Below are 57,671 nucleotides of genomic sequence, written 5' to 3' on the forward strand. Positions count from 1 at the left end.
GCCGAGGGCGCCGGTGCCGCCGGTGATCAGGACGGTGCCGGTCGGGTCCCAGTCCGCCGGATCGCTCACGGATCCGCCCGGTGTGGCGGCCAGGCGCCGGCCGAGGACCCCGGCGGGCCGGACGGCCAGCTGGTCCTCCCCGTCCGGGTCGGCGAGGACGGCGGCGAGCAGGGCCGCGGTGCGCCGGTCGAGGATCGCGGGCAGGTCGATCAACCCGCCCCAGCGCTGCGGGAGTTCGAGCGCGGCGACCCGACCGAGGCCCCAGACGGCCGCCTGGGCCAGGCCGGTGACGCGGTCGCCGGGGGCAGCCGCGACGGCGTCCCGGGTGAGGCACCACAGGGGTGCGCCGATCCGGGTGTCGCCGAGGGCCTGCACCAGCGCGGCGGTGCGGACGAGCCCGGCGGGGACGGAACCGTCCACGGACTCGTCGAGCGCCAGGAGGGACACCACCCCGGCGATCTCCTCGGCCGCGTAGGGAAGTTCGGCGAGCTGCTTGGCGAGACCGGCCCGGTCGGCGTCGGCCTCGACGGTCAGCCGGACGGCGTCCGTACCGAGCGCGGCGAGGACCTCGTCGGTCCACGCCGGGTCGCCGTCGCCGGCGGGCACGACGGCGAGCCAGGTGCCGGCCGGGGCCGCGGCACGCGGCCGGTCGAGCGGCTTCCAGACGATCCGCCGGCGGCGGGCGTCCACGGCGGCCTGCTCCTCGCGCCGGTCGTGCCAGTCGCGCAGGGCGGGGAGCACCTGGGCGAGGGCGTCGCCGTCGACGTCCAGGGTGCCGGCGAGCGCGTCGAAGGACGCGGTGCGCAGCGCCGTCCAGAACTCCCCGTCCGAGGCGGACGGAGACGCACCCGGGGACGCCGCCGAGGCGAACGACTGCTCGGGCCAGTAGCGCTGCCGCTGGAACGGGTAGGTGGGCAGGTCGACCCGGCGGGCGCCGGTGCCGGCGAAGACGGCCGCCCAGTCCGGCGCGAGCCCGTCGGTGTGCAGGCGGGCGACGGCGGCGAGCAGGGTCGTGCGTTCGTCGCGGCCGTGGCGCAGCGCGGTGGCGGTGACCACCGGGCGGGCCGGGTCGGCGTCCTCGGCCGTGTTGGCCTGGACGAGTGCGGACAGCACGCCGTCCGGGCCGAGTTCGAGGTGGCGGCGCACGCCGCGGGCGGTGAGGGCGGCGACGCCGTCGGCGAAGCGGACGGCCTCGCGGACGTGGCGCACCCAGTACCGCGCCCCGAGCTCCGCCCCGGTGCCGCCGGTGACGACGTCGCCGGTCAGGTTGGACACGAGCGGGATGCGCGGGGCGGCGTAGGCGATGCCCCGGGCGGTCCGCTCGAAGTCGTCGAGCATGGCGTCCATGTGTACGGAGTGAAACGCATGGCTCACCCGCAAACGCCTAGTCCTGCGTCCGTCGGCGGCGAATCCGGCGGCGATGCGCTCGACGGCGTCGGAGTCTCCGGAGAGGACGACGGCGCGCGGGCCGTTGACGGCGGCGATGGAGACGCCGTCCGTCAGCAGCGGCAGCACCTCCGCCTCCGTCGCCTCGACGGACACCATCGCTCCCCCACCGGGGAGTTCGGACATCAGCCGAGCCCGAGCAGCCACCAGCGAGCAGGCATCCTCCAGCGAGAACACCCCCGCCACGTGCGCCGCAGCGATCTCACCGATCGAATGCCCGACCACGAAGTCCGGCCGCAGACCCCACGACTCCACCAGCCGGAACAACGCCACCTCCAGCGCGAACAGCGCCGGCTGCACATACCCCGTGTCATCCAGCAGCGCGGCCTCCGCCGACCCCTCCACCGCGAACAGGACGTCCCGGACGGGCCGTTCGTAGCCGAGGTCGAAGCGGGCGAGGACGGCGTCCAGCGCCTCCGCGTACACCGGGTACCGGTCGTACAGCTCCCGGCCCATGGCCGGGTACTGGCTGCCCTGACCGGTGAACAGGAAGGCCAGGCCGCCGCCGACCGCCCGGCCGGTGACGAGGGCGGCGTCCGGCAGGCCGTCGCGCAGGGCGGCGAGGGCGCGCTGGAGCTCGGCGCGGTCGCCGGTGGTGACGGCGGCCCGGTGGTCGAGCGCGGTGCGGGTGGTGGCGAGGGAGAACGCCAGGTCGGCGAGCGGCAGTTCGGGCCGCTCGTCGAGCGCGGTCAGCAGTCGCACGGCCTGGGCGCGCAGGGCCTCGTCGGTGCGGGCGGACAGCGCGAAGGGCACGGTGTCGCCGTCCGCCGGCGCGGCCGGGACCGCGGCGGCCGGGGCCTGTTCGAGGATCACGTGCGCGTTGGTGCCGCTCAGCCCGAAGGAGGAGACGGCGGCACGGCGGGCCCGCCCGGTCTCGGGCCAGTCGCGCGCCTCGGCGAGGAGCTCGATGGCGCCCTCCGTCCAGTCGACGTGCGTGGACGGCCGGTCGATGTGCAGGCTGGCCGGGAGCACGCCGCTGCGCAGCGCGAGCACGGTCTTGATGACGCCGGCCACCCCGGAGGCCATCTGGGTGTGGCCGATGTTGGACTTCACCGAGCCGAGGAGCAGCGGCAGTTCGCGGTCCTGGCCGTAGGTGGCGAGCAGCGCCTGCGCCTCGATCGGGTCGCCGAGCTTCGTGCCGGTGCCGTGGCCCTCGACGGCGTCGACCTCGCCCGGGGCGAGCCGGGCGTTGGCGAGCGCGGCGCGGATCACGCGCTGCTGCGCGGGCCCGTTGGGCGCGGTGAGGCCGTTGGAGGCGCCGTCCTGGTTGACGGCGGAGCCGCGCAGGACGGCGAGCACCGGGTGGCCGAGCCGCTCGGCGTCGGAGAGGCGCTCGACCAGGACGAGGCCGACGCCCTCGGCGAGGCTCATGCCGTCGGCGGCCTCGGCGTAGGCCTTGCAGCGGCCGTCGACGGCCATCGCGCGCTGGCGGCTGAAGCCGACGAAGGCGTTGGGCGTGGCCATGACGCTGACGCCGCCGGCGAGGGCGAGCGAGCTCTCCCCGTTGCGCAGCGACTGGCAGGCCAGGTGCAGCGCGACGAGCGAGGACGAGCACGCGGTGTCGAGCGTGACGGCCGGGCCCTCGAATCCGAAGGTGTAGGAGAGCCGGCCGGACAGGACGCTCGGGATGGTGCCGGTGACGAGGTGGCCCTCGGCGCCGTCCTGGGCGGAGTCGCCGGGGCTGTAGTCCTGGTAGCTGGCGCCGATGAAGGTGCCGGTGAGGCTGCCGCGCAGGGCGGACGGGTCGAGGCCGGCGCGCTCCATGGCCTCCCAGGCCGTCTCCAGGAGGAGACGCTGCTGCGGGTCCATGGCGAGGGCCTCGCGCGGGGAGATGCCGAAGAACGCGGCGTCGAAGTCGGCGACGCCCTCCAGGAAGCCGCCGCGCACCGAGTAGGTGCGGCCGGGCGCGTCCGGGTCCGGGTCGTACAGCCCCTCGGTGTCCCAGCCGCGGTCCGCCGGGAACTCGGTGATGGCGTCGCCGCCCGAGGTGACGAGCCGCCACAGGTCCTCGGGCGAGGCGATCCCGCCGGGGTAGCGGCAGCTCATGCCGATGATGGCGATCGGCTCGTCCGGCGCGGCGCCCGCCACCGTGGCGGCGGGGCCGCCGACGGCGGCGCCGGCGATCTTCTCACGCAGGAAGCGCACCAGGGCGAGCGGGTTGGGGTGGTCGAACACGAGGGTGCTGGGCAGCGTGAGCCCGGTCGCGGCGGCCAGCCGGTTGCGCAGGTCGACGGCGGTCAGCGAGTCGAAGCCGACGTCGCGGAAGGCCCGCTGCTCGGACAGCACGTCCGGCGAGGCGTGGCCGAGCGTGGTGGCCGCCTCGGCCCGGACCAGGTCCAGCAGCCGGCGCTCCTGCTCGGCGGCCGGCAGGGTGCGCAGCCGGGTGGCGAACTCGCCGTCCCCGGCGGGGCGTTCGGCGGCCTCGGCGAGCCGGCGCACCTCGGGGACGTCCTCGAACAGGGCGGTCGGGCGGCCGGAGGTGAAGACCGGGTGGTAGCGCTCCCAGTCGACGTCGGCGATCGCGAGCACCTGCTCGTCGGCGTCCAGGGCCTGGCGCAGCCCGTCCAGGGCGAGCGAGGGGTCCATGAAGACCAGGCCGCTGCGCCGGATCTGGCCCGGGTCGACGCGGCCGAGCTTCAGGTCGTCGGACCAGATGCCCCAGGAGATCGCGGTGGCCCGGCCGCCGCGGGCGCGGCGGTGCTCGGCGAGCGCGTTGAGGTAGGCGTTGCCCGCGACGTAGGCGGCGTGCCGGCCGCTGCCCCACATGCCGGCGGTGGAGGAGTACAGCACGAAGGCGTCGAGCTGGTCGTCGGGCAGGAGCTCGTCGAGGTGGCGGGCGCCGGCGGTCTTGGCGTGCAGGACCTTGGCGAAGGCCTCGTGGGTGGTCTCCTCGATCGACAGCAGCTCGATGACGGCCGCGGTGTGCACGACGGTGCGCACCTCGTGGCCGGCGGCGGCGAGCTCGGCGAGCATCCGCGCGACGGCGTCGCGGTCGGTGAGGTCGCAGGCGGCCATCTCGGCCGCGCAGCCCGCGGCGGCGAGCTCGGCGAGCAGTTCGGCGGCGCCCGGCGCGGTGGCGCCGCGGCGGCTGGTGAGCACGATCCGCTCGGCGCCCTCGGCCACGAGGCGGCGGGCCAGGTGCGGGGCGAGGGTGCCGGTGCCGCCGGTGATGAGCACGGTGCCGCGCAGCGGCCCGGCCTCCCGGCGGGCGGCGGCCTCGGCGCGCACGATGCGGCGGGCGTAGGCGCCGGAGGGGCGGATCGCCACCTGGTCCTCGTCGCGGGCGGCCAGCACGGCGGCCAGCCGCTCGCCGGCGCGCCGGTCGAGCGCGTCGGGCAGGTCGACGACGCCGCCGAAGCGCTGCGGGTGCTCCAGGGCGGCCGTCCAGCCGAGGCCGTGGACCTGCGCCTGCACCGGGTTGGCGACGGCGTCGGTGCGCCCGGCGGCGACGGCGCCGCGGGTGACCAGCCACAGCGGCGCGTCCTGCCCGGCGTCGCCCAGGGCCTGGACCAGGGCGAGCGTGAGCGCGACGCCCTCGGGCAGGGCGGGGTGGCGCTCGCTCGGCCGCTCGGCGGTGGCGAGCAGGGAGACGATGCCCGCGAGTTCGCCGTGCGTGAGCAGCGCGGCGAGGCGCTGCCGGTCGGTGCAGGCGTCGTCCAGGACGAGCCGCTCGACCGTCGCGCCGTGCGCGGTCAGCGCCTCGGCGATGTCCTCACCTGCGGCGGCCTCGCCCTCGCCGTCGCCGTCCCGAGCGGTGACGAGCAGCCAGGTGCCGTCCAGGCGGGCGGTCGCGACGGTCAGCGGCTTCCACGTCGCCCGGTAGCGCCAGGAGTCGAGCGTCGAGCGCTCCCGCCGGCGGCGGTGCCAGTCGGACAGCGCGGGCAGCACCGGTGCGAGCGCGCCGCTGTCGATGCGCAGCCGGGCGGCCAGCGCCTCGACGTCGGCCTCCTCGACGGCGTTCCAGAACTCGCCGTCCTCCGGCTCCCCGCCGGGGCGCGGCGCGACGGCCCACAGGTGCTCGTGCTGGAAGGCGTAGGTGGGCAGCGGCACGCGGCGCCCGCCGGCGGTGCGGGCGGACCAGTCGGCCCGGCCGCCGCGGACGAAGGCCTCGGCGAGCGAGGCGAGGAAGCGGTCGGTGCCGCCCTTGTCGCGGCGCAGGGTGCCGACGGCGGTGGCGCGGTCGCCGCGGTCCTCGGCGGTGGCCTCGATCGCCATGGTGAGCACGGTGTGCGGGCTGACCTCGACGAACAGGCCGTGGCCCTGCGCCATCAGCTCCCGCACGGCCGGGTCGAAGCGGACCGGGTTGCGCAGGTTGCGGTACCAGTAGCCGGCGTCCATGGCGGTGGTGTCGAGCCAGTCGCCGGTGACGGTGGAGAAGAACGGCACCTCGGCGGCGCGCGGGCGCACGGGGGCGAGGTCGGTCAGCAGGTCGTCCCGCAGGAGTTCGACCTGGGCGGAGTGCGAGCCGTAGTCCACGCTGATCCGCCGGGCGCGCAGGCCCTCGGCCTCGAACTCGGCCATCAGTTCGTCGAGTTCACCGGCCGGACCGGCGACGACGACGGTCCGCGGCCCGTTCACGGCGGCCACGGCGAGCCCGTCGAAGCGCGAACGCAGCCGCTCCTCGGCCTCCTCGGCGGACAGCGGCACCGAGACCATCCCGCCGGAGCCCGCCAGGACCCGGCCGATGAGCCGGCTGCGCAGGGCGGCCACCCGGGCGCCGTCCTCCAGGGAGAGCGCCCCGGCGACGACGGCGGCGGCGATCTCGCCCTGGGAGTGGCCCACCACGGCGTCCGGGTGGATGCCGTGGGCGCGCCACAGGTCGGCGAGGGCCACCATGACGGCGAAGGTCGCGGGCTGGACGACGTCGACCCGGTCCAGCGCGGGCGCGCCCTCGGCCTGGCGCAGCACGTCGAGCAGCGACCAGTCGACGTGCGCGGACAGGGCCGCCGCGCACTCGGCGATGCGCTCGGCGAACACCGGCGACTCGTCGAGCAGCCGGGCGCCCATGCCGGCCCACTGGGAGCCCTGGCCGGGGAAGACGAAGACGGTGCGGCCGCCGTCCTCGGCGAGGCCCTGGACGGCGTTCGGCGCGGAGGCCCCGGCGGCGAGCGCGGCGAGGCCCTCGCGCAGTTCGGCGGGGTCGGCGCCGAGCACGACGGCGCGGTGCTCGAAGAGGGCGCGGGTGGTGAGCAGGGTGTGGGCGACGTCGTGCGGGCGAAGGTCCGGCTCGGCGTCGAGGTGCTCGGCGAGGCGTGCGGCCTGCGCGCGCAGGGCGGCGGGGGTACGGGCGGAGAGCACCCACGGCAGGACGCCGCCGGGCGCCTCGACGAGCGGAGCCGGGACGGCGACCGGCGCCTCCTCCAGCACGACGTGCGCGTTGGTGCCGCTGATGCCGAAGGAGGAGACCGCGCAGCGGCGGGTGCGCTCGCCGGCCGGCCACGGCGTGGCCTCGTCGAGCAGGGTGACGGTGCCCGGCGTCCAGTCGATGTGCGAGGACGGCTCCCCGGCGTGCAGGGTGGCCGGGAGCACGCCGTGGCGCAGCGCCTGGACCATCTTGATCACGCCGGCGACGCCCGCCGCCGACTGGGTGTGGCCGATGTTGGACTTGACCGAGCCGAGCAGCAGCGGACGCTGCGGGTCGCGGTCGCGCCCGTAGGCGGCCTGGAGGGCCTGGGCCTCGATCGGGTCGCCGAGGGCCGTGCCGGTGCCGTGCGCCTCGATGGCGTCGACGTCGTCGGGGGTGAGGCCCGCGTTGTGCAGGGCCTGGCGGATGACGCGCTGCTGGGAGGGCCCGTTGGGCGCGGTGAGCCCGTTGGAGGCGCCGTCCTGGTTGATCGCGGAGCCGCGGATGACGGCGAGCACCTCGTGGCCGTTGCGCTCGGCGTCGGAGAGCCGCTCCAGGACGACGACGCCGACGCCCTCGGCGAGGGTCATGCCGTCGGCGGCCTCGGAGAAGGCCTTGCAGCGGCCGTCGGCGGCGAGGGCGCGCTGGCGGCTGAAGGCGATGAACGCGTTCGGGTTGGTCATGACGGTGGCGCCGCCGGCGAGCGCGAGGGAGCTCTCGCCGCCGCGCAGCGACTGGCAGGCCAGGTGCAGCGCGACGAGCGACGAGGAGCACGCGGTGTCGACGGTGACGGCCGGGCCCTCCAGGCCGAACAGGTAGGCCAGGCGCCCGGAGAGCACGCTCGGGCTGGTGCCGGTGACGGCGTGCCCGGCGGAGCTGTCGTCCATGCCGAGCCCGTACTCCTGGTACGTGGACCCGATGAAGGTGCCGGTCGCGCTGCCGTGGACGGAGGTCGGGTCGATGCCCGCGGATTCGAGGGCCTCCCACGTGGTCTCCAGCAGCAGGCGCTGCTGCGGGTCCATGGCGAGGGCCTCGCGCGGGGAGATGCCGAAGAACGCGGCGTCGAACTCGCCGGCCTCGTGCAGGAACCCGCCCTGGGTGGAGTAGGTGCGGCCGGGGGTGTCGGGGTCGGGGTCGTAGAGGCCGGTGTCCCAGCCGCGGTTCTCCGGGAACTCGGAGATGGCGTCGGTGCCCTCGGCGACGAGCCGCCACAGCTGGTCGGGGCTTCCGGCGCCGCCGGGGAAGCGGCAGCCCATGCCGACGATGGCGATCGGCTCGTCCGGGTCGGCGGCGGCGACCGGCGGCGCCGTCACGTCCTGCGGCCCGTCGAGCAGTTCGCCGCGCAGGAAGGCGGCGAGCGCGACCGGCGTCGGGTGGTCGAAGGCCATCGTGCTGGGCAGCGGCAGGCCGGTCAGCGCGGCGAGGCGCTTGCGCAGCTCGACGGCGGTGAGCGAGTCGAACCCGGCGTCGCGGAAGGCGCGCTTCTCGGGCACGCCGTCGACGGAGCCGTGGCCGAGCACGGCGGCGGCCTCGCGGCGCACCAGGTCGACGAGCAGGCGGTCGCGCTCGGCCGCGGAGAGGCCGCGCAGGCGGCGGACGAGGTCGGAGGCGGCCCCGGCGTCGGCGGCGGCGCCGCGGGCGAGGGCGCGGACCTCGGGCAGCTCGTCGAACAGGACGCTCGGCCGGGCGGCGGTGAAGACGGGGGCGTAGCGCTCCCAGTCGACGTCCGCGACGGTCACGGCGACGTCGTCGTGGACGATCGCGCGGCGCAGCTCGGTGAGCGCGGTCTCCGGGGCGAGGAAGCGCAGGCCCTGGCGGCGCAGGCCGTCGGAGACGGCCTCGTGGGCGGCCATGCCGGCGCCGGCCCACGGGCCCCAGGCGATCGAGGTGGCGGTCAGGCCGCGGGCGCGGCGGTTCTCGGCGAGGGCGTCGAGGTAGGCGTTGGCGGCGGCGTAGGCGCTCTGGCCGGCGCTGCCCCAGATGCCGGCGACGGAGGAGAACAGGACGAAGAAGTCCAGGTCGTGGTCGGCGAGGAGGGTGTCGAGGTGGGCGGCGCCGTGGAGCTTGGCGGCGGTGAGCGCGGCGACCTCGGTGACCGGGGTGTCCGAGAGCGGGGCGGCCTGGCCGACGCCGGCGGCGTGCACGACGCCGGTCAGCGGGTGCTCGGCCGGGACGGCGGCGAGGACGGCGGCGAGCGCGTCGCGGTCGGCGACGTCGCAGGCGACGACGGCCGCGGTGGCGCCGTGCTCGGCGAGTTCGGCGACGAGTTCGGCGGCGCCGGGGGCGTCCGGGCCGCGGCGGCCGGTGAGCACGAGGTGCCGGGCGCCGCTGCGGGCCAGCCAGCGGGCGACCTCGGCACCGAGCGCGCCGGTGCCGCCGGTGACGAGGACGGTGCCGTCGGCGGTGAACTCCTCGGCGCGGGGCAGCTCGTCGACGGCGTGCCGCACCAGGCGGCGGCCGTAGGCCGCGCTGCCGCGCAGCGCGATCTGGTCCTCTCCCCCTCGGCCACCTCCGGCCAGGACACCGACGAGGCCCTGCACGGTCGGCGCGTCCAGCACCGGCGGCAGGTCGACCAGCCCGCCCGGCGCCTGCGGGCGCTCCAGGGCGGCGACCCGGCCGAGACCCCACGCGGCGGCCTGGACGGGGTTGGTGAGCGGGTCGGCGGGCCCGGTGGAGACGGCGCCGCGGGTGACGGTCCACAGCGGCGCGGCGGAGCGCAGGTCGCCGAGGGCCTGGGCGAGGACGACGCCGAGCGCGACGCCCGCCGGCAGGCCGGGCCCGGGGACGGGCCGGTCGGCCAACGCGACGAGCGACAGGATGCCGCTGAGCTCGCCGAAGTCCGCGATGCGGCGGGCGAGTTCGGCGCGGTCGCGGCAGTCCTCGCCGAGCGCCAGGCGCTCCAGGCGGGCGCCGTGGCCGCGCAGGGCGTCGAGGAGTTCGGCGTCGTCGACGGCCTCGGTGGTGACGACCAGCCAGGTGCCGTCCAGCACGGGCGCGGCCGCCGGGCGGACGGGCCGCCAGTGGACGCGGTAGCGGGCGGCGTCGAGCTGGGCCTTCTCGTGCCGGGTGCGGCGCCAGTCGGCGAGGGCGGGCAGGAGGGCGTAGAGGCCGGCGTGCTGTTCGTCGCGCAGGCCGAGCAGGCCGGCGAGTTCGGCGGCGCTGCCGCGCTCGACGGCGCCCCACAGCGCGGAGTCGGCCGGGTCGGCGACCGGGGCGGCCGCCTCGGGCTCGGCCTCGGGCCAGTAGCGCTCGTGCTGGAACGCGTAGGTGGGCAGGCCGGTGCGGCGGGCGCCGGTGCCCGCGTACAGCGCGGCCCAGTCCAGGGCGTGGCCGCGCACGTGGAGCGCGGCGAGGGCGAGGGCGGCGGTCCGCTCCTCGGGGCGGCCGGCGCGCAGCAGCGGGACGGCCGCCACGGCGCCGTGCTCGATCGGTTCGGTCTCGGCCAGGACCTCCTCGGCGAGCGCGGACAGCACGCCGTCCGGCCCGAGTTCGAGGAAGGTGGCGGCGCCGGCCGAGCGGGCGGCGCGGACGCCGTCGGCGAAGCGGACGGCCCGGCGGACGTGCTCGACCCAGTACTCGGGCGAGCACAGCTCCGCCTCGGTGGCGAGCTCGCCGGTGCTGTCGGAGACCAGCGGGATGGCCGGGGCGCGGAACTCCAGCTCCGCGACGGTGCGCCGGAACTCCTCCAGCATCGGCTCCATCAGCGGCGAGTGGAAGGCGTGCGAGACGCGCAGCCGCTTCGTCCGGCGGCCCTCGGCCGCGAACTCCCCGGCGATGCGCAGGACTTCGTCCTCCAGGCCGGAGACCACCACGGCCCGCGGCCCGTTGACGGCCGCGACGGACACGCCGGGCACCAGGCGCGGCAGCACCTCGTCCTCGGTGGCCTCGACGGAGACCATGGCACCGCCCTCGGGCAGCGCGTCCATGAGCCGGGCCCGGGCGGCCACGAGCGCGCAGGCGTCGGCGAGCGACAGCACCCCGGCGCAGTGCGCGGCGGCGATCCCGCCGACGGAGTGGCCGAGCAGCACGTCGGCGCGCACGCCGAGCGAGGCGACCAGGCGGAACAGCGCGACCTCGACGGCGAAGATCGCGGGCTGCGCCCAGCCGGTGCGGTTCAGCAGCTCTTCGTCGTCACCGTGGAGGACCTCGCGCAGCGGGCGCTCCAGCCGGGGGCCGAACTCGCCCAGCACCTCGTCCAGCGCCTCGGCGAACACCGGGTAGCGCTCGGCGAGTTCGCGTCCGGTGCCGAGGCGCTGGGCGCCCTGGCCGGCGAACAGCACGGCGAGCTTGCCGGCGCCGGCCTCGCCCGCGACCAGCCCGGCGGCGGACTCGCCCGCGGCGAGGGCGGCCAGGGGGGCGAGCAGTTCGTCGCGGTCGGCGCCGACGGCCACCGCGCGGTGGTCGAAGCCGGAGCGGGTGGTGGCGAGCGAGAGGCCGAGGTCGGCCGGGCTCGCCGCCGGGTCCGCGGTGGCGAACGCGCGCAGGCGGGAGGCCTGGTCGCGCAGCGCGGCCGGGCTGCGGCCGGCCAGCGGCCAGAGCAGGACGGGCTCCGCCACGGCGGGAACGGTGTCCCGCGAGACGACGGCCGGGGCCTGTTCGAGGATGACGTGGGCGTTGGTGCCGCTGAAGCCGAAGGAGGACACGCCGGCCCGGCGCGGGCGGCCGGTCTCCGGCCAGTCCGCCTCCTCGGTCAGCAGCTCCACCGCGCCCTCGTCCCAGTCCACGTGGGAGGACGGCTCGGCCGCGTGCAGCGTGCGGGGCACGACGCCGTGCCGCATCGCCAGCACCATCTTGATCACGCCCGCGACGCCCGCGGCGGCCTGGGTGTGGCCGAGGTTGGACTTCACCGAGCCGAGCAGCAGCGGGAGTTCGCGGTCCTGCCCGTAGGTGGCGAGCAGCGCCTGGGCCTCGATCGGGTCACCCAGGGAGGTGCCGGTGCCGTGCGCCTCGACGACGTCGACGTCGGCCGTGGCGAGCCCGGCGGTGGCCAGGGCCTGGCGGATGACGCGCTGCTGGGACGGCCCGTTGGGGGCGGTGAGCCCGTTGGAGGCGCCGTCCTGGTTGACGGCGGAGCCGCGCACGACGGCGAGCACCTGGTGCCCGTTGCGGCGCGCGTCCGAGAGGCGCTCCAGCGCGATCACGCCGACGCCCTCGGACCAGCCGACGCCGTCGGCCCGGTCGGAGAACGCCTTGCAGCGCCCGTCCGGGGCGAGGCCGCGCTGGCGGGAGAACTCGATCAGCGAGGTCGGGGTGGACATCACGGTGACGCCGCCGGCCAGGGCGAGGGTGCACTCGCCGGCGCGCAGGGCCTGCATGGCCCAGTGCATGGCGACCAGCGACGACGAGCACGCGGTGTCGACGGTGACGGCCGGGCCCTCCAGGCCGAGCGTGTAGGACACGCGGCCGGAGGCGATGCTGGGCGAGGTGCCGCTGCCCTGGTGGCCCTCGAAGCGCCCGCCCGCGAGCAGCGCGGAGTAGTCGTTGTACATCACGCCGGCGAACACGCCGGTGCGGCTGCCGCGCAGCGACACCGGGTCGATCCCGGCCCGCTCGACCGCCTCCCAGCAGGCCTCCAGCAGCAGGCGCTGCTGGGCGTCGGTGGCCAGCGCCTCGCGCGGGCTCATGCCGAAGAAGCCCGGGTCGAAGTCGGCGGCCTCGTGCAGGAAGCCGCCGAAGCGGGTGTAGCTGGTGCCGAGGTGGTCCGGGTCCGGGTGGTAGAGCGACTCGACGTCCCAGCCGCGGTCGGTGGGCAGGCCGGAGATCGCGTCGGTGCCCTCGCGCAGCAGGCGCCACAGGTCCTCGGGCGAGGCGACGCCGCCGGGGTAGCGGCAGCTCATGCCGACGATGACGATCGGGTCGTCGTCGGCCGCCGCCCGCACGGGGGCCGCGGCGGCCGGCGCCTGCGCGCCCGTCAGGCCGTCCAGGACGTGCCCGGCGAGGGCAGTGACGGTCGGGTAGTCGAAGACGACGGTCGCGGAGGTGCGCAGCCCGGTGGCGGCGCTCAGGCGGTTGCGCAGCTCGACGGCGGTGAGGGAGTCGAAGCCGAGGTCCTGGAACGGGCGGTGCGGGTCGACCTCGGCGGCGTCGGCGTGCCGCAGGACGGCGGCCACCTGGGCGCGGACCAGGTCGACGACCGCCTCGGTGCGGGCGCGCTCGTCCAGCCCGGCGAGCCGGCGGGTGAGGGCGCCGGCCGCCTCGGTGGCGGTCACGGCGGCGCGGCGGGAGGGGGTGCGGATCAGGCCGCGCAGGAGCGGCGGCACCTCGCCCCGGGCGCGCAGCGCCGGGAGGTCGAGGCGGACGGGCAGCAGGACGGCCTCGGGGCGGGCGAGGGCGGCGTCGAACAGCGCGGTGCCGTCGGCCGCGGAGAGCGCCGGGGTGCCGAGCCTGGCGAGGCGGTCGAGGTCGGCGTCGGTGAGCCCGCCGGCCATCCCGCCGGTCAGGCCGCCGACGGGGGCCCACGGGCCCCAGCCGAGCGAGAGTCCGGGCAGTCCGGCGGCGCGGCGGGTGCGCACGAGCGCGTCCGCGAAGGCGTTGGCGGCGGCGTAGTTGGCCTGGCCGGCCGCGCCGACGGTGCCGGAGAAGGACGAGAAGACGACGAACGCGGCGAGGTCGAGGCCGCGGGTGGCCTCGTGGAGGTGCCACAGGGCGTCGGCCTTGGGCCGCAGGACGGCGGCGAGCCGTTCGGGGGTGAGCTGCTCGACGACGCCGTCGTCGAGCACACCGGCGGCGTGCACCACGGCGGTCAGCGGGTGCCCGGCGGACACGCCCGCGACCAGGCGCTCGACGGCGGCGCGGTCGGTGAGGTCGCAGGCCTCGACCGCGACCTCGGCGCCCGCCTCGGCGAGCTGCGCCGCCAGGTCGGCGGCGCCCTCGGCCGCAGCGCCGCGGCGGCTCACGAGCAGCAGGCGGCGGACGCCGCGCTCGGCGACCAGGTGCCGGGCGAGGACGGCGCCGAGGCCGCCGGTGCCGCCCGTGATCAGGACGGTCCCGTCCTGGTCCCACGCGGCGCCGGCGCCGGTCGCGGCCACCGCGCCCGCGCGGGCCAGCCGGGCCGCGAGCACGGCGCCGCCGCGCACGGCCAGCTGCGGCTCGTCGCCGCCGAGGGCGCGCTCGGGCAGCGGGCCGCCCGCCGGGTCCAGGTCGACCAGGCCGAACCGGCCCGGGTGCTCGGCCTGCGCGGAGCGCACCAGGCCCCACACGGCCGCGGCGGCCGGGTCGGTGACCTCGTCGTCCGCCGTGGTGGCGACGGCGCCCCGGGTCACGAAGACCAGCCGGCCGTCCGTGTCCGCGGTGAGCCACTGCTGGACCCGGGCCAGGGCCAGGGCCGTCAGCGCGTGGGCCGAGGCGACCGGGTCGGCCGGGTCGCCCGCGAGCGGCACGAGCACCACCTCGGCAGGTCCCTCACCGACCGTCGGCAGCACGCCGAGGCCGAGCGGGTCCGCGTCCGGCACGGCCACCGAGGCGGGCGCCTGCGCGCCGCCGCGCGGCCGGGACCAGCGCAGCTCGAACATCGCGTCCCGCACCGGCCCGGCGCCCGCGCCGGCCAACGCCGGGAGCGCCCGCAGCAGCAGCGAGCCGACCGAGGCGACCGGGCCGCCCGCCGCGTCGGCGACCTCGACCGCGACCGAGTCGTCCCCCGTCGCGGACAGCCGCACCCGCACCACCGACGCGCCCGCGGCGTGCAGGCTGACGTCCTGCCAGGAGAACGGCACCCCGCCGAGCCCCAGGAACGCCGTCGCGTGCAGCGCCGAGTCCAGCAGCGCCGGGTGGATCCCGAACGCGCCGGCCTCGCCGCTCGCGCCCTCGTCCAGCGCGACCTCGGCGAACACGTCCTCGCCGCGCCGCCAGGCCGCGCGCAGCCCGCGGAAGGCCGGGCCGTAGTGGAAGCCCGCACCCGCGAGGCGCTCGTCCAGGCCGTCCAGGTCCAGCGCCTCGGCGCCGGCCGGCGGCCACTGCGTGAACTCCGTCGCAACAGCGCCCTGTTCGCCCGGCACGAGGATGCCGTCGGCGTGCTGCGTCCACGGGGCGTCCTCGTCGCCCTCGGGACGGGCGTAGACGCCGACGGTGCGCCGCCCGCTCGCGTCGGCCCGTCCGGCCCACACCTGCACCTGCACGCCGCCCTGCTCGGGCAGCGGCAGCGGCGCGGTGAGCGTCAGCTCCTCGACGCGTTCGCAGCCGACCTCGTCGCCCGCGCGCACGGCGAGCTCCAGGAAGGCCGTGCCGGGCAGCAGGACGGTGCCGTCGACGGCGTGGTCGGCCAGCCACGGGTGGGTGCGCAGCGAGAGCCGGCCGGTCAGCAGCAGGCCGTCGGTGTTGGCGAGCGAGACGGCGGCGGCGAGCAGCGGGTGGTTGGCCGAGCCGAGCCCGGCGGCGCGGACGTCGCCGGTGCGCGAGAGCGCGCTCTTCGGCCAGTAGCGCTTGTGCCGGAAGGCGTAGGTGGGCAGCTCGGCATGGCGGGCACCGGTGCCCTCGAAGTAGGCGTCCCAGCGCACCGGAACGCCGCGCACGTGCAGTGCGGCGAGGGCCTCGGTGAGCGCCTCGGTCTCGTCGCGGCCGGGGCGCAGCGCGCCGACAGCGGTCACCGGCTCGTCGAGAGCGCCCTGGGCGAGCGCGGCGAGGGCGCCGTCCGGGCCGAGTTCGAGGAACAGGGTGGCGCCGTGGCCGCCGAGCCAGCCGGTGGCGTCGGCGAAGCGGACGGCCTGGCGGGCCTGGTCGGCCCAGTAGCCGGCGGAGGTGAGCTGCTCGACGGTGGCGAGCGAGCCGGTGAGGGTGGAGACGATCGGGATCGCGGGCGCCTGCGGGTCCAGCGCGGCGACGACGGCGCGGAACTCGTCGAGCATCGGGTCCATGAGCGGCGAGTGGAAGGCGTGCGAGACGCGCAGGCGCCGGACCTTGCGCCCGAGTGCGGCGAAGTGCGCGCCGACGGCCTCCGCCGCGGCGGTCTCGCCCGCGACGACGACGGCCCGCGGGCCGTTGACGGCGGCCAGCGACACGCCGTCGCCGAGCAGCGGGAGGACCTCGTCCTCGTCCGCCTGCACCGCGACCATCGCGCCACCGGCCGGCAGGGCCTGCATCAGGCGGGCCCGGGCGGCGACCAGCGCGCACGCGTCGGCGAGGGTGAACACCCCGGCGACGTGCGCGGCGGCGATCTCGCCGACCGAGTGGCCGGCCAGGAAGTCCGGGCGCACGCCCCACGACTCCAGCAGCCGGTACAGCGCGACCTCGACGGCGAACAGCGCGGGCTGGGCGTGGCCGGTGCGGTTCAGGGCCTCCTCGTCGGCGCCCCAGACCACCTCGCGCAGGGCCGGGTCGAACCCGGCCAGCACCTCGTCCAGCGCGGCGGCGAACGCCGGGAAGCGGGCGGCCAGTGCGCGGCCCATGCCGAGGCGCTGCGAGCCCTGGCCGGCGAACAGGAAGGCGAGCTTGCCGCGGCCCTGGGTGGTGCCCAGGACGGCCCGGCCGTCGCCCTCGCCGGCCGCGAGCGCGGTGAGCGCCGCGACGGCCTCGTCGCGTCCGGCCGCGGTGACGACGGCCCGGTGCTCCAGGGCGGCCCGGGTGGTCGCGAGCGCGTGGGCGAGGTCGGCGTCGGAGCCCTCGGCGTCCGCCGCCAGGAACGCGACCAGCCGCTCGGCCTGGGCGCGCAGCGCCTCGGGGGTGCGGCCGGAGACCAGCCAGGGCAGCGTCCCGGCGTCGACGGCCGCCTCCGCCTCCGGCGTCTCCTCCGCCGGCGGGGCCTCCTCGATGATGGCGTGCGCGTTGGTGCCGCTGAGGCCGAAGGACGAGACGCCCGCCCGGCGCGGCTCGGCGCCCTGCGGCCACGGCGTCGCCTCGGTCAGCAGCCGGACGGCGCCGGACTCCCAGTCGACGTGCGTGGACGGCTCGTCCACGTGCAGGGTGCGCGGCAGCAGCTCGTGCCGCAGCGCCAGCACCGTCTTGATCACCCCGGCCATGCCGGCCGCGGCCTGGGTGTGGCTCAGGTTCGACTTCACCGAGCCGAGCAGCAGCGGGCGCTGCGGGTCCCGCCCGCGCCCGTAGGTGGCGAGCAGCGCCTGGGCCTCGACCGGGTCGCCGAGGACGGTGCCGGTGCCGTGCGCCTCGACCGCGTCGACCTGGTCGGCGGAGAGCCGGGCGTTGCGCAGCGCCTGCTCGATGACGCGCTGCTGGGACGGCCCGTTGGGCGCGGTGAGCCCGTTCGAGGCGCCGTCCTGGTTGACGGCGGTGCCGCGCACGACGGCCAGCACCCGGTGCCCGTTGCGCCGGGCCACCGACAGCCGCTCCAGGACGAGCACGCCGACGCCCTCGGCCCACCCGGTGCCGTCCGCGGAGTCGGCGAAGGAGCGGCAGCGGCCGTCCGAGGCCAGGCCGCCCTGGCGGGCGAACTCGACGAAGGTGGTGGGCGTCGACATGACGGTGACGCCCGCGGCGAGCGCCATGCCGCACTCCCCCGCGCGCAGCGACTGCGCGGCCAGGTGGAGCGCGACGAGCGAGGACGAGCACGCGGTGTCGACGGTGACGGCAGGGCCGACGGCGCCGAGGACGTAGGAGAGGCGACCGGAGATCACGCTGGTCGCGTTGCCGGTCAGGACGAAGCCCTGGACGTCGTCGTCCGGCCCGGTGCGGTAGTCCTGCGGCATCGCGCCGACGAACACGCCGGTGCGGGTGCCGCGGACGCTGCTCGGGTCGATGCCCGCGCGCTCGATGGCCTCCCAGGAGGCCTCCAGCAGGACGCGCTGCTGCGGGTCCATGGACAGCGCCTCGCGCGGCGAGATGCCGAAGAAGCCCGGGTCGAAGTCGGCGGCGCCCTGCAGGAACCCGCCCCGGACGTCGACCGGCCCGTCCGCCGGGTCGAGCTCCCAGCCGCGGTCGGCGGGCAGGCCGGTGATGCCGTCCTCGCCGGCGACCAGCATCGCCCAGAGGTCCTCGGGAGCCGCGACCCCGCCGGGGAAGCGGCAGCTCATCCCCACGATGGCGATCGGCTCCCGGGCGGCCGCCTCCAGCTCGTCCACCCGCTGCCGGGAGCGCTGGAGGTCCGCGCTGGCCCGCTTGAGGTAGTCCCGGAGCTTCTGTTCCTTGTCCATCATCGACGCAACCCATCTGGAAGACCGGCGAACGGCAGGGATCCGCTTGAGGACGGCCCGCGTGCCCGGCACGCGCGGCGCTCGCATTCCCGCACTCCAGCGCCCAGTCTCGATCCGGCCCGCGCCGAATTTCCCTAGGGTCTGCCTCCGGGCGGACGACGGGAGGCCGGAGGCAGACCCCAGGGTCTGTCGATCCTGCTCCAACGCCCCCCGGACTCTAGGGATTTGCCGGGCCGTTCGGCTGGATCGTCAGTTCCGCGAGCCATGGGCGCGGCCCGACCGGGGCGGCGCCCCGACATCGACGAGGATCACCGCCATGCCCGAACCGTTCCCGCACGGCGACGCACCGAGAGTGCCGCGGCCCTCCGCCGAGGGCACCGCGGACCCGGCCGCGGCCGAACTCAGCGAGCTCAGCGAGCTCGACGAGCAGCTGATCGCCCAACTGGTCCACCGCATCCGGCTGGCCCGGGGCCACCAACTCAGCCGCCGCGCCGCCGGATTGCCGACCACCAGCCTCGCGCAGGAGAACGCCATGCTGCGCCGCTACGCCGCCCGGCTGGGCGACCAGGGCGCCGGAATCGCGCTGGCGATCCTGGAACTCTCCCGGCCGCCGAACGGGCCGGCTCTCGAACAACGCTAGGGCGGTGGGGACTTCGCGTCCCCACCGCCCTCAAGCAATCCCGGCCCGTGTCACCAGCGGGCGCCGGCCAGCACCTCGCCGTAGTCGCGGGCGACGCGCGCCTGCTCCAGGTCGGACTCCACCATCATCCGCATGAGCTCCGGGAAGTCGACCTTCGGCTCCCAGCCCAGCTTCTCCCGCGCGTTGCCGGCGTCGGCGCAGAGCGTCTCCACCTCGGCCGGCCGCACGAGCCCCGGGTCCACCTCGACGTACCGCTCCCAGTCGAGCCCGACGCACTCGAAGGCGATCCTGGCCGCGTCCCGCACCGAGTGCATCCGCCCGGTGCCGATGACGTAGTCGCCCGGCTCGTCCTGCTGGAGCATCAGGTGCATCGCCCGGACGTAGTCCCCGGCGAAGCCCCAGTCGCGCACGGCGTCGAGGTTGCCGAGCAGCAGCCGGTCCTGCAGGCCGAGCTTGATCTGCGCGACCGCCAGCGAGATCTTGCGGGTCACGAACTCGGCCCCGCGGCGCGGCGACTCGTGGTTGAACAGGATCCCCGAGACGCCGTACATCCCGTAGGACTCGCGGTAGTTGCGGGTGATGTAGTGACCGTACGTCTTCACCACGCCGTACGGGCTGCGTGGGTGGAAGATGGTCCGCTCGTCCTGCGGGGTCTCCGCCACCATGCCGAACATCTCGGAACTGGAGGCCTGGTAGAACCGGATCCGTCCGGGACCGCCGACCGCGCCGGCCGGCTTGTTGATCCCGCTGACCATCCGGATCGCCTCCAGCACCCGCAGCACGCCGGTGCCGTTGACCTCGGTGACGAGTTCCGGCTGGCGCCAGGACATCGGCACGAACGAGATCGCCCCGAGGTTGTAGACCTCGTCGGGCTGGATCGAGTCGACGGCGGAGACCAGGCTGCCCTGGTCCATCAGGTCGCCGTCGACGAACCGCAGGTCCGGGATCAGCCTGCTGACCCGGTCCTTCCGCGGATTCGCTTGTCCCCGGGTGAGGCCCCAGACCTCGTACCCCAGGGAGATGAGGTGTTCGGCCAGGTACGACCCGTCCTGGCCGGTCACCCCGGTGATCAGTGCACGCTTGGACATCCGTTCCCCTTCAGCCACCGCTCGCGGGCTCGCGGGCCGTTCTCGGCACAGCCAGCGAACCAGAAGCACGGCTAAGGAATTTGCGAGACTTCGGGCCGGATCACGACGTCCACGCCCCCACGACCACGACGCCCCACGACGTTCGCGCCCCCACAGCGGGCCCGGAAGCGGGCTCGACCCGGGCTAGAGAAATCCCGCCGCCCCCGCGGCACGGGCTTAGTGTGCGGACGCATCCGCACACTCCTTCGACGACCACGCCGAGCCCGCACCCAGGGGAGAACCGCCATGCGCATCCAGGTCCTCGGCCCGCTCACCGCCGACCTCAACGGCACCTCGATCGTCCCCACGGCCGCCAAGCAGCGGCAGATCCTCGCCCTGCTCGCGCTCTACCCGAACCGGATCCTCCCCACGAGCACGCTCATCCACGAGATCTGGGGCGACCACCCGCCGCGGCGGGCCCTCACGACGCTCCAGACGTACATCCTCCAGCTGCGCCGCCGCATCACCCACGCCCTCGCCGGGGCGCCGCCGGCCGGCCAGGACACCACCGCCAAGGACGTCCTGACCACCAGACACTGCGGCTACCAGCTCACCCTCCCGCCCGCCGACCCCGCCCGCCACGCCCTCGACCTCCAGGCGTACAACGACCTCACCACGCGCGGCCAGGAGGCCTTCAACCGCGGCCACGACCTGGACGCCAACGCCCGCTTCCACGAGGCCCTCGCGCTGTGGAACGGCCCCGCGCTCGTCGACATCACTCCGGGACCGATCCTCAGCACCGAGATCATCCGGCTGGAGGAGAGCCGCCTGGTCACCCTCGAACGCCGCATCGACACCGACCTGCGCCTGGGCCGGCACAACGAGCTGATCCCCGAACTCACCCACCTCACCCACCAGCACCCGCACCACGAGGGCCTGCACGCCCAGGCGATGGTCGCCCTCTACCGGGCCGGGCGGCAGACCACCGCACTCACCACGTACCACCACCTGCGCCACCGCCTCACCGCCGAGCTCGGCATCCAGCCCTCGCCCCACCTCCAGCACCTGCACCACGCGATCCTCACGCTCGACCCCACGCTCAACACGCCCGCCACCAGCCTCCACCCGACGACCTACAACCTGTATCCGGCCTGAGCACCCACACCCTCCTCACCCAGGACCCGCCATGACGCCCACATCCGGCAAACCCCTCGCCCTCATCACCGGCGGGACGCGCGGAATCGGCCTCGCCATCGCCCGCGAGCTGGGCAACCGCGGTCACCGCGTCCACATCTGCGCGCGCACGGCCCAGGACATCACCGACACCCTCGGCACGCTCCGCGAGGAGGGCATCGAGGCCGACGGCGCCCCCTGCGACGTCCGCGACCCGGCCCAGGTCACCAGGCTCGTCCAGGACGCCGTGGACCGCCACGGGCCCATCACCGTCCTCGTCAACAACGCCGGCCGCACCGGCGGCGGCCCCACCGCGACGACCACCGACGACCTCTGGTACGACGTCATCGACACCAACCTGAACGCCGTCTTCCTCGTCACCCGCGAGACCCTCAGACACGGGCACATCACCGCCACGGCCCACCCGCGCATCATCAACATCGCCTCCACCGCCGGGAAGCAGCCCGTCACCCTCGGCGCGCCCTACACCGCGAGCAAGCACGCCGTCATCGGCTTCACGAAGGCCCTCGCCAAGGAGCTCGCCCCCACCGGCACCACCGTCAACGCGATCTGCCCCGGCTACGTGCACACCCCCAACACCACCCGCATCCACCACGAGTACGCGACCGCCTACAACACGACGCCCGAGACGATCCTCCAGCACTTCCAGACCCAGATCCCGCTCGGGCGCTACACCACCCCCGAGGAGGTCGCCGCCCTGGCCGGCTACCTCACCACCGCCACGGCCGCGAGCATCACGGCCCAGGCCCTCAACGTCTGCGGCGGCCTCGCCACGCAGTAGGCGGGCCCCGAGCCCCTCCCCCGCACGGCCACCGACGGAAAGGACCCGGGCCAGGTGCCCGCTGATCAATGATGACGACTCGTCAGTTCGCCAGCGCACCGGTCACCTTGTTCGTCGCCGGCACCCCGGAGCCGCCGCCCTGCCTGCCCGCCCGGCGACCGCCGCGGCGCCTCGACGCCGGCTCGGTCACCGCCGCACTGGCCCGCACCGCCACCCGGCAGTGGCGCCCCCCGACACCCGAGGAGTGGCAACCGCCGGGCCGGGCCGCCGAGTTCCACCTCGTCGAGCTCTACCAGCCCTACGCCGGCACCGTGTTGCGCACGGCCCTGCGCGCCGTCGAACCCGGCGCGGGACCGGACGTCCTGTGGGAGCGCGAGGCCGCCGGCCCGGACGGGCTCGACGGCGTCCTCGCCGAGCTCGGCCGCAGCCTCGCGCACGGGCCGCGCGTGCGCGCCGTCCTGGTCGGGCGGCCCGGCGCGGCCCGGCGGCTCTTCGTCGGAATCGCCGCCGGGCCGCCCGCCCGCACCCTCGGCGTCCTGGAGGAACTGCGCTCCGCGCTCTCCCACCCGCCCGCGCCGGTGACCGTCCCCACCAGCGCCCTCCAGCGCGAGCTCCTGCGCGACGCGACCGGCGGGGCCGACCACGGTGGGCGGCACGTCGAGCAGCTGTCCTGGAACTGGCACGGCCCGCTGGACACCGACCGGTTCACCGCCGCCTGGCAGTCCGTCTTCGACCACGAGCTCGTCCTGCGGGCCGCGTTCGACTGGCCGGAGGACGCGCACGACGACCCGTGGATCGTCCTCCACGACCGCGCCGTCCCCGAGGTCACCCGCCACCCGTCCGGCGCGCCCGGCTGGGAGGAGCTCCTGGACGCCGACCGCCGGCGCGGCTTCGACCTGCGCCGGCCCGCCCTGCTGCGCGCCACGCTGGTCGACACCGGCCCGTCCGACGAGGGCCCCGTCACCCGCGTGCTGCTCACCTACCACCACGCCATGCTGGACGGCTGGAGCGTGCGCCTGCTCCTCCAGTCCTTCTACCGCGCCTACCTGACCGGCGGCACCCTCCCCGGCGGCGAGCGCCGCCCGGACCTCCGCGACCACGCCCGCTGGCTCGGCGCCCAGGACACCGGCCCAGCCCGGCAGTTCTGGTCCACCCGGCCCGCCGCCACCGTCGTCGTCCCGGCCGGTCACCTCGCCCACGGCCGCGGCAGCGGACGGGCCCGGCGCCGCCTCACCCCGTACGAGGCGGTGCGGCTGCGCGGCTGGGCCGCCGCCTGGGGCGCGGGCGAGAGCAGCGCGCTCCAGGCCGCGTGGGCCCTGCTGCTGTACCGCGCCGCGCAGGAGCCTGACCCGCGCGTGGCCCCGCGGGCCGTCCGGGTCGGGTTCGCCGTGACGCTCTCGGGCCGCGGGATCCCGCTGGACGGCATCGACCGGCTCCCCGGCGCCCTGCGCACCCCGCTGCCGATCACCGTCCGGGTGCACCCGAGCACGACGGTCCCGCAGCTCCTCGCGGCCCTGCGGGACGGAGTGCTCGACCTCTCCTCCTACGAGTGGGTCTCCCCCGGCCAGGCGCACCGGTGGAACGGCACGCCGCCCGGCCGGCGCCCGCAGAGCCTCGTCGTCCTGGAACACCTGCCGCTCGCGCCGCACCACCCCCGGCTGGACACCGGCCTGGCGGCCCACGGCATCCACGTCGACACCCCGACCCCCGCCGGCACCTTCACGTCGTACCCGATCACGCTCACCGCGCACTACGACGCGACGGGCGGGCTCGTCCTCACCACCGTCCACGACCGCGCCCTGTTCGCCGACCGGGACGCGACCGAACTCCTCAGCCAGAGCGCACACCTGTTGCGCAGCTTCCCCGACCTCCCGAGCGGCCTCGCCACCACCGAGCTCCTCCGCACCACCCTCGCCGGCCACCCGGTCCCGCACCCGGGCGGTCCCTCCGACCCCGCTCCGAGCACTCCGAGCACTCCGAGCGCGCCGAGCGCGCCGAGCGCGCCGACCGGGCCGACCGGGCCGACCGGGCCGCTGGAAACCGTCCACCTCGATGTCCTGCGCCGGGCCACCCGCCCCGGCGCAGGCTGGGTGCTCCTGCTGCCCCCGCCCGGCACACCGGACGCCCGCTTCCCCGCCACCGCCCGCACCTGGCCCGGCCCGCAGGCCCTCGCCGTGCTGCGCCCGGTGCACGACGACGCACCACCCGCCGCCTACCGCCCGCTGCTGGCCCCGCTGCTGGAGTCCCGCGCGCCGGTCGCCCTGGTCGCCACCGCCGGAAACGGCCTCATCGCGTGCGAGATCGCCCGCCTCGGCCCGGCCGCGACCGCTCCCCTGGTGGTCCTGGCCACCACCGACACCGACCTCGCGGCCCTCGCCGCGGTCCTCGCCCGCACGTAATCGACCCGAACGGCGTCCGGCCGGCCCGGCCCACGCCGAAGTGGACCGGGCCGGCCCCGCGTCACGACCCGGGGGTCGTCGCGTGGCTGCCGTAGGGGCGGGTGATGATCTCCATGCCGTGGCCGGCGGGATCCAGGAAGTACAGCCCCCGCCCGCCGTGGTGGTGGTTGATCTCGCCCGGCTGCTTCATGCGCGGGTCGGCGTAGTACGTGATCCCGGCCCGCCCGATCCGCTCGAACGCCGCGTCGAACTCGTCGTCGGAGACGAGGAAGGCGTAGTGCTGCATGGTGATCGACTCTTCGGGGACGCTCGCGAAGTCCAGCGTGACGCCGTTGCTCGTGGCGACGGGGATGAACGGGCCCCACTCGGGACCGACTTCGAGGCCCAGGATCCCCGCCAGGAACTCGGCGGATTCCCGGTTGTCCCGGGCGTGGACGATGGTGTGGTTCAACTCGACCGACATGTGCGGAATGCCTCCGTAAGGCACCTCGCGGACACCTCCATGCCTCACCCGGCCGGTGACCGACACGCGATGCCGCGTCCACGACCCTATGCCACCCGGCGCTGATCGTCGAGCGCCCCGCGCGGCCCCGGCGGGCACGCGAACGGCCCCGGCGGGCCGGGGGCCACGCCGGGGCCGAGGAGCGGTGCCGGTGTCAGCAGCCGAAGTTGATCAGCCGGAAGGTCGCGTAGTGGTCGCTGGTGTAGTAGTCCTCCTGGGCCCGCTTGCCGGTGACGATCCGCCGGGCGCCGCGCGTCGGCGCGCCCGGGGTCACCACGGTGTACTCGTGGTAGTAGCCGTACGACTGGCGCGGCAGCACGCCGCCGTTGTTCTGGAACACGATCCCGTCCTGGCGGTACGGGAACGGCCCGTTGGAGGCGATGAGGTTGAGCGTCGTTCTGGCCTGCGGGGGCAGGGCGGAGACGCACACGGTGCCGCTCACGGCGGCGTTCGCCCCGGTGGCGGCGACGACGGGGGCGAGGGCGATCAGGGCGACGGTGGCGGCGGAGGCAGCAGTCTTCCACGCGCGTAGAGTGCTGGTCATGTCAACGAGTGTGGCGAGCCCCAAGCCGCCACGGAAGCCCCGTGACAAGTCTTCACTTCCGGGTAACTCAAGCTACCCACGGGCAACTTGAGCACGTCAGCGACGGACCGGCCGACGGTCGTCGGCGCAGTGCACCATGACGGGCCGCCCCCTCGGGCGGCCCGTCGTGGCATCCGGATCACTCAGCCGTCGCGGGACGCCCCGGCACCATCTCCGTCAGGAAGTAGAGGAGCGCCACCAACGGGAAGGCGATGCCGCACCATGCGATGCCCACCCAACCGTACGTCGCGTACACCACGCTGGCCACGGCCGACCCGACCGCACCTCCACAGAAGAAGATCGCCATGTAGAGGCCGTTCAGCCGGCTGCGGATCTCCGCGCCCAGCGCGAAGATCGAACGCTGCCCCAGCACCAGGTTGCACGAGATCCCGACGTCGAGCAGGAGCGCCGCGACGAACAGGACCGCGACAACGTGGCCGCCACTCGCGAACACCAGGAGGAAACAGGCCACGACGGTCAGGATCGCGAAGGCCGTAGCAGGTTTCGTCAGACCACGGTCGGCCACCCGGCCCGCGATCGGGGCGACGAAGGCTCCTGCCACCGCCGCCAGGGAGAACAGGGCGATGTCGACCTGGCTCAGTCCGCACTCCGGGCTCGCCAGGATCAGCGGCACGGCGGTCCAGAACAGGCTGAACGCCCCGAACAGCAAGGCGTGGTAGAACGCCCGCCGCCGCAGGATCGGCGTGCGGACGAGCAGCTGACCCATCGACCGCAGCAACACCGGGTAGTGGACGGACGTGCTCGGCTTCCGTTCCGGAAGGACCGAGCGCAAGGTCACGGCGAGCACCAGCATCAGTCCGGCGGAGATGGCGAACACCGCACGCCAGCCGAGCAGGTCGGTCGTCATGCTGGAAATGGGCCGTGCGAGCAGGATTCCCATCAGCAGGCCGCTCATGACGTTGCCGACGACCTGCCCACGGGTTTCGTCCGGGGCGAGGTGTGCCGCGAAGGGCACCAGCATCTGCACCACGACCGAACTCAGGCCGATGACCAGCGAAGTGGCAAGGAACACAGCGGCGTTCGATGCGACGGCCCCACCCAGGAGCGCTGCCATGCAGGCCACCAGGGTGACCGTGATGAGACGGCGGTTCTCGAAGATGTCGCCCAACGGAACCAGCACGATGAGGCCGACGCCGTAGCCGATCTGGGTGAGGGTCACGACAAGGCTGTAGGCACTCGCGCTCAGGCCCACGTCGGGGCCGATCAGACCCACCACGGGCTGCGCGTAATAGATGTTGGCCGCGACCGCGCCGCAGGCCAGGGCGATCAGGAAGGTCAGCCCGCGCGAGATGCTCGGGTGCGCCGTTCGGCTGGTTGCGCTCTCAGTTTTCATCGTTCTCTCGATACATAGGGACTCGACGTTTACACGGCACGTGTCTGGATGACCGAAAACTCCGGACGGGCGGACAGTACCTGCGGAGCGGAGAAGCCTGCCGCTTTCAGAAGTCTCTCGAAGTCGTCCAGTGTGCGCTCACGCCCTCCATGCAATACCAGCATTTGCAGATCCAGCACAAGGTCGAGCGGATCGCACTCCTGCGGCGCCTCCTGCAGCACGCGGTCCACGACAACGAGCCGGGCGCCGGCGTCCATCGCCTTGCGGCAGTTGCGAAGAATGGACTCCGCCTTCTCGTCCGGCCAGTCGTGAAGAATCCACGACAGGACGTAGACGTCTCCTCCCGGCGGCACCTCGTCGAAGAAACTACCCTCCTGCGTGCTGAGTCGATCGTTTCCGGAGGCCCCGGGCCCGGCCGAAATCACGCTGGCCTGGTCGTACACCACCGCGTGCGCGTCCGGGTTCCGCTCCAGAATCGCCCGCGCCAGGCTGCCGGTTCCCCCACCGACGTCGATCACCCTTTCACCCGGAGCCACGGTGAGCACATCGGCGATCGCCGCGTAGCGCCCCGGATAACCGCTTGCCATGTAACGCTGATAGAGCGCTTCCTCTTCAGGACTTCCGTTCATGTACGAGAAGAAGTCCTGAGCATTGACATGCGAGAACGCTTCCTCGCCGGTGACGACGCAATGACCCAGCGCCCCCCAGGACCGCCAGATGCCCGGCATCGCCCAGAATCGTGCAGCCCAGTGGAGCGAGGGGCCGGCCGTCGTGGTCCTCAGCAGGCGCGAGGCCTCGTTGTGGCGGATTCCGCCGTCCGCCTCGACCTCGAATATGCCATGGGACGACAGTGCTCGGGCAAGCCGAGTCAGGACGTCCGCATCGACCTTCAGTCGCTCGGACAGAGAAGTCAGCGACGTTCCGTCGCCGGCCACCGCATCGGGCAGTCCGACCTCGCAGGCGGCGGCGATCATCTGCGTGACCGCCATGCCGCGAATCAGTTCCTGCATCCTCCGGATGCTGTCGGCCGCCGGTGCCTCGACCTCGGCATCTTCGTGCACAGAGGGCTCCTCCGGGAAGGACGTCTGGACAGTCATACGCACCTCTTTCTACTCGTTCATCGCCATGCCCGGACAAGCCGCCGAGGCCCACTCGTCGCCAGGGCGAATCAGCCCATCCCGATCGTCTGCTCTTCCGAACCCAGCCCGAGAATCTCGCGCAGGGCCGCGTGCAGCGAGTCCTCGGCCGCAGTGGAATCCGCCTTGCGCCAGGCGACGAACGCATCCGGCCGCACCAGCAGACAGCCGTCCTCCGGCACCTCCGAGACATCCGCCCAATCGCCGTAGAGATCCTGCACGGCATGGCCGGGGCCGATCACATGCGCAGCAATCTCGATGTTCAACTTGTCCGAAAGGCGCTTGGCGACATCGAACCAAATCTGCCCGTTCAGCCCCGTCAGCAAGGTGAATTTCCCCTTGCCCACCACGTCCAGGCTCGAAACCTGCGTACCCTGCCGGTTGAGCCACGCATGCGGCAGGCGCGCGCCGGGCCGACTGGACGCCTGGTAGTAGAGTTCGGGATCGCGCAGCCATGCGGGCTCCGCCGTGCCGTCCGGGCGGACCGCGTCGGATTCATAGCGCTGGTTGAGTTCGACGCCTTGCGTGGCGAACTCATAGGATTTGAGCTCGATGGCCTCACGCAGCATTTTGCGTTGTGCGGCGCCCGCCGCGGAGGCCTCCTTCAGGACGGACATATTGGCGCGCATCCGGTCCGCGTCCAGGTTCGCGTCCAGTCCGAGTGCGGAGAAGATTCCGCCGAACTCCTCGATGCTCTTGTTCGCACGTTCGACGATCTGCTTGCCGATCGGCGCGCGTTCCTGGTCGTACGTACGCAGCAGGCGGTCCGAAGCCTGCCCCTTCAGAACCATGGCCATCTTCCACGTCAGATTGTAGGCGTCCTGAATCGACGTGTTCGAGCCCAGGCCGTTGGACGGCGGATGACGGTGCACCGCATCGCCCATACAGAACACCCGCCCCTGGGAGTACTTCGTGGCGTACATCTGATTCACGGTCCACGTCGAGACCGAACGTACGGTGATGTCCACCGAGTCGTCGCCGATCAGTTGACGGGCGATGCCGACCGCGTCGATTTCGGAGACATCGGGCTCGCCCGCGCTCATGTCGTAGCCCCACACGATCTGCCACTCGTTCCACGGCCTGACCATGCGAAGCAGGCCCATGCCGATGCCCCCGACATTGGCCCCCGGCTGCATGATCCACCAGAGATAGCCGGGACGGTGTGCCACGAGGTGGGAGAGGTCCGCCTGCAGAATGATGCTGATGCTGCCGGCGAGCCCCATGCCGCCTTCCATGGGGAGGCCGATCTGCTCCGCCACGAGACTGTTGCCGCCGTCCGCCCCGATCAGGTACTTGGCCCGGATCTGGTAGGGCTCGCCCTTCAATCTGTCCAGGACGTGCGCGGTGACACCGTGCTCGTCCTGTTCGAGCCGCAGGAATTGCGTGTCGAATCGCACGTGGCTGCCGCGCTCGGCGGCATTGGACAACAGGATGGGTTCGAGCAGGTTCTGCGGCAGGTCGCAGTGTTCGGCGGGGCTGGCCGACGCGTAGTCGCTCTGCCGTTGCGGTCTGTTGGCGCCGTAGGGCAGTCGACCCAGTTCATCGCCTACCAGGCTGGTGCAGAAGACGACATTGCCCATCACCTCTTTGGGCGAGGCCTTGGCAAGAATTTCGTCTGCCACGTCCAGGTCTCGGAAGATCTCCATCGTGCGCTGGTTCTTGTAATGCGCACGCGGACTGTCGGCGAGCCAGCGGTGCTTCGTGATCACGAGGTTGTCGATGCCGAGAGTGCTCAGCATCAGTGCTGCGGATGACCCCGCCGGACCGCTCCCGACGATCAGGACCTCAGTGTCGTACACGTGGAATGTCCCCCGAATTCATGATCAACCGTTTCATGTGACGGTGAGGCTGCTGGACCGCCGGCGCGGTACCAGATCAATGGTCATCGCGTCATGGCCGAAGACCCAGGCCGGGTCTTCGGGCTCCTTGAGCCACGAGTTCTCGGCCGACACGGCTTGGATCCGACCGGTACGCTGCCTGCGATTCTCGGCGTAACGCCGGAACGCTTCCTCGATCTCGTCCTCGGCTTCGAGACAACGCAGCAGCAGCACGCCGTCCTCGATGGCCATGGCCGCCCCTTGGGCCATGTGCGGCCTCATGGGATGACAGGCGTCGCCCAGGAGCGCGATTCGCCCTCGGCCCCATTCCTGCAACGGCGGGCGCTCGAAGAGCGGCCACTTGCTCAAGGATTCGGCCGCGTTCAGCAGACCGAGGACTTCATCGCAAGAGCCGGTGAAGGCCTCCAGCATCTCGTCCTTGTCGCCGTCGACCCAGGACTGCGGATGCGTCCACGCATCGACCGCCGTGCCGGCGACGAAGTAGTAGTCGTCGCTCTGGGAATCGATCGGGTAGCCGATGACAAAGCTGTCGTCAGCCCACCACTTGGTGATGCACCGCCTGTCGACAGGGATTCGGGTGCCCGCGGGCACGATCGCCCGGTACGCGATCTGGCCGGAAAAACTGGGACGCTCAGCGCCGTAGATCACTTCACGGACCTGAGAACCCAGACCATCGGCACCGATGACGCAGGAGGCTTCGGCGGTGCTTCCATCGGCAAAGCGCATCCGCACCGCCTCACCGCAGTCATCGACCCGGACCAGCCGCTTGCCGTACCGCACGCTGCCCGGCCGCAGGGCATCGATCAGTTCTCGGTGGAGAACGCCGCGGCCGACGGTGAGATAGGGAGCTCCGTACCGCTCCTCCGCCCGGTCACCGAGCGGCAGCGCGCACCTGACGGAATTCGACACCAGGTTCCGGCTGGTGAACGATTCGGGCCGGCATCCGGACCTGACGAGTGCGGCACCGATCCCGATGTGGCCCAAGACGCGCATCACATTGGGAGTCAGATGGATCCCGGCGCCGGCGGGCTCGAACTTCTGCGCCTGCTCGAATACCGTCACGGAATGGCCGGCCTGCTGCAGCAACGCGGCGGCTGCGGCTCCGCCCAATCCGCCGCCGACGATGGCGATGGAATCCTTGCTACCGATTCCCATGGGGCTCTCGACCCTTCATGCGATTTCTCCCGGACTCGACGGCGTGAAACTACGCCTGGGCCTCGATCTCATCGTGGATCAGGTTCAGCAGCGTTGCGCGCCGGTCGCCCGGCAGCCACGCGGGCCGGTCTTCGACGACGTCCTTGACGAAATCCCAGAAGTCGGCACTCTGATTAATGCCGTAGTTGCGGGCCATCGAGACCAGGCGAATGCGGGACAGAAAATCCGGCTCCGTGAGCTCTTCCTTGCTGGTCACGACCTTGCCCGCGTTCATGAAATACGGGAGTATCGAGCTCTCGGGCGTGTCCGGCGACCAGACCAACCACATCTCCTGGTTCACGCCGCTGGTATTGACGAAACCGTGCACGTAGTTGCGCGGAACGTAGAGCAGCTCCTTCGGGCGCATCGGCAGCATGGTGACCGTTTCCCTGTCGGCACCATCGCCCGGCGTGATGTCCAGGTCAGGGAACTCGTTGGGCCCCATGAAGATGCTGAATCCGCCGTTCGGCGCGTAGAACCATTCATCGGTGCGGTGATGGATGTGCGGCGGCGGGCCGACGTGCGGCGGTACGGTCAGCTTGGAGAACAGGTACTTGCCGCCGTTGCTCTCGCCGGTCCGGACGAAATTGAAGACCTCGCCGGCCGGGCCGAGCACCAACGGCTTCTCCGGGCCGGGCTTGACCTCCGGGAACTCGAACACCTCGTAATCTACGCTCACCATGTTTCCTTTCTTCTCAGGAAGTGCCGGATTTCACATGCCGTCGTAGCATCACGGGCTCGTAGTCGCTGCCTTGGTCGCCGGATTCATCGCCGCCGACGTGACGTCGCGCAACGCGGTCATGCCTTGCCGTGCCAGCGGCGCAGGAGGCAGCACCTTGTAATGATCGTTGAATATCTCGAGTGAAACCGGGCCGTCGTAGCCGTTGGCCAGCACGGGCGCCAGGAACGCGGCTACGTCGAAGTCTCCCTCGCCCGGCAGACAGCGGTGGTGCCGGCTCCAGGACTTCACATCCAGGTCCATCCGGGGAGCATCCGACACCTGTATCAGCGTGATGCGATCGGCGGGCACGTCGGCCAGGTCTTCGAAAGGGTCGTCCAGGGCAAGAGTGTGAAAGCTGTCCAGCACCAGACCGATGTTGTCGGCACCGGAACGCTCGATCATTCTCCAGGCCTGGCGGAACGTGTTGACGCGTATGCCCCAGGACAGGGCTTCGTAGCCGATCGAAAACCCTCTGACCGCGGCCCGTTCGCCCAAGCGCGCCAGGTCATCGGCGACGGCACCGTCGTCGAGGTCCGAAACGTCGGTGACGTTACTGCACAGGAGCAGCGTGCTCGTCCTCAGCTGCTCCATGCGGTCGAAGATCCGCTCGATCCGGTCCAGCTTGGGCACCAGCTGGTCCCTGGGGCCGCCTTCGAAGTCCCTGAGCGGCTGATAGTTCAGGATTTTCAGGCCGAGATCGTCCGCCATGGCCCGGGCGGCGGACACCGAGGATCCTTGCAGGTCCCATTCCATTAATTCGAAACCGGAAAAGCCGGCGTCGGCGATTGCCTTGATTTTGTCCGGCAGGGCGCCACCTAAGCTGACGGTGGCAATACCGTAGTCCAACTTCGCTTCCCCCTTGATAGCGGAATGACACGTCACAGTGCAGGTCGATAACTGCTTCTGCCGTCGCGTGGAGCATTGAGGGTCATCCGGGTGCAGCCGTCCTCGGCAGCGAAGCGGAAGGCCAAGGGCGTCCATGGAACGCACGGCGCAGCTGATGGGAAGCTGCCCGAGGCCGTGGCCTTGAGTAAGACATTCGTGACGGTCCCGGTGCGGGCTGCGGGTGGGCCCCGGGGGCGGCGACGTCAGATCCCCCCAACGCCGATGCATCGCAAAGTTAATTCACCCAGGTGGCCGGCGCAAGGCATGGCTCGGTCAAGATCCGTTGGTGTCTGGATTGTCGGTGATACCCAGGAGTGGGAGTGCTCAGTCGGGGTTGTCGCGGATCGGTCGGGTGGTTTGGGCGATGTTGTCGGCTCCGGGGGTCGGTGGCCAAGATGTCGACTGACGCCTCGTCAGTGATGCCGGCGCGCGCGTGGACGGCACATCCGTCGACGCGGCGGCCGGCGGGGGTTCTCGAACAGGTCGCGGCGGTGCTAACTGCGTGACGGCATAGCGGATCTGACCGACTGTCGGCCAGCACGGCGGAGTGGCTGGCCAGAGCCCGTGGGACTTGCACCGCCACACGGCGGGAAGTTAGGCTGCGGCCGAACCTTCTCGCGGCTTGCTGCGGGAACTTGCTTGGGCCGTCACGAACGGACTTGCTCTGCTCCGACGGGAGTTCTGATCCCTCGGAGCCGCTGGGCGCGTTGTCGTCACCCGACACCGCTCTTGGCGCGCCACCTCGTCGTACTTCCCGGACTCACAGTCCGGGAACTGCCGGGTGCTGCGCGCTGCCCTTCGAATCAGCCTTGCGAACGGGCGTCATTCCCCTCAGCACAACTCGGGTCAGCAGGCACGCCCAGCATTCGAGCCAAGTCAACAGGAACGAGCAGATGACCGAACAGATGACAGGTGCTCAAGCTCTGGTCAGGGCTTTGGAGCACGCCGGAGTCGACACCGTGTTCGGATTTCCGGGCGGCCAGATTCTGCCCGCCTACGATGCGCTCTACGATTCGAGCAAGATCCGCCACGTACTGGTGCGGCACGAGCAGGGTGCCGGACACGCGGCGGAGGGGTACGCCCAGGCGACCGGCAAGGTCGGTGTCTGCATGGCCACCTCCGGGCCGGGCGCCACCAACCTGGTCACCCCGATCGCCGACGCGTACATGGACTCCATCCCGATGGTGGCCATCACCGGCCAGGTGTCGAGCAGCATGATCGGCACGGACGCCTTCCAGGAAGCCGACATCTGCGGCATCACCCTTCCGATCACCAAGCACAACTTCCTGGTGACCGACGCCGACGACATCCCTCGCGCCATCGCGGACGCCTTCCACATCGCCTCCACGGGCCGGCCCGGTCCGGTACTGGTCGACATCTCCAAGGACGCGTTGCAGGCCCGCACCGAATTCCACTGGGAACCGACGACGCAGCTGCCGGGCTACCGGCCGGTCACCCGGCCGCACGCCAAGCAGATCCAGGAAGCGGCCAGGCTGATCTCCGAGGCCGAGTGCCCGGTGCTGTACGTCGGCGGCGGCGTGCACAAGGCCGGCGCCTCGGCGGAACTGCTCAGCCTGGCGGAGCTGACCGGCATTCCGGTCGTCACCACGCTGATGGCCAGGGGCACCTTCCCCGACGACCACCCGCTCCACATGGGGATGCCCGGCATGCACGGCAGCGTCCCGGCGGTGGGCGCACTGCAGAAGTCGGACCTGCTCATCGCCCTGGGCGTGCGGTTCGACGACCGGGTCACCGGGCAGCTGGCGTCGTTCGCACCGCGGGCCAAGGTCATCCACGCGGACATCGACCCGGCGGAGATCTCCAAGAACCGGGTGGCGGACGTGCCGATCGTGGGTGACTGCAAGGAGGTCATCGGCGCCCTCGTCCACGCGATCGACCGCCCCGGTGACTACGTCAAGTGGCGCGCGCTGCTCGACGGGCTGAAGGAGACCTACCCGCTGGGGTACGAGGACTTCGCGGACGGCTCGCTGGCTCCGCAGTACGTCCTGGAGAGGCTCGGCTCCGTCGTCGGGCCGGACGCCCTCTACGTGGCCGGCGTCGGCCAGCACCAGATGTGGGCGTCCCAATTCATCGGCTTCGAGAAGCCCGGCTCCTTCATCACCTCCGGCGGCCTGGGCACGATGGGTTTCCCCGTGCCCGCCGCGATGGGCGCCAAGATGGGCCGGCCGGACACGGTGGTCTGGGCGATCGACGGGGACGGCTGCTTCCAGATGACCAATCAGGAGCTGGCCACCTGCACGGTCGAAGGTGTGCCGATCAAGGTCGCGGTCATCAACAACGGCAACCTCGGCATGATCCGCCAGTGGCAGGGGCTGTTCTACGGCGAGCGGTACTCCAACAGCGATCTGCAGACGGCCCAGCGCGTCCCCGACTTCGTGAAGCTCGGGGAGGCCTACGGCTGCGTCAGTCTGCGGTGCACCCGGCCCGAGGACGTGGACGACACGATCGCCAAGGCGATGGAGATCAACGACGTGCCGGTGGTCATCGACTTCGTGGTCCACGAGGACGCGATGGTCTGGCCCTTCGTCCCTTCCGGGACCAGCAACGACGACATCATGATCGCCCGGGACATGACTCCGAAGTGGGAGAGTGACAACTCATGAGCAAGCACACGTTGTCGGTCCTCGTCGAGGACAAGCCCAGCGCGCTCACCCGGATCACCGCCCTCTTCAGCCGGCGCGGCTTCAACATCGACTCCCTCGCCGTCGTCCCGGCCGAGGAGCGCGGCTTCTCCCGGGTCACCCTCGTGGTCAACGCGGACGACACGGCACTGGAGCAGGTGACCAAGCAGCTCGACAAGCTCATCAACGTGCTGAGCGTCACGGAGGTCGACCGTGCGCAGCTGCAGGCCGTGTACGCATCAGTGACGAACTGAGCCGCGCCGGGGACATAGCACTCACCCCGTCGAAAACTGCCTTCCGCGCCCTGCCTTCCCACGGGCGCGGAAGGCAGCGGCATCACCGGAGACAGGCGCTGTGAGGAGTGCCTGGGCGCTCCCTGGTACCGAAGTGGCTGCGATCAGGCGCTATACGCCCTGGGGAACCCAGCGGCCCTGAGTCGGAAGAGAACACGTCCTAGGGACGTGCCGCACGTCACCGGACGGCGGAGAAGCCGGCAGATATGGCCGGTCGCCCCCGTCCGGACGGATGTGCTGATCGTTACTCCGTCTGCTCACAGGCCGCTAATATGTGGATAACAGCGATCCATGGCCGATGTGAGCGCTCATCACTACGGGGGTTCCGGCGGTGGGGATCCGGTTCGGGGTGCTCGGGCCGTTGCAGGTGGAATGCGACGGGCGGCTGCTGTCGATCGCCGGCCCGAAGGTGCGGATGCTCCTGGCCGGGCTCTTGTGCGCGCCCGGTGAGACCGTCCGCGTCGATGCCCTGGTCGACCTGATGTGGCACGGTGCTCCGCCCCGCACGGCGGTCGCCTCCCTCCACAATCACGTCAACCGGCTGCGAACGGTTCTGTGTCGGTACGGGGCCCGGTTGCGCTCGGTGCCCAACGGCTACCTGCTGGTCGTGGAGCCGGACGAACTGGACCTCCTCGCCTTCGCGGGCGCGGCCGAGCGGGTGCGCGACGCGCACGAGCGCGAGGACTGGGCGACGGTGGCGGCGGAGGCGGAAGGGGCCCTGGCCCTGTGGCGGGGCGAGCCGTTCGCCGACGTGCCGGCGCTGGCCGCCTGTCCCCAGGCCACCCGGCTGCGCGAGGCCCGACTCGCCCTGCTGGAGCGGGTTTTCGCCGCCGGCCTGCACAGCGGGCGCCACCACGAACTCGTCGCCGAACTGACCGCGCTGACCACCGAACACCCGCTCCACGAGACGTTCCACGCCCAGCTCATGCTGGCCCTGCACGGCTGCGGCCGCACCGCGCAGGCCCTGGACGTCCACCGGGAACTACGGACCAGGCTCGCCGAGGAACTCGGCGTCGACCCGGGCGGCCCGGTGCGCGAGGCCCATCAGCAGATCCTGGCCTCCGACGGCGAACCCGCGCCCCCGGTACCACGCGCGCCGTCCGCACGGTCCGCGGCGAGGGCGTCGCAGACGACGCCGCCCCCGGTCGCCTCGCTACCTCGGGACATCCCCGCGTTCATCGGGCGCCGGGAAGAACTCGACCTCGTGCTCGCCGCGTGCCGCCGTGGCGCCGAAGCGGGTGGCGTGCTGGGGATCCACGCCGTCGACGGCATGCCGGGCATCGGCAAGAGCGCGTTTGCCGTCCACTGCGCGCACCGCTTGGCCTCCGACTTCCCCGATGGCCAGATCTTCCTGCCGCTGCACGCACACACCCCGGGCACGCGCGTCGTCGGGCCGGCCGAGGCCCTCGCCGCCCTGCTCCTGGCCGTCGGGGTGGCGCCGCAGGAGATCCCGTCCGAGCTGTCGGCGCGGGCAGGTATGTGGCGCAGCCGGGTGGCGGGCAAGAAGATCCTTCTGCTGTTGGACGACGCTCTCGGCAGCGAGCAGGTCAGACCCCTGCTTCCCGCCGCGCCCGGAACCCTGGTGATGGTCACGAGCCGCCGTCGGATGGTGGGTCTTGAGGACAGCGTCCCCATCACCTTGGACGTTCTGCCCCCGCGCGAGGCCGCCGAGTTGTTCACGGCCAAAGTCGGCCGAGCGGGGCTGCTGCCCGAGGACCCCTCGGTCGTCGAGATGGTACGCCTGTGCGGGTATCTGCCGCTGGCCGTCCAGCTCCTGGCGGCCCGTCTGCGTCACCATCCGTCCTGGTCGGTCGCCGATCTCGTCTCGGACCTCGGCGATGCCACCGGGCGCCTGGACGCGATCTGTGCCGGGACGACCTCGGTGGCCGCCGTCTTCGACCTCTCCTATCGCCACCTGCCGACGGATCTCAAGCGGCTGTTCCGACGGCTCGGCCTGCACCCGGGTGACGACCTCGACGCCTACGCCGCCGCGGCGCTGGACGGCACCGATCTCCCCACGGCCCGGCGGCGGCTGGAGGTGCTGGAGGACCATCATCTGATCGACGAACCGGTCCGCGGCCGCTACCGCATGCACGACCTCCTGCGCGAGCACGCCCGCGACCTTGCCGGGGCGGACCGGCCCGAGGAACGCGTCGCTGCCCTGGACCGGCTGCTGGACTACTACCTGGCGGGCAGCACCGCCGCCAACCGCCACTTCGCCCGCCACAGCCAGCCCGCCACCAGCCACGCGCCCTCCGCGATCAGCCCCGACCTCTCGACCCCGGAACGGGCGACCGCCTGGATGCTGACCGAACGCGCCAACCTGCACGCGGCCGTGGAGCTCGCCGCCGCACACGACCGCCCGCTCCACGCCGTACGTCTGCCATCGGCCCTGCACGAGATCCTTCGGGGCCAGGGCCACTGGGAGCAAGCCGAGACCCTGCACCGGATCGCTCTGGACACCGCGACCGTCACGGGCGACCGGCTCGGCCAGGCCGACGCCCTGGTGTACCTGGCCAAGCTTCGAGACCTGCGGGGGCAGCTGGAACCGGCCACGGAGTTGCTCCGGCAGGCACTGACCCTGTACCGGGCGCTCGGTGAGCGGCTCGGCGAGGCATACACGCACTTCTGTCTAGGGGATGTGCAACAGAGCGAGGGACGGTACGAGGCCGCGATCGACTCGTGCCGCGCGGCACTGGCGATCTACCAGGAAGCCGGCGATCTTCCCGGCCAGGCCAATGCCCTGGTCAGACTCGCCTTCGTCCAACAGCTCGCCGGGCACACCGACCAGGCCACCGAGAACCTCCCGCCGGCTCTTGACCTGTTCCGCACCCTGGGGGACCGGGTCGGCCTGGGCAACGTCCATTTCAATCTCGGCCTGATCGGAGAGAAGACCGGGCGCTACGAAGACGCGGCACGCAACCACGACGCCTCGATCAGCCAGTTCCGCGCCATGGGAAACCGGTTCTGCCAAGCCAACGCCCATCAGGGCCTCGGTCTGGCGCAGGAGGCGATGGGACGGTACGAGGAGGCCGCCGAGAACCACCGGGCAGCTCTGGAGATCCTCCGTGCCATGGGAAACCCGATCGGCCACGCGAACTCCCTCGCCCTACTGGCACGTGTCCAACTCGTGACCGGGCAGCACGAGGTGGCCGCCGACAACCTCCGGGCCGCGTTGGAGATGTACCGCACGGCGGGCATACGCCGGGGCGAGCTGGACGCCCTCGTCACGCTGGGCAGCCTCCAGCACGAGACCGGGCACCACGCGGAGGCCGTCGAACTCCTCCAGCAGGCTCTGACCGGGTTCCGCGCCATCGGCGTGCCGGCGGCCGAAGCCCGCGCGCTGGTCCACCTCGGCGATGCCCAACGGGCCACGGGCGAACTCGACGCCGCAGCCGAGAGCCTGAGGCGGGGTCTTGCTCTGTGCGGCGACCTCCAGGACCCCGGGATCGAAACGGAAACCCTCAACGCGCTCGGCAGGCTCCTCTCTGAGCGAGGGCGGTGGGTCGAGGCGCGCGCACATCACACACGCGCGCTGGAGGTCGCCCGGGCAATCTCCTATCCGCTTCAGGAAGTACGCGCATTGGAAGGAATCGCCGACAGCTTCGGCCGGGAGGGGAACACCCGCGAACGTGCGGCGCATCTTCGCCGGGCCCTGACCATCGCCGAGCGGCTGGCGCTTCCCGACGTCGAGAGTGTCCGGAACGTGTGAGTTCAGGAGCAGCGGGTGCGCGATCGCCGAGTTGCGGGCTCTTTCACCTCCTCTGGCGTTCCGCCACTGCGGGCGGGACCGTCCGTCTCGACGCCTTCCCGCCCAGCGGCTTCCCGGCGGGCCTGGTGGCGGTCTTCGCCGACGCCGGGATCCTCCTCACCGCCGACGCCGACAGAACAACGGTCACCGCACCGAACGGACTGCGCCCGGTGGAAGCGGCCACCAGGCGGCTTCCTCACGGAACGGGCGGTAACCGCGGTCTGCGGACTTTCGTCACGCGGGTGCGGGTGGCGTGACCAGGTCTGCCCACACGGTCTTGCCGTGGTCGGACGGGAACGCTCCCCAGCGCCGTGCGAGGCGCTCCACGATGACCAGGCCGTAGCCGCCGATCCGGCCGGGCCGCAGAAGGCCGGGCCGGGGCAGGGTGGTGCCCGGGCCCGGGTCGGTGACCGCGATGCGCAGGCGGGAGCCGTGCTGGGCCAGGTCCAGGGCGAGGGCGCCGCCGGCGTGGCGGACGGCGTTGGTGAGCAGTTCCGCGGCGACGAGTTGCACGTCGTCCGCGAGCCCGGAGGGGGCGAGGTGCCAGTCGGCCAGGGCCTGGCGGGTGAACGCGAGACCGTCGCCGACCGGCAGGCTCCCGGCGTTGAAGGACAGGATCCGGTGGCGGTGTACGGGCGCGGATTCGGCAGTGGTGTGCATGGCGGCCCAGGGATCGTTTCGGTTGGTCGCGTTCCGAAACATGACGGGTACCCGATGCCATCGGGACCATGCACTCAGGCGGGCGACGATTGCGGCGGGTAGTGCCGCAGGGCGTCCTCGGCGGTGGCGTAGACCGCGAACAGGACGGCGGTCCCGGTGATCTCCAGGACCCGCAGTGTCTGCTGCCTGGGGGCGACCAGTACGAGGGGGACTCCCTCGGCCGCGGCACGACGGCGGGCGGTCAGGAGCAGGTTGAGGCCGGTGGAGGTGAAGAGCTCCACGCCGGCCAGGTCGACGGCGAGCAGGGCCGGTTGCTGGTCGAGGGCGGCGTTCAGGGCCTGGGCGGCGAGCGGTTCGCCGTCCAGGATCATGTCCCCGGCGAAGGAGCACACCAGCGCGTGCCCGACCCGGACGGTCTCCGACTTCAGGCAGGGCGGCACGGTCCTCTCCTCAGGCGTTGTCGGCGGCCGTGCGGCGCCCGGGCCCCACGGACGCGATCCGTTCCAGGCCCACCCACAGGGTCCAGGGCCTGCTCGCGCAGCTCCACCGCAGCGCCGTTGCCCGCCTCAACCGCGCTGAGGTAGGCGTCCATGCCGATCACCGCATGGCGCACCTGCCGACGCAGCGGCTCCACGCGCGCGACATCCTCACCGTGCGCGCAGGGTGCGCCGATCCGCTCGTGCAGAGCAGTGGTGAGCCGCTCCAGTGCTTCTCTGCTCATCGCGTCCACGCGCACCATCTCCGGTCGAGGAGCCGCCGCCCGGATCCACCACGGAAGCGGGACGGGAGCTGTTCCTCCACTGTTCGCCCCTCTGCCCGACATGTCAACCAATGCACGAATTCGCTGTCATGTCTCGGCGGCCGTGAAACCGGCGTCCTATCGTGGAGACATGGAAAACGCCACGGCGACCGAGCGGCACTGGACCTTCCTGACCAACCACGCCCGCGTCCTGGTCCAGATCGCCCGCGACCCCGGCATCCGCGTGCGCGACATCGCCACCCGCTGCCTGCTCACAGAACGCGCCGTCCAGCGCATCATCACCGACCTCGAACAGGCCGGATACCTCAGCCACGAACGCCGCGGCCGCGCCAACCACTACAGCGTCATCGCGAGCAAGCAACTGCGTCACCCCGCCGACGCCGGCCCCACCGTCGCCGAACTCCTCGCCGCCCTGCTGCGCCAACACCCGCAGACGAACGGCGAGACCCCGAGCCCCGCCGGGCCGGAACGGAGCCGCGTCACGTCCGCAGAGACGCGACGCGGCGACGGGCGGGGCTGAGGGAGCGGCCCAGGAGATCGGTGCGGCGACCGGGGCGCCGGGCAGGGCCCGTACGGCCTTACCCGGCCCGTTCGAGGCCGGCGATGATCCTTTGGCGAGGCCCAGCGAGGATGCCTGGGAATTCACGAAAACGCGTTCGCTCGCATTCGAATGGATCGGCCCCGGCCGGGCACACGCCGTGTCCGAACGTCCGTATCCCATGAAGGGGCCGAATCCCATGCTGATACTCATCCTCGTTCTGCTCCTGGCCCTGATCCTGGGCGGCGCAGGCTTCGCCATCCACATCCTGTGGTGGATCGCCCTGGCCGTCCTCGTGATCTGGGTCCTCGGCTTCGTCTTCTCCGCAGGCAGCGGCGGCGGCCGCGGCCGGTGGTACCGATGGTGACCGTCCGTGACACCTCCCACCGGGGCCGACCGTGACCGGCCCGGTCCCGGAACCGCCCGAGACCCCGGTGCTCGGAGCCGCCCTGTAGCGGGAGCGCGAGGCCGGCAAGGCCGGCGACGAGCGCGCCGTCGAAGAGACCGTGCAGGAACGGCCCCCAGGGACTGGGCACTTGGCGGACAGTCCAGCCGAACGGCCCGCCGTACAAGGCGCTCGCGGAGACGAGGTCCCGGCTTCCGCAGGCTCACCCGGCAGGGTCCGGCGGGCCGGCAGCACGCGAGCGGGTAGAGGTGGGCCTCCTCGGCCCGGGTGTGGCGCACGAGCTGGTCGGTCACGAGATCGGCCGGCTCCTTGCCCTGCGGGTCACCGCTGGGCAGGCCCTTGAGTTCGCACCGACCGGAACAGAGCTTGGCGCGGCTCCCAGGGCGACCGGGTCGAACCGGCGGAGCTCAAGGCGCGGGCCGACCTGCTCGGCACCACCAGCCCGGCCGTCCTGAGGGGCATACGCCGGCGCGAACGGGGCAGGCGCTCCTGTTCACCGGTCCACCCCGAGCCAGCCGGACGGAGCAGCCATGAACGGCCCCGAAGCGTTCCCGAGCGAATTGTGCGCCGAACACCGGGCCGTGGAGACGGTGCTCCGCAGACTCGACGGCATCCGCACCGACGACGGGCCCGTTCCGGACGACGACACCCGGTTGCTGCACGCACTCCGGGAGCTCCTCGACCGGCACCTCACCATCGAGGAGGAGCACGTCCACCCGCTGATCCGGCGGTACCTCCCGGCCGGCAGCGCGCTCGCGGACGCCGCTGTCCACACCCACACGACGATCCGCCGGCTGATCGACCGCGCGCTCGACGAACGCCTGCCGGTCACCGAGCGGCACCACGCCACTGACACGCTGCTCGTCGTACTCCGCACCCACCTGAGCGGCGAGGAGAACCGGCTCTTCCCCGCCCTGCGGCTCCGTGCCCCGGCCGAGGAGCTGCAGCGCTGCTCGAAGCGCGTACGCGAGGCCCCTCCCACGACTCCGCCCCGGCCCGTGTGGGGGCTTCCCCCCGGGACAGGCGCGATCGCCGCCGTCCGAGACCACCTCACCGGCCACGGCTCGTCGGAGCAACGGCACTCGCCCTGACCGGGGCCCCTGCCCTGGTGACCTCCGTCTGCCTGGCCCTCGGCCTGCCGCCCTCCCGGGTCACGGTGATCGCCTCCGGCGACGCCGTCGTCGCCGCGGCCCTCGCCGCCGGGGCGCACGCGATCCGCGTACCCGCGGCGCCGACTCGGGCGGACGTGCCGTGCCCGCCCTGCCTGCTGACCACCTGTCGGGCCGCGGCGGGCCCGGCCCAGGCCACTGATCTCCTGCTCCGCCGCTGACCCCGGCACCACCACCCGACGAGCCCGAACCGCCGAACGAGATCCCCACGGGCGCCTCCGCCCACGACGCCTTCTGGGACTTCTGGGACTTCTGGGACTTCTGCTCCCACCGCGGCCCGGACGAGCCGGCCGGCCGGGCGTTCTGGGACGGCTTCGCGCGCCTGTGGAGCGCCACCGCTTCCCCGCCCGCTGACCTGCGGATCGGGCTCCCGGTCCGCGCTCGGCTGCCCCGCGGCCCCGGCTGGGCAGCCGCCGGACCCGCGGCTCTCAGTGCTGACCGACCGTCGCGGCCCGCACTTTCAGCGCGGCGTCGATCCCTCGCAGGAACTGTTCGAGGTCCTCGGGCTTGCGCGAGGTCACGAGGCGCCAGCCGTTCGTGTCGTCCGTGACGAGCGCGGCGTCCGTCCAGGTCGCGCCGGCGTTGGCGAGGTCCGTGCGCAGTGACGGGAAGGAGGTGATCTCCTTGCCGTACACGACGCCGGCCTCGGCGAGCAGCCACGGGCCGTGGCAGATGGCGGCGACCGGGCGGCCGGAGGTGGTGAAGGCGAGGACGAGGTCGACGGCTTCCTGGCGCATCCGCAGGTGGTCGGCGTTGAGTGTGCCGCCGGGGATGAGCAGCAGGTCGTAGCCGGTGGCGTCCACCTCGCCGAGGGTGTGGGTCGGGCTCACCGTCTCACCGGGCTCCTTGTCCCGGACGAGGGTGCGGATGCCGTCCCGGCTGGGGGCGGCGATGTCGACGTGCACGCCGTCGCCGCGCAGGTGCCGGACGGGGACGAGGAGTTCGTCCTGTTCGACGCCGTAGTCGGTCACGATCGCGAGGACCTTGGTGTGCTGGTTCACGGCTTCCTCCTTCGGGCGGGAATCGCGTGCGGGCCAGGCCGTGGTCGGCCGTGCCCCCGAACACCTGCGGGTACCCGGCTTGCGCACGGCCATGCCGGATTGCCGGAGCCCCGTACGGGTAGCCGCTCGGCACGGCGGGCCCGGGTGTCCGCCCCGAACCCCGGAGGGCAGTGGTGAACCCCAGACGACGTGCGTGGGCCGTGGCGATGCGCGGCCGACACGGACACGAGCGCACGCAGCACAGCGGTGCCCGGCCCCTGTCGGACAGCGCCCGCCCGCAGAACGAGGGCCCGACGGCCGCCGACGTTGCCGGCGGCGGGCGACGGAACGGGCCACCCGGAGCAACCGAGCCGACAGCCCCCGACACCGCCGCACTGTGAGGTGAGGACGGAGGTGTGACCGAGCCCCGGAACAGTGCCCGGGGCTCCGTCGTGCCGTCAGTCCAGCGGCTCGGCTCGGGCCGGGCGGCCGATCGGAAGTGTGGTGGTCACCGTGCGGACCGCACCGTCGCGGTCGATCTCGGCGCGAACCGCACCGGTGTCGTCGACATACACTTCGGTGCCATCGTCACCCATCGCACCGGTAGCGGTGAGCACGACCTCGCGGTACGGGTCGGTCACGACCAGGCGGTAGTGCTTGGCCTTCTTCATGGTCGGTCCCTCGCTGTCAGTCGTCATCCGGATCGCCGTACCGCGCGCGCCATTCGCGGGCCCTGGCGTTGTGCCATTCGACGCCCTGCTGGGCCTGCTCCACGGAGAGGCCGCTGAGCGCGGCGACGGTGCTGATGGGGACGGGCTCGTCGTCGTACTCGGCGATCACCCGGCAGACCTTGCCGGCCCACTGCTCCTCCAGGACGAATGGGCGGCGGCGGTACTGCTCGATCAGGTCGGCCAAGTGGCCGACGGTGCAGGCGGTCAGCACCCTCTTGCCGTCCAGGTCCGGGTCGCTGACGTGCAACGCGGACGAGTCCGGCACGAGCGCGCTGAGCAGGTCGTCGCCAGGGACGGCCCGGCCGCAGAGGTCGCACAGGTCGAGCGTTTCAGGGGTGCCGCCGAACGGGTCGTCCGCCGGGGGGCCGATGTCCTCCATGCGGCGCGCCTACCCGCCGGCTCCGGGCCCAACCGCCCGTGCCGGGGCCCTGATCGCGAGAACCGGGGCCCCGGCACGGGCGGGGCGGCTCAGCCGGGAGTGATCCGCCCCCGCCAGCCGCCCTCCGCGCGGCCGCGCTCCTCGATGAAGTCCTTGAAACGCCGCAGGTCGCCCTTGACCCTCCGGTCGACCATGCCCATCACGTCGCCTGCCTTCTCGGCCATGCCCTGGGGGCGGAAGTCGATGGCCATGTTGACGCGGGTGTGCCGGTCGTCGAGGCGCTGGAAGGTCACGACGCCCTTCTGCTCCACCTCGCCGTCCAGCGTGCGCCAGGCGATGCGCTCGTCGGGCAGCTGGTCGACGATCTCGGTGTCGAACTCCCGGGTGACGCCGCCGATGCTGGTGCGCCAGTGGTTGTGGCGGTCGTCCAGCTGGGTCACCGAGTCGACGCCCTCCATGAAGCGGGGGAACTCCTCGAACAGCGTCCACTGGTTGTAGGCGGTGTGCAGCGGAACGTCGACGTCGACCGATTCCTTGACCATGCTCATCCGGGGCCTCCTCACGGATTGCGGCCGGGCGTTTCCCGACCGGCCCCGCGCCTGCCCGCTGCGCGCCGGCGTAACCGTCCCGGCGCGCGGTCACGTCGACGGACGAAACCGGTCCGGCGTCGCCGGACCGGTGCTGCGGCCCCTGCCTGGGAACCGTCCGTGAAGCGATGGCGACCGCGGTTCCGGGCCCCCGGGGACCACGAGCCGCGCAGCCCTCAGCCGGCCAGCACCGCGTCCGGGTCCAGGCGGCCCTCGACGAGGGCGCGGGCCGCGTCGGCCACGCTTTGCCCGCCGCGGCGGGCATGGGAGCGGAGGACCTCGAAAGCGGTGTCCATGTCGAGGCCGCCGGCCTCGGCGAGCACGCCCTTCGCCCGTTCGACGGCGGTGCGGTCCACCAGCGCGGCGCTGATCTCCTCCGCGGCGGTCTGCTCCCGCCCGTACCTGCGCTGGAGCAGGGCGATCACCGCGAGGTCGGCGAGCGGCTGCACGACGTCCGGGCCGTCCTGGCCGGGTTCGACCCCGGAGCGGACGTCGAAGACGTTGAGCGCGCCCACGACCCGGCCGTCCAGGCGCAGCGGCACCGCGCGCACCGAACGGAAACCGAGGTCGAGCGCCTGCTGCGTGAACTGCGGCCAGCGTGCCCGGGCCTGCCGGAGGTCCCGCACGACGACCTGCTCGCCGGTGCGGTGGCAGTCCAGGCAGGGCCCCTCGCCGACCGAGATCTGCAGCGCCTCCAGCCGGCGGACCCGGTCGTTGGAGTAGGCGATGTCGCGCAGCCCGCCGCGCCGGTCCGCGACCACGAGACCGGTGCCAGCCGCGCCGCTGAGCGCCGTGCAGACCTCGGTGAGCCGGTGCAGGAACTCGACGGTGTCGTAGCCGGGTCCGATCAGTGTCCCGGTGAGCCCGGCGAACGCCTCGTTCACGCGGGCCTCGCGCGTCATGACCGCCTCCACTTCCCTTCGGGGCAAGGCTACGCCCGTGCCCCGCCGTCGGTCATCCGTCATCGGTCCTCCTCGGTGAACCGCAGCCGTCGCTGCACGACCTCGTGCGCCACCTCGTCGATCTCGCCGTCGTGGGCGAACGCGTGGGCGCGCAGCCGGTCGAGGGCCTCGTCGGCCGACACCCCCAGCTGCACCATGATCATGCCGACCGCCTGGTCCACCTCCACGCCGTTGAGCGGCGGGTCGTCCAGCCACGGCTGGAGCGGCACCTCGCCGGACGGCGCCATGAAGGAGCCGACGATCGCGAGGGTCACGCTGGTCGCGGCGACCTGGATGTCGGCGACCTCCCCGGCGCCGGGAAGGCCCGGGTCGGAGCGGTACAGGCTCAGCACGCCGATGCCGGAGGTACCCAGGTGGAGCGGCGAGGCGTAGACGCTCCGCAGTCCCTGGTGGTCGATCACGGTCGGGGCGAGGTCCGCCACCAACACCGGCCAGCGCACCTCGTCGGGGGCCAGCAGGTCGGCGACCGCCACCGGCCGCCGCTCGCGGAAGGCGTCCACGCCCGGGCCCTCGCCGAGGCTGAACTGCCGCTCCTCCAGCCGCCGGGCCCTTCCGTCGCTGGCCCAGACGCCGGCGCGGTGGCCCGTGTCGGCCATCAGCGTGATGGAGGCGGCCTCGACGGCCAGGGCCTCGACGCAGGCCCCGCAGAGCCGCTCGGGCAGAGAGGGGCGTCCCAGGCCGTTGACCGCCTCGGCCATGATCTGCGCGATCCGCGTCAGATCGGCCATCTCCGCGCCTCGTATTTCCATCGGTCCGCCGCCAGCGGGCGGGACCGACTGTTGTCGGTCGTCACGGCGGGTCGCGCCGCAGCGTGATCACCGCAGTATAGGTGCCGGGGCCGCCTCCACGGCCTGTCCGGCGCTGCGCGTGTACCCGGATCGCCGCCCGGCACACGCCCGGCCGGGGGTTTGACCGCGCGGGACCCGGCAAGCCGCCGGGTATGGACGCACACCCGCATGCCTCAGCCCTGCCCGTCGACCGGTGGTCCCGCCGGCTGCGCCGCGCGCTCGACGCCCCGGCCCACTGGGAGGTCCTCGACCTCCCGGCCGGGCCGCTCGCCGACGCGGTGGAATCCCTTCCGCTCGGGCCGTACCGCGACGCCCTGCACGGCGTGTGGCTCGGCCATCCGCTGCACCCGGTGCTGGTCCAGGTGCCGATCGGCTGCTGGACGTCGGCCGGACTGCTGGACTTCCTCCCGGGCGCGCACCGCTCGGCCGACGCCATGGTGACCGTCGGACTGCTGGGCGCCGCGCCGGCGGCGCTGTCCGGCTGGGTGGACTGGGCCCGGCTCGACCCGCCCCGCCGCCGCACCGGCCTGGTGCACGCGCTCGCCAACACCACCGGCGTGCTGCTGTACACCGGATCGCTGCTGGCCCGCTGCCGCGGTCACCGCGCTCGTGGCCGGCTGCTCGGCCTGGCCGGGCTCACCGCCGTCTCGGTCGGCGGCACGCTCGGCGGACACCTGGCCTACGGGCAGGCCGCCGGCCCCAACCGGGCCGCCGCCGTACACCGGCTGGCACCCGCCGACTGGGTCGGCCTCGGCCCGGTCGACGACTTCCCACCGGGCGCACCCGTCCGCAGAACGGCGGGCGGCCTTCCCGTGGTCGTCGTCCGCGAGGGAGAGCGCTGCCACGTGCTCGCGGAGCGTTGCTCGCACCTCTCCGGCCCGCTCGGCGAGGGCACGGTGGCCGACGGCTGCCTGCGCTGCCCGTGGCACGGCAGCGAGTTCCGCCTGCGCGACGGCGAGGTCGCGAGCGGCCCGGCCACCTCGCCGCAGCCGGTGTTCGAGACCCGGGTGCTCTCCGGGCACCTGGAGGTGCGACTGCCCGGCGCCGGCTGACCGGCCGTTCACCGTTTCGCCCGCACCGCCGGGGGCAGCCGCCCGGCGAACGAGCCGCTGAGCGAGTCTCTGGAGGAGCCATGACCACTGTCGTCCCCGATCTCCCGGCCGGCCACTCCGCGCCGAAGCCGGAGTACCGGACGGGGATCCGGGTGGCGGCCGTCCCCGCCGGGCACGTCTACGTCCGGCACCTCGCCTCGTTGACCGCCCGGGACCCGGTGCGGCTGCTGCCGGACCCGTGCCCGCGCGGCACGCCCCGGAGCCGGTGGGGCTGGTGGCCGCCGGCCATGCTCGACCCCGACTGGGTCCGACGCCACCACGACGAGTCCGACCTCCTCCACCTGCACCAGGGCTACGAGAACGCTTCGCCGGTCCGGCTCACCGAACTCGTCCGGCTGCTGCGCCGGCTCGGGAAGCCGCTGGTGTTCGCCCTCCACTACCTGAAGAACCTCCCGGCGAACGTCGCGGCGGTGCCGCTGGTGGAGGTCCTCGCACGAACCGTCGCGGACCTGCCCGACGCACGGCTTCGGATCGACCCGCACGCGAACGCCCCGGACGGCGTGGTGCTGCGCCGGGTCACCGCCCTGGCCGGGCACCGCTGAGAGGCGGCTGGACGACATGCTGATGATCAGACCGCCAGGCGTCTACCGGCCCCAGGGCGACACCGAGTTGCTGGTCTCGTGCGTGCACCGCGAGCGTCTGGACGGCAGCAGCCGGGTGCTCGATCTGTGCACCGGCACGGGCGCCGTCGCACTCGCGGCCGCGCACGAGGGCGCCCGGGTGACGGCCGTGGACCTGTCGCCCCGAGCGGTGGCGGCGGCCTGGCTCAATGCCCGGCTGCGCGGACTCGCGATCCGGCTGCGCCGGGGTGACCTGCTGGCGGCGGTGGCGGACGAGGACTTCGACCTGATCACCGCCAACCCACCCTACGTGCCGGCGCCGACCACCCGCCGCGGGCACGGCCGCGGGCTCGCGTGGGACGCGGGGCCGGACGGACGCCTCGTGCTGGACCGGATCTGCCGGGAGGCGCCGCGGCGGCTGGCCCGCGGCGGCGTGCTGCTCGTCGTGCAGTCGTCCCTGGCGGACGTCCCGGCCACGCTGGCGGCCCTGGCCGCGGCCGGGCTGCGGACGGCGGTGACGGCTCGACGGCGGCAGGCCTTCGGGCCGGTGATGACGGCCCGTGCCGCACTCTTCGAGAGGCTCGGGCTGATCGCCCCGGGCGAGCGGTGGGAGGTCCTGGTGGTGGTGCGCGGTGTCCGGGAACGCTGACCGGCCCACGACCCGGGTGGTGGTCGTGCCGGACGGTCCGCTGCTCGTCGAGGGGCCGGTGGAGGTGGTCCTGCCCGGCGGCGAGATCAGGGTCTCCGAACGGCCGGTGGTGGCACTGTGCGTGTGCCGCCGGAGCCGGTGCTACCCGTTCTGCGACACCAGCCACCGGCGACGCCGCGGGTACCGCTCACGCGGCGGGGGCACGGACGGCGGCCTCGGGCAGGGGTGAGCGCAGGGACGTGCGGCCGGCCCGCCAGCGGGCGAGCAGGTGGTCCGCGAACCGGCCGTCGACGACCTGCGCGGCCGCCAGGCCGAAGGCGATGTCCGGCGCCAACGCGGGCTCGTCCGCGATCAGTCGCTCAACCACTCCGTGGCGGACCAGTTGCTCGTGGACGGCGTCGGCCTCCACGTGCTCCCGGTAGAACAGCGTCCCGTCCGGTCCCCCGCCCAACCGCTCCAGCGCGGCCGCCAGCCGTGCGGCACCGGGCGAGGAGGTGATCTCCAGGGCGGCGAACTGCCCGACGGCCGCGCCGCGCAGCGCCCGGTGCAGGCCGAAGAGCGTCATCAGGTTGACCACCGCGAGGGCGGCGGCCGGGACGAGCTCCAGGTAGTGCGCGTAGCCCGGGTCGAGGCCGAAGGCCGCCATCATCCGGGCGTACAGCCCCGCGTGAGCGCGTTCGGGGCGCCCGGCCCCGTACTCGTCGTAGACGATCGCCGTCAGGACCGCCTGCGCGGGCCCGTGGATCCTCGGCAGCATCCACAGCTGCGGGTCGGCCTCCTTGAGGTGGTAGACCGATCGGTGCACGAGGTACTCGCGGACGTGTCGGAGCTCGCCCTCGTCGCGCAGGAAGTGCGACGGGCCGGTGTCGTCCGGGGACTCCGTCAGCAGTTGGTCGAGGGCGGCCGGCACCGACGGGACGGGCTCCGCCTCCGCGCGCACCGCCGCGAGGAAGGAGCGCTCCAATGCCCGTCGCAGGAGCAACAGTTCGGGCTCCCACTCCCAGCCCGGGTGGACGCCCGCGAGACCCCGGTCGTGAAGTTCGTAGCAGAGGTACAGCGCGAGTTGGTGGTCCTCGCCCCACGGGTCGGTGAACGGGCCCGGCGGGGCGAGCAGCCGCCCTGCGCCGGGCGGTCCGGCGGACACCAGGCCCAGCACCGCCGCGGACAGCGGGCCGCGCGGGCCGAACGGGCCGGTCACCGTTTGCTCCCGTCGGCCACGACACAGGCGCGCAGCACCACGACGGCGATCGCGAGTATCAGGGCCGAGCAGCCGGCGAACGCCCAGACGGCGGACGCCGGCGCGGTCCACAGGCCGGCCACGAGCAGGCCCAGCGACAGCAGCACCAGCGCCAGGAGCGTCCCGGGCCGCACCCCCCGCACGACCTCCCACGCCCGGCTGCGCAGCCCGAAGGCGAGCCCGCTCACCAGGGCGTCCAGCCCGCGGTCGTGCCGCGTCTCGCGCCCGGTCGCGGTGGGTGCTCTCCGTTCCATCGTGTCCTGCCTCCTCGCACGGCCGTCCCCCGGTCCGCCGGTGCGGCTTCCCCGTCCGGGCGCGGACTAACGCGCGGCTCGGAGCCGGACGGCGAGGAGGCAGCTGTCGTCCGCCGGATTGGGGCCGCCGAGGCGGTCGGCGATGTGGTCGAGGCATTCCGCGAGGGCGGGCGCTGCGGATTCCTCGACGGTGCACTCCTCGGCGGCGCGCAGGAGGCGGTCGGGGCGGCCGGTGCCGGCGTCGCGTCGGTTGATCAGGCCGTCGGTCCAGAACAGCACGGTGTCGCCGGGCAGCAACGGCTGGACGGTGTCGCGGTACCGGACGTCGGCGAGCGCTCCGAGGACGGTTCCGGTGGGGCCGTCGGCGAGGTCCGCGACCGCCCCGCGCACGAGGGCCGGGGGCGCGTGACCGGCCGCGCTCCACGTGAGCGTGTTCGCGGCCGGCTCAAGCAGGCCGCACAACACGCTGGCGATCCGGTTGCCGCCGCGGCGGCAGAGCACCGTGTTGAGGCGGCCCAGCGCGGCGGCCGGGCCCAGGCCCGCGTAACAGAGCCCGCGCAGGGCGTAGCGCAGCTCGGACATTCCCACGGCGGCCGTCAGGCCGTGCCCGCTGACGTCGCCGACCGCGAGCAGGACCGGGCCACCGGGCAGGGCGGTCAGGTCGTACCAGTCGCCGCCCACCCGCCGGTGGTCCCCGGCGGGCACGTAGCGGGCGGCGTGGTCGAGGCCGGCGATCGGCGGTTCCGGCTCGTCCGGGGCGGCCATCAGCGCGTTCTGGAGGGCCCGGGTGGTGCGGTGTTCCGCGGCGGTGCGGCGCTGCTGCTCGGCGAGCCTGCTCCGGACCCCGGCCAGGTCCTGCTCGGTGCGGCGCCGTTCGGTCACGTCCTGGAGGACGCCCCGCACGTCGCTCGCTCGTCCGGTGGCCGGATCGGTGACGGCCTCCGCGCTGATCCGCACCGTCCGCGTCCCCGCCCCGGCCGGCCTGACGGCGACGTCCACGGGGCCCGGGTGCCGCCCGCCCAACAGGAGCCTGGCGAGCGCCCGCACGGCGGCGCGGTCCGACCGGTCCACGCACGCCAGTACCTCGACCGCGGTGACCGGGCCGGGCTGCCCAGGGGCGAGGCCGAGCAGCCGCCGGGCCTCCTCCGACAGCTCCAGGCCAGGTTCGCCGCGCCTCCACGCGAAGGTTCCGACGCCGGCCAACCGCTGCGTGTCACCGGTCCCCGCCGCGCGCTCGGCGGCGCCGTCCCGTGGGCGCCAGGTGAGGAGCAGGCCGTCGAGGAACGGCACCGCCCGTACGACGAGGACCGTCCCGGGCCCGGCACCCGTGAAGTCGCCGGCCCGGCCGTCGTACCGGATGCCGGTCTCGGCGGCATCGAGGATCCGGGCGAAGACCCCGGTCGCGACGAGCCCGGGGAGGATCTCGGTCAGGCGCCGCCCGACCATCGGGGCGGGGCCGGCCGCCTCGTTCGCGTACCTGACGCGCAGGTCGGTGACCGTCCCCTCGCCGCCCTCGCGGACCACGGACAGCACGAGAACGGGCTCGAACATCGCGTCCAGCACGCCGCGGAACCAGTACTCGCCGCCCGGCACCACCAGCCCCGGCTCCCCGCCCCCGACCACGGCCACCCGCAGCAGGTGCCCCGCCACCAGGCCGGCCAGCGCCTCGACGTACCGGGTGGCCGCGCGGGCCCGCTCGGGCGGGCCGTCCCAGCCGAGGCTCATCGCCCCGACGATCCGGTCCCCGCTGCGCAGCGGCACCGCGCAGGCCGTCCGGCCGGGGACGATCCGGCCGGTCTCGGGCGACCGGCCGGCCGCGTCGTCCGCGTCGAACTCCCACACCATGCCGCCGCCGTGCGCGGCCGAGACCAGCGGCACCCCGGTCTCCGGCGGGATGCGCCGCCACTGGCTGACCCGGCGCGGCTCCACGCCGTGGCTGCCGATCAGCGCGAGGGCGCCGTCCGGCTCCAGCAGACCGAGGACGACGGCGACGACGCCGAGCGGCGCCATGGCCACCTCGTGCACCAGCCGCGCCAGTTCCTCCGGCGTCTCCGCTCCGGACAGCGCGGAGACGGCCAAGTGATAGCGGGCGGCCAGGTCGGGCAATGGAGCAGAACGAGCGCCGCCCGGCGGCGCGGGGACCGGCGGCCCGGAGGCGGGTGCCACGAGCACGGGCGGGTGCCGCACGGGCCGGACGAACTCGTCGAGGGCCTCCTGGAGCGACTCGTCCCCGGCGAGGTCCGCGATCGGTGCCGCCAGGCCGACCAGCCCGGCGGCGATGTCCGCGACCCTCCGGTTGGTGTCCTGCGACAGCCGGACCAGGTGGCCGAAGGCCTCGTCCGGCGTGCAGCCGAGCCGCTCGGTGAGCATGCCCTTCGCCTGCTCGATCACGCCCCGGGTGCGCATCGCCCGGCGCAGCCCCTCCGCCTCGGCGCGCAGCCGGTCCACCGCTGCCAGCAGCACGCTCGTGTCGTCCGCCCGGGCGGTTCCCGCCGGGGACCGGTACTCAGCCACAGGCCGCCGCCACGTCCGGGAAGAGCGGCAGCACCGCTTCCACCCCGCTCAGCTCCACGACGTCCCGCACCTGCGGCACCGCCCCGGCCAGCCGGAGCGCGCCGTGCCGCTCCCGCACCCGGCGGGCGGCGCCCAGCAGGGCGTTGAGGCCGGTGGAGTCGACGAAGCCGACGGCGGTCAGGTCCATGACCAGCCGGGGCGCGCCGCCGTCGATCAGCACGTCGAACAGCTTCCGCAGCTCGGGGGCCGCGAAGTCGTCGAGGTCGCCGAAGAGCGGGACGACCGTCCAGCCGTTGACCTCGGAGAAGTCCTTCATCCGGATCACCTTCGCCACCTGGGTACCCCTCCAGGCTAGGGCTTCCCGTCCCGTTCGCGCCCATGTGGCGTACGGACCGGCCCAGCGGGCAGACGCACCCGCGCGGGCCCGGTCCGTGGCGGGTCCGCACCCCCGGCGTGCGGAGGAGGACGGCATGAACCCGGTCGAACGCGCCCTGCGCTCGGTGGACGGCTACCAGCAGCGCCACCGCCCCACCGCCGTTGTCGTCGGCGTGGTCAAGAAGTACGGCGACGACCGGGGCGGACTGCTCGCCGCGCTCATCGGCTATTACGGCTTCCTCGCCCTGATCCCGCTGCTCCTCCTGCTGAGCACCGTCCTCGGCTTCGTCCTGCACGGCAGCCCCGGCGCGCAGAAGTCCGTTCTCAACTCCGCCCTCGCGGACTTCCCGATCATCGGCGACCAGCTCCGCCAGAACGTCCACTCCCTCCAGGGCAGCGGGTTCGCCCTGGTGGTCGGCATGCTGTTCATGCTCTACGGCGCGCTCGGCATCGCCCAGGTGCTCCAGCACGCCATGGCCGAGATCTGGAACGTCCCCGGCGTGCGCCGGCCCGGCTACTGGCCGCGCCTGGGCCGCAGCCTCCTGCTCCTGGTGGTGCTCGGCTGCGGCCTGGTCCTCGGCACCGGGGCCGCCTCGGTCGTCGCCTCCTCCCTCGGCGGGCCCGCCGCCCGCATCGGCGGTCTGATCGTCTCCGCGCTCCTGAACGCCGCCCTGTGCCTGGCCTGCTTCCGCGTCCTCACCCCGCGCGAGGTCCCCACCCGCGCGCTCCGCCCGGGCTGCGCGGTCGCGGGCCCGCTGTTCACCGTCCTCCAGGCGTTCGGCTCCCTCCTCGTCGTGCACGAGCTGCGCCACGCCGGCCAGGTCTACGGCTTCTTCGCCACCGTGATCGGCCTGCTGTCCTGGCTCTACCTGGCCGCGCAGATCACCGTCTACACGGCGGAGGCCAACGTCGTGCTGGCCCGCCGCCTGTGGCCGCGCAGCCTGCTCCAGCCGCCGCTCACCGACGCCGACGAACAGGTGCTGAGCGCGATCGCCCGCCAGGAGGAACGCCGCCCCGAACAGCAGGTCGACGTGGCCTTCGAGAACGACGATCCTCCGCCGGATCCCGACGACGGCACCACGGGTCGGACCTCGCCGTAGATCGCGGCTCGACCCGGGCTGCGCGCCGGGCGCGGCCGTCACCGGCCCCGGCCGTCGGGGTGCCACTCGGCGAGGGCGATCGTGGCGTCGTCGCGCAGGCGGTGGTCCTGGTGGGCGAGCAGCGAGTGGATCAGGTGACGCAGGGCCTCGGGGGCGGGTTCGCCGCTCGCCATGTGGCGGACGAGAGCGTCCGTCAGGCGCTCCTCGCCGAAGGTCTCCCCGCTGGGTGAGCGCGCGTCGGTGACGCCGTCGGTGTAGACGAGGACCCGGTCGCCGGGCTGGAGCCTGATGTGGTGGACGGGCTGCGGGCCGCGGTCGTGGAAGCCCAGTCCGAGGGGCAGTTCGGCCGGCCGTTCCAGGGCGCCCGCGACGACGTGCCGGCCGCGGATGAGCAGCGGCGCCGGGTGGCCGCAGTTGATCCAGGCGAGTTCGCCGGTGGCCGCGTCCAGGTCGGCCACGACGGCGGTGAGCAGCCGGTCGGGGATCCAGCGGCCCAGTGTGCGGTCGATGGCCCGCGCGATCGCCGCCAGGTCGCCGCCGGCCCGGCGGGTGCTGCGGCAGGCGGCCAGTGCGACCGAACTGGCTCCGCCGGAGGCGAGGTCGTGTCCCATGGCGTCGAACACGGACAGGTGCAGGCGCCCGCCCACCACGGAGTGGTCGAAGGCGTCCCCGCCGACGTCGTAGGCGGGTTCGAGGACCGCGCTGGAGGTGACGGTCCGGGTGCCGATGGTGCGCGGCGGCAGGAAGGCCCACAGGAGTTCGGCCTGCAGGCTCATCGGCCGGTCGCGCGTCGTGCGGACGATCACGTCGCTGAACGCGGTTTTGGAGACCACCAGCAAGGCGACGAGGGCCGCCAGGGCCTCCCATCGGCCGGCCTCCTCCGGCTCCCCCGTCCGGGCCTCCACGCGCAGCACGCCGATCCGCTCGATCCCGTCGACCAGGGGGAACCAGCCGATCGGCGGCGGCCCGGTGGAGACCTGGGTGTGCTGGAGCCGGTAGGCGCGGCCCGCGAGCGTGGTCTCGATGTCGAGGGGGTCGCCCGGGTCGCCGGTCCGCGGGTCCGGCAGTGGCACGAGGTGTCGCTGCTGGACGTCGGCCAGGAACACCCGCGCTCCCGTCCCGCCCAGGTCGCGGACCGCGTCCTGCACCAGGCCTGGCAGGTCGCCCGGTCCGCTCGCCCTGGACCGGGCCAGAACCCGCGCCAGAACTCCGCCAAGCTCCTTCTCTTCGTACGCCGACACGGTGGTACCTCCCGTCGCGGTCGCGCCTACCCAGCGGCGGCCCGGTCGCACACGCGCGGGCCCGCCCTCCGCGGCCGTGACGGCGGCCGCGGAGGGCGGGGCACGTGGTCAGAGCGAGGACGTCCGGTCGGGCCCGGCCGTTTCGTCGGGCCCGGCCGTTTCGTCCGGCCCGGCCGTTTCGTCCGGCTCGGCGGGCGCGGCCTTCTGCTCCGCGACGGGCTTTCCCGCCCGGACCGTCTTCACGGTGTCCGCGGGCCGCTCGTGGTCCTCCGGCTCGGGCGCCTCATGGTGCAGCGGCACGCCGCCGGCGCCGCCCTGGGGTGTGTCGTCCATCGGGCCGCCTCCTCAGGCTGCGATCCCTGCCCAGGCCTGAGCAGGGTAGGGGACGCCGTGGCCCACGCCGGGCCGACGGCGGCCGGGGCGGTGGTGCGCCGGCCGCCGGGCGGCGCGCGAAGGCCGTGGGGGCGTCCCGGAGTCACCGGGAGCCGCCTGTCCCGTCCGGGCCTCAGTCCTCGCCGAGGACGGCATAGGCCTCCGCATCGCCCTGCTCCCCGCTCTCGTCGTCCGCTCGATCCGACGGGCGGTAGCACGCCGGTCCGCCGGCATCGGGCCGGTCGGGTGTGCGGACGGCTCCGGCCGGGCCGCCGCCTTCGCGCGCGTCCATGGGGGTCACCTCCGGAATCGGAGTCTCTGGGACCGCTCCGGCTACCCGGCTCCGGGCCCGGCAAACAGCGACGAGGTTTCGCCGGGCCGGGCCCGGTAAGCCGCTCCTGCGAAGGACCACGAGGCCATCGACGAACCGAGGCTGCCATGACCGCGTTCGGCTACTTCCTGTCCTGCGAGGAGTTCACCCCCGCCCAGCTGGTCGAGCAGGCCCGGCTGGCGGAGCGGGCCGGTTTCACCCGGCTGGCGATCTCCGACCACTACCACCCGTGGAACGACGCGGACGGTCTCGTCACGATGACCCCGGACACCGAGCTCATCGGGCGCTACCGGACCGCGGGCAGCGCAGGGCCGGTGCTCGGCGGCGTGAAGGTGTGCTGGTCGGAGGACCGGGTACGGGCGGTCAAGGCCGTCCACCGGCTCTGGCCCAGCGAGCTGCTGCCCGGCGAGCTCGCCCAGGTGCTGCCCACGCCGAGCCACTTCGAGCAGGCCACCGAGCTGGTCACGGAGGAGATGGTCGCCAAGGCGGTCACCTGCGGAGACGACCCCCGGGATCACGCCGACCGGCTGCGCGGCTACGTCGACGCGGGGTTCGACGAGGTGTACGTCGGCCAGATCGGTCAGGAACAGGAGGGGTTCTTCGACTTCTACCGCTTCTACCGCGAGCAGGTCCTGCCGCAGTTCGTATGACCGGTCAAAACTCCGCAGGAGGTGGGCAGTTGAGTACACCCGACACCACCGCCCCCGCCCCGCACGCCCTGCGGGACTACGCCCTGCTCGCGGACGGCCGGCGCGGCGCGCTCCTCGGACCACGTGGCGACATCGTCTGGATGTGCGCCCCCGCATGGCACGACGACGCCGTGTTCGCCGCCCTCATCGGCGGCCCCGGCTGGTACTCCGTCACTCCCGCCGAGCCGTTCGTCTGGGGCGGCTACTACGAACCGGGCGGCCTCGTCTGGCGCAGCCGCTGGATCACCACGGCTGGGATCGTCGAATGCCGCGAGGCCCTCGTCCACCCGGGCGACCGGCACCGCGCCGTCCTTCTGCGCCGGATCGAGGCCGTCCACGGGGACGCCCGGGTGGACGTCCACCTGTGCCCGGCGGCCGGCTTCGGCACACACCCCCTGCACAAGCTCCACCGCGACGAGCGAGGCACCT

Annotated in this window: 43 protein-coding genes and 1 pseudogene (1 of these 44 running past the window's edge); 18 read left to right on the plus strand and 26 right to left on the minus strand. The window is 73.5% G+C overall.

All coding sequences use genetic code 11. The features are described 5' to 3' along the window. A partial coding sequence (locus ACFVU9_RS28685; RefSeq protein WP_387598337.1) for a type I polyketide synthase occupies positions 1-17,868 on the minus strand: 17,868 nt, incomplete at its 3' end. A 316-nt stretch (positions 17,869-18,184) separates the two neighbouring features. Between ACFVU9_RS28685 and ACFVU9_RS28690 the strand changes: the two genes are divergently transcribed. Then, the gene (locus ACFVU9_RS28690) at positions 18,185-18,508 is read left to right on the plus strand and encodes a hypothetical protein (RefSeq protein WP_380445998.1); all 324 of its coding nucleotides are present in this window, start codon (positions 18,185-18,187) and stop codon (positions 18,506-18,508) included. Between the two features lie 50 nt (positions 18,509-18,558). Here ACFVU9_RS28690 and ACFVU9_RS28695 read toward each other — a convergent pair whose 3' ends face one another. Next, positions 18,559-19,596: a GDP-mannose 4,6-dehydratase gene (locus tag ACFVU9_RS28695; protein ID WP_387598219.1), complete on the minus strand. Its 1,038-nt coding sequence runs from the start codon at positions 19,594-19,596 to the stop codon at positions 18,559-18,561. A gap of 285 nt (positions 19,597-19,881) precedes the next feature. On the opposite strand from ACFVU9_RS28695, the gene ACFVU9_RS28700 reads away from it, so the two are divergent. The 3 genes from ACFVU9_RS28700 (at position 19,882) to ACFVU9_RS28710 (ending at position 23,949) form a co-directional block, all read left to right on the plus strand. Continuing rightward, positions 19,882-20,730 (plus strand): BTAD domain-containing putative transcriptional regulator, encoded by an 849-nt coding sequence (locus tag ACFVU9_RS28700; protein ID WP_380445996.1) that lies wholly within the window; start codon positions 19,882-19,884, stop codon positions 20,728-20,730. 31 nt (positions 20,731-20,761) lie between these two features. Beyond that, positions 20,762-21,550, plus strand: a complete 789-nt coding sequence (locus ACFVU9_RS28705; RefSeq protein ID WP_380445995.1) for an SDR family NAD(P)-dependent oxidoreductase — start codon at positions 20,762-20,764, stop codon at positions 21,548-21,550. Between the two features lie 68 nt (positions 21,551-21,618). Further along, positions 21,619-23,949, plus strand: coding sequence for a condensation domain-containing protein (locus ACFVU9_RS28710; RefSeq protein ID WP_387598224.1), 2,331 nt, complete (start codon positions 21,619-21,621; stop codon positions 23,947-23,949). 61 nt (positions 23,950-24,010) lie between these two features. Here ACFVU9_RS28710 and ACFVU9_RS28715 read toward each other — a convergent pair whose 3' ends face one another. The 8 genes from ACFVU9_RS28715 to ACFVU9_RS28750 form a co-directional block, all read right to left on the minus strand. Continuing rightward, on the minus strand, positions 24,011-24,412 hold the full coding sequence (locus tag ACFVU9_RS28715) for a VOC family protein (RefSeq protein WP_387598226.1): 402 nt from the start codon (positions 24,410-24,412) through the stop codon (positions 24,011-24,013). A 193-nt stretch (positions 24,413-24,605) separates the two neighbouring features. Next, positions 24,606-24,995: a ribonuclease domain-containing protein gene (locus ACFVU9_RS28720; protein WP_380491550.1), complete on the minus strand. Its 390-nt coding sequence runs from the start codon at positions 24,993-24,995 to the stop codon at positions 24,606-24,608. Positions 24,996-25,173: 178 nt separating this feature from the next. Continuing rightward, positions 25,174-26,388: an MFS transporter gene (locus ACFVU9_RS28725; RefSeq protein WP_380491552.1), complete on the minus strand. Its 1,215-nt coding sequence runs from the start codon at positions 26,386-26,388 to the stop codon at positions 25,174-25,176. 29 nt (positions 26,389-26,417) lie between these two features. Continuing rightward, positions 26,418-27,485: a methyltransferase gene (locus tag ACFVU9_RS28730; protein ID WP_387598230.1), complete on the minus strand. Its 1,068-nt coding sequence runs from the start codon at positions 27,483-27,485 to the stop codon at positions 26,418-26,420. A gap of 71 nt (positions 27,486-27,556) precedes the next feature. Then, positions 27,557-29,323 carry an FAD-dependent oxidoreductase gene (locus ACFVU9_RS28735; RefSeq protein WP_387598233.1) on the minus strand — a complete coding sequence of 589 codons (1,767 nt, stop codon included), beginning with the start codon at positions 29,321-29,323 and terminating at the stop codon, positions 27,557-27,559. 33 nt (positions 29,324-29,356) lie between these two features. Further along, positions 29,357-30,517 (minus strand): FAD-dependent monooxygenase, encoded by a 1,161-nt coding sequence (locus tag ACFVU9_RS28740; RefSeq protein WP_387598235.1) that lies wholly within the window; start codon positions 30,515-30,517, stop codon positions 29,357-29,359. A 49-nt stretch (positions 30,518-30,566) separates the two neighbouring features. Further along, complete coding sequence (locus ACFVU9_RS28745; RefSeq protein WP_387598237.1) at positions 30,567-31,238, minus strand: cupin domain-containing protein; 672 nt, start codon at positions 31,236-31,238, stop codon at positions 30,567-30,569. A 48-nt stretch (positions 31,239-31,286) separates the two neighbouring features. Beyond that, positions 31,287-32,123: a sugar phosphate isomerase/epimerase family protein gene (locus ACFVU9_RS28750; RefSeq protein ID WP_387598239.1), complete on the minus strand. Its 837-nt coding sequence runs from the start codon at positions 32,121-32,123 to the stop codon at positions 31,287-31,289. A 932-nt stretch (positions 32,124-33,055) separates the two neighbouring features. Between ACFVU9_RS28750 and ACFVU9_RS28755 the strand changes: the two genes are divergently transcribed. The 3 genes and pseudogenes from ACFVU9_RS28755 (at position 33,056) to ACFVU9_RS28765 (ending at position 38,809) form a co-directional block, all read left to right on the plus strand. Beyond that, positions 33,056-34,786, plus strand: a complete 1,731-nt coding sequence (locus tag ACFVU9_RS28755; RefSeq protein WP_387598241.1) for an acetolactate synthase large subunit — start codon at positions 33,056-33,058, stop codon at positions 34,784-34,786. Next, a pseudogene (ilvN, locus tag ACFVU9_RS28760) lies at positions 34,783-35,022 on the plus strand (acetolactate synthase small subunit); the annotation flags it as partial. The gene ACFVU9_RS28755 and the pseudogene ilvN, both read left to right, overlap by 4 nt. 406 nt (positions 35,023-35,428) lie before the next feature. Then, positions 35,429-38,809, plus strand: a complete 3,381-nt coding sequence (locus tag ACFVU9_RS28765; protein ID WP_387598244.1) for a tetratricopeptide repeat protein — start codon at positions 35,429-35,431, stop codon at positions 38,807-38,809. Between the two features lie 273 nt (positions 38,810-39,082). Here the strand turns inward: ACFVU9_RS28765 and ACFVU9_RS28770 are convergent, their stop codons facing one another. The 3 genes from ACFVU9_RS28770 to ACFVU9_RS28780 form a co-directional block, all read right to left on the minus strand. Beyond that, positions 39,083-39,508 (minus strand): ATP-binding protein, encoded by a 426-nt coding sequence (locus tag ACFVU9_RS28770; RefSeq protein WP_387598247.1) that lies wholly within the window; start codon positions 39,506-39,508, stop codon positions 39,083-39,085. Between the two features lie 74 nt (positions 39,509-39,582). Next, positions 39,583-39,948, minus strand: a complete 366-nt coding sequence (locus ACFVU9_RS28775; protein WP_387598250.1) for an STAS domain-containing protein — start codon at positions 39,946-39,948, stop codon at positions 39,583-39,585. Continuing rightward, positions 39,933-40,238: a hypothetical protein gene (locus ACFVU9_RS28780; protein WP_387598253.1), complete on the minus strand. Its 306-nt coding sequence runs from the start codon at positions 40,236-40,238 to the stop codon at positions 39,933-39,935. The genes ACFVU9_RS28775 and ACFVU9_RS28780 overlap by 16 nt, the downstream gene beginning before the upstream one ends. A 160-nt stretch (positions 40,239-40,398) precedes the next feature. Between ACFVU9_RS28780 and ACFVU9_RS28785 the strand changes: the two genes are divergently transcribed. The 4 genes from ACFVU9_RS28785 to ACFVU9_RS28800 all read left to right on the plus strand — a co-directional run bounded on the left by ACFVU9_RS28785 (position 40,399) and on the right by ACFVU9_RS28800 (position 42,542). Further along, positions 40,399-40,788, plus strand: a complete 390-nt coding sequence (locus tag ACFVU9_RS28785; protein ID WP_387598256.1) for a helix-turn-helix transcriptional regulator — start codon at positions 40,399-40,401, stop codon at positions 40,786-40,788. A 217-nt stretch (positions 40,789-41,005) separates the two neighbouring features. Further along, on the plus strand, positions 41,006-41,173 hold the full coding sequence (locus tag ACFVU9_RS28790; RefSeq protein ID WP_387598259.1) for a hydrophobic protein: 168 nt from the start codon (positions 41,006-41,008) through the stop codon (positions 41,171-41,173). 569 nt (positions 41,174-41,742) lie between these two features. After that, on the plus strand, positions 41,743-42,303 hold the full coding sequence (locus ACFVU9_RS28795; protein ID WP_387598262.1) for a hemerythrin domain-containing protein: 561 nt from the start codon (positions 41,743-41,745) through the stop codon (positions 42,301-42,303). Between the two features lie 17 nt (positions 42,304-42,320). Next, a complete protein-coding gene (locus ACFVU9_RS28800; protein ID WP_387598265.1) occupies positions 42,321-42,542 on the plus strand; it encodes a hypothetical protein in 222 nt (73 codons plus the stop codon). Positions 42,543-42,809: 267 nt separating this feature from the next. Here ACFVU9_RS28800 and ACFVU9_RS28805 read toward each other — a convergent pair whose 3' ends face one another. The 6 genes from ACFVU9_RS28805 to ACFVU9_RS28830 all read right to left on the minus strand — a co-directional run bounded on the left by ACFVU9_RS28805 (position 42,810) and on the right by ACFVU9_RS28830 (position 46,748). Further along, positions 42,810-43,382, minus strand: coding sequence for a type 1 glutamine amidotransferase domain-containing protein (locus ACFVU9_RS28805; RefSeq protein WP_387598268.1), 573 nt, complete (start codon positions 43,380-43,382; stop codon positions 42,810-42,812). 437 nt (positions 43,383-43,819) lie between these two features. Beyond that, a complete protein-coding gene (locus tag ACFVU9_RS28810) occupies positions 43,820-44,032 on the minus strand; it encodes a DUF6296 family protein (protein WP_387598271.1) in 213 nt (70 codons plus the stop codon). Positions 44,033-44,048: 16 nt separating this feature from the next. Further along, complete coding sequence (locus ACFVU9_RS28815) at positions 44,049-44,471, minus strand: hypothetical protein (RefSeq protein ID WP_387598274.1); 423 nt, start codon at positions 44,469-44,471, stop codon at positions 44,049-44,051. 89 nt (positions 44,472-44,560) lie between these two features. Further along, positions 44,561-45,019, minus strand: a complete 459-nt coding sequence (locus ACFVU9_RS28820; RefSeq protein ID WP_387598277.1) for an SRPBCC family protein — start codon at positions 45,017-45,019, stop codon at positions 44,561-44,563. 215 nt (positions 45,020-45,234) lie between these two features. Beyond that, positions 45,235-45,960, minus strand: a complete 726-nt coding sequence (locus ACFVU9_RS28825; protein WP_387598279.1) for a GAF and ANTAR domain-containing protein — start codon at positions 45,958-45,960, stop codon at positions 45,235-45,237. Positions 45,961-46,019: 59 nt separating this feature from the next. Next, a complete protein-coding gene (locus ACFVU9_RS28830; RefSeq protein ID WP_387598282.1) occupies positions 46,020-46,748 on the minus strand; it encodes an ANTAR domain-containing protein in 729 nt (242 codons plus the stop codon). A gap of 212 nt (positions 46,749-46,960) precedes the next feature. Between ACFVU9_RS28830 and ACFVU9_RS28835 the strand changes: the two genes are divergently transcribed. The 4 genes from ACFVU9_RS28835 to ACFVU9_RS28850 all read left to right on the plus strand — a co-directional run bounded on the left by ACFVU9_RS28835 (position 46,961) and on the right by ACFVU9_RS28850 (position 49,358). Next, entirely contained in the window at positions 46,961-47,860 is a 900-nt protein-coding gene (locus ACFVU9_RS28835; protein WP_387598284.1) for a Rieske 2Fe-2S domain-containing protein, read from the plus strand. A gap of 80 nt (positions 47,861-47,940) precedes the next feature. Then, positions 47,941-48,462, plus strand: a complete 522-nt coding sequence (locus ACFVU9_RS28840) for a hypothetical protein (RefSeq protein WP_387598286.1) — start codon at positions 47,941-47,943, stop codon at positions 48,460-48,462. A 22-nt stretch (positions 48,463-48,484) separates the two neighbouring features. Beyond that, positions 48,485-49,129 carry a HemK2/MTQ2 family protein methyltransferase gene (locus ACFVU9_RS28845; RefSeq protein ID WP_387598289.1) on the plus strand — a complete coding sequence of 215 codons (645 nt, stop codon included), beginning with the start codon at positions 48,485-48,487 and terminating at the stop codon, positions 49,127-49,129. Beyond that, entirely contained in the window at positions 49,113-49,358 is a 246-nt protein-coding gene (locus ACFVU9_RS28850) for a CDGSH iron-sulfur domain-containing protein (protein ID WP_387598292.1), read from the plus strand. Before ACFVU9_RS28845 ends, ACFVU9_RS28850 begins: the two co-directional genes overlap by 17 nt. On the opposite strand, the gene ACFVU9_RS28855 is transcribed toward ACFVU9_RS28850, so the two are convergent. From ACFVU9_RS28855 to ACFVU9_RS28870, 4 genes are all read right to left on the minus strand, one after another. Continuing rightward, positions 49,317-50,327 (minus strand): iron-containing redox enzyme family protein, encoded by a 1,011-nt coding sequence (locus ACFVU9_RS28855; protein ID WP_387598295.1) that lies wholly within the window; start codon positions 50,325-50,327, stop codon positions 49,317-49,319. The genes ACFVU9_RS28850 and ACFVU9_RS28855 overlap by 42 nt on opposite strands. Beyond that, on the minus strand, positions 50,324-50,620 hold the full coding sequence (locus tag ACFVU9_RS28860) for a hypothetical protein (RefSeq protein ID WP_387598298.1): 297 nt from the start codon (positions 50,618-50,620) through the stop codon (positions 50,324-50,326). The genes ACFVU9_RS28855 and ACFVU9_RS28860 overlap by 4 nt, the downstream gene beginning before the upstream one ends. Positions 50,621-50,686: 66 nt before the next feature. Next, positions 50,687-53,134: a SpoIIE family protein phosphatase gene (locus tag ACFVU9_RS28865; RefSeq protein ID WP_387598301.1), complete on the minus strand. Its 2,448-nt coding sequence runs from the start codon at positions 53,132-53,134 to the stop codon at positions 50,687-50,689. Next, positions 53,127-53,468: an STAS domain-containing protein gene (locus tag ACFVU9_RS28870; protein ID WP_387598304.1), complete on the minus strand. Its 342-nt coding sequence runs from the start codon at positions 53,466-53,468 to the stop codon at positions 53,127-53,129. Before ACFVU9_RS28870 ends, ACFVU9_RS28865 begins: the two co-directional genes overlap by 8 nt. A 136-nt stretch (positions 53,469-53,604) precedes the next feature. Between ACFVU9_RS28870 and ACFVU9_RS28875 the strand changes: the two genes are divergently transcribed. Then, on the plus strand, positions 53,605-54,609 hold the full coding sequence (locus ACFVU9_RS28875; RefSeq protein ID WP_387598307.1) for a YihY/virulence factor BrkB family protein: 1,005 nt from the start codon (positions 53,605-53,607) through the stop codon (positions 54,607-54,609). A gap of 38 nt (positions 54,610-54,647) precedes the next feature. Here ACFVU9_RS28875 and ACFVU9_RS28880 read toward each other — a convergent pair whose 3' ends face one another. The 3 genes from ACFVU9_RS28880 to ACFVU9_RS28890 all read right to left on the minus strand — a co-directional run bounded on the left by ACFVU9_RS28880 (position 54,648) and on the right by ACFVU9_RS28890 (position 56,514). Next, a complete protein-coding gene (locus ACFVU9_RS28880; protein ID WP_387598310.1) occupies positions 54,648-55,850 on the minus strand; it encodes a PP2C family protein-serine/threonine phosphatase in 1,203 nt (400 codons plus the stop codon). A 108-nt stretch (positions 55,851-55,958) separates the two neighbouring features. After that, positions 55,959-56,183, minus strand: a complete 225-nt coding sequence (locus ACFVU9_RS28885) for a hypothetical protein (protein WP_387598313.1) — start codon at positions 56,181-56,183, stop codon at positions 55,959-55,961. Positions 56,184-56,355: 172 nt separating this feature from the next. Next, complete coding sequence (locus ACFVU9_RS28890; RefSeq protein ID WP_387598316.1) at positions 56,356-56,514, minus strand: hypothetical protein; 159 nt, start codon at positions 56,512-56,514, stop codon at positions 56,356-56,358. Positions 56,515-56,660: 146 nt separating this feature from the next. On the opposite strand from ACFVU9_RS28890, the gene ACFVU9_RS28895 reads away from it, so the two are divergent. Beyond that, positions 56,661-57,203, plus strand: a complete 543-nt coding sequence (locus tag ACFVU9_RS28895) for a hypothetical protein (protein WP_387598319.1) — start codon at positions 56,661-56,663, stop codon at positions 57,201-57,203. Then, on the plus strand, positions 57,200-57,671 hold the start of the coding sequence (locus ACFVU9_RS28900; protein WP_387598322.1) for a glycoside hydrolase family 15 protein. It continues 1,316 nt past the right edge of the window; the window shows 472 of its 1,788 coding nt (coding positions 1-472); it begins with the start codon at positions 57,200-57,202; the stop codon falls past the right edge of the window. Before ACFVU9_RS28895 ends, ACFVU9_RS28900 begins: the two co-directional genes overlap by 4 nt.

This window comes from Kitasatospora sp. NPDC057936 (assembly GCF_042887525.1).
GTDB lineage: Bacteria > Actinomycetota > Actinomycetes > Streptomycetales > Streptomycetaceae > Kitasatospora.

Bases quoted from the DNA above. Each gene is read 5' to 3' on its own strand.
- ACFVU9_RS28690 (WP_380445998.1), top strand. From the start codon at position 18,185: ATGCCCGAACCGTTCCCGCACGGCGACGCACCGAGAGTGCCGCGGCCC.
- ACFVU9_RS28695 (WP_387598219.1), bottom strand. From the start codon at position 19,596: ATGTCCAAGCGTGCACTGATCACCGGGGTGACCGGCCAGGACGGGTCG.
- ACFVU9_RS28700 (WP_380445996.1), top strand. From the start codon at position 19,882: ATGCGCATCCAGGTCCTCGGCCCGCTCACCGCCGACCTCAACGGCACC.
- ACFVU9_RS28705 (WP_380445995.1), top strand. From the start codon at position 20,762: ATGACGCCCACATCCGGCAAACCCCTCGCCCTCATCACCGGCGGGACG.
- ACFVU9_RS28710 (WP_387598224.1), top strand. From the start codon at position 21,619: ATGATGACGACTCGTCAGTTCGCCAGCGCACCGGTCACCTTGTTCGTC.
- ACFVU9_RS28715 (WP_387598226.1), bottom strand. From the start codon at position 24,412: ATGTCGGTCGAGTTGAACCACACCATCGTCCACGCCCGGGACAACCGG.
- ACFVU9_RS28720 (WP_380491550.1), bottom strand. From the start codon at position 24,995: ATGACCAGCACTCTACGCGCGTGGAAGACTGCTGCCTCCGCCGCCACC.
- ACFVU9_RS28725 (WP_380491552.1), bottom strand. From the start codon at position 26,388: ATGAAAACTGAGAGCGCAACCAGCCGAACGGCGCACCCGAGCATCTCG.
- ACFVU9_RS28730 (WP_387598230.1), bottom strand. From the start codon at position 27,485: ATGACTGTCCAGACGTCCTTCCCGGAGGAGCCCTCTGTGCACGAAGAT.
- ACFVU9_RS28740 (WP_387598235.1), bottom strand. From the start codon at position 30,517: ATGGGAATCGGTAGCAAGGATTCCATCGCCATCGTCGGCGGCGGATTG.
- ACFVU9_RS28745 (WP_387598237.1), bottom strand. From the start codon at position 31,238: ATGGTGAGCGTAGATTACGAGGTGTTCGAGTTCCCGGAGGTCAAGCCC.
- ACFVU9_RS28755 (WP_387598241.1), top strand. From the start codon at position 33,056: ATGACCGAACAGATGACAGGTGCTCAAGCTCTGGTCAGGGCTTTGGAG.
- ACFVU9_RS28770 (WP_387598247.1), bottom strand. From the start codon at position 39,508: ATGCACACCACTGCCGAATCCGCGCCCGTACACCGCCACCGGATCCTG.
- ACFVU9_RS28785 (WP_387598256.1), top strand. From the start codon at position 40,399: ATGGAAAACGCCACGGCGACCGAGCGGCACTGGACCTTCCTGACCAAC.
- ACFVU9_RS28790 (WP_387598259.1), top strand. From the start codon at position 41,006: ATGCTGATACTCATCCTCGTTCTGCTCCTGGCCCTGATCCTGGGCGGC.
- ACFVU9_RS28795 (WP_387598262.1), top strand. From the start codon at position 41,743: ATGAACGGCCCCGAAGCGTTCCCGAGCGAATTGTGCGCCGAACACCGG.
- ACFVU9_RS28810 (WP_387598271.1), bottom strand. From the start codon at position 44,032: ATGAAGAAGGCCAAGCACTACCGCCTGGTCGTGACCGACCCGTACCGC.
- ACFVU9_RS28815 (WP_387598274.1), bottom strand. From the start codon at position 44,471: ATGGAGGACATCGGCCCCCCGGCGGACGACCCGTTCGGCGGCACCCCT.
- ACFVU9_RS28820 (WP_387598277.1), bottom strand. From the start codon at position 45,019: ATGAGCATGGTCAAGGAATCGGTCGACGTCGACGTTCCGCTGCACACC.
- ACFVU9_RS28825 (WP_387598279.1), bottom strand. From the start codon at position 45,960: ATGACGCGCGAGGCCCGCGTGAACGAGGCGTTCGCCGGGCTCACCGGG.
- ACFVU9_RS28830 (WP_387598282.1), bottom strand. From the start codon at position 46,748: ATGGCCGATCTGACGCGGATCGCGCAGATCATGGCCGAGGCGGTCAAC.
- ACFVU9_RS28835 (WP_387598284.1), top strand. From the start codon at position 46,961: ATGGACGCACACCCGCATGCCTCAGCCCTGCCCGTCGACCGGTGGTCC.
- ACFVU9_RS28840 (WP_387598286.1), top strand. From the start codon at position 47,941: ATGACCACTGTCGTCCCCGATCTCCCGGCCGGCCACTCCGCGCCGAAG.
- ACFVU9_RS28845 (WP_387598289.1), top strand. From the start codon at position 48,485: ATGATCAGACCGCCAGGCGTCTACCGGCCCCAGGGCGACACCGAGTTG.
- ACFVU9_RS28860 (WP_387598298.1), bottom strand. From the start codon at position 50,620: ATGGAACGGAGAGCACCCACCGCGACCGGGCGCGAGACGCGGCACGAC.
- ACFVU9_RS28875 (WP_387598307.1), top strand. From the start codon at position 53,605: ATGAACCCGGTCGAACGCGCCCTGCGCTCGGTGGACGGCTACCAGCAG.
- ACFVU9_RS28885 (WP_387598313.1), bottom strand. From the start codon at position 56,183: ATGGACGACACACCCCAGGGCGGCGCCGGCGGCGTGCCGCTGCACCAT.
- ACFVU9_RS28890 (WP_387598316.1), bottom strand. From the start codon at position 56,514: ATGGACGCGCGCGAAGGCGGCGGCCCGGCCGGAGCCGTCCGCACACCC.
- ACFVU9_RS28895 (WP_387598319.1), top strand. From the start codon at position 56,661: ATGACCGCGTTCGGCTACTTCCTGTCCTGCGAGGAGTTCACCCCCGCC.